The organism is Kitasatospora sp. NPDC058032 (assembly GCF_042885845.1).
GTDB lineage: Bacteria > Actinomycetota > Actinomycetes > Streptomycetales > Streptomycetaceae > Kitasatospora.
The window spans coordinates 1-53,228 of the sequence record NZ_JBHVRK010000040.1 but is presented as its reverse complement, the minus strand read 5'-3'; the positions used below and the strand labels follow the sequence as shown (position 1 = coordinate 53,228).

Annotated in this window: 40 protein-coding genes, 3 pseudogenes and 1 riboswitch; of the genes and pseudogenes, 8 read left to right on the top strand and 35 right to left on the bottom strand. The window is 72.9% G+C overall.

From position 1 onward, the window contains the following. A pseudogene (locus ACFVUH_RS35300) lies at nt 1–99 on the top strand (ATP-binding protein); the annotation flags it as partial. A gap of 102 nt (nt 100–201) precedes the next feature. On the opposite strand, the gene cimA reads toward ACFVUH_RS35300, so the two are convergent. The 25 genes and pseudogenes from cimA to ACFVUH_RS35175 form a co-directional block, all read right to left on the bottom strand. After that, nucleotides 202–1,812: a citramalate synthase gene (cimA, locus tag ACFVUH_RS35295; protein ID WP_387917624.1), complete on the bottom strand. Its 1,611-nt coding sequence runs from the start codon at nt 1,810–1,812 to the stop codon at nt 202–204. A gap of 247 nt (nt 1,813–2,059) precedes the next feature. After that, entirely contained in the window at nt 2,060–2,260 is a 201-nt protein-coding gene (locus ACFVUH_RS35290) for a hypothetical protein (protein ID WP_387917622.1), read from the bottom strand. Between the two features lie 113 nt (nt 2,261–2,373). After that, a complete protein-coding gene (locus ACFVUH_RS35285) occupies nt 2,374–3,486 on the bottom strand; it encodes a branched-chain amino acid aminotransferase (protein ID WP_355374499.1) in 1,113 nt (370 codons plus the stop codon). A gap of 218 nt (nt 3,487–3,704) precedes the next feature. Continuing rightward, a complete protein-coding gene (locus ACFVUH_RS35280; RefSeq protein ID WP_355374501.1) occupies nt 3,705–4,742 on the bottom strand; it encodes a 3-isopropylmalate dehydrogenase in 1,038 nt (345 codons plus the stop codon). Between the two features lie 67 nt (nt 4,743–4,809). Continuing rightward, nucleotides 4,810–5,016: pseudogene (locus ACFVUH_RS35275) on the bottom strand (Uma2 family endonuclease); the annotation flags it as partial. 102 nt (nt 5,017–5,118) lie between these two features. Beyond that, entirely contained in the window at nt 5,119–8,523 is a 3,405-nt protein-coding gene (locus tag ACFVUH_RS35270; RefSeq protein ID WP_387917621.1) for a S8 family serine peptidase, read from the bottom strand. Between the two features lie 263 nt (nt 8,524–8,786). Continuing rightward, entirely contained in the window at nt 8,787–8,948 is a 162-nt protein-coding gene (locus ACFVUH_RS35265; RefSeq protein ID WP_355374506.1) for a hypothetical protein, read from the bottom strand. A 310-nt stretch (nt 8,949–9,258) separates the two neighbouring features. Beyond that, nucleotides 9,259–10,842: a phosphoglycerate dehydrogenase gene (serA, locus tag ACFVUH_RS35260; RefSeq protein ID WP_355374508.1), complete on the bottom strand. Its 1,584-nt coding sequence runs from the start codon at nt 10,840–10,842 to the stop codon at nt 9,259–9,261. 241 nt (nt 10,843–11,083) lie between these two features. Then, nucleotides 11,084–12,082, bottom strand: coding sequence for a ketol-acid reductoisomerase (gene ilvC / locus ACFVUH_RS35255; protein WP_350550163.1), 999 nt, complete (start codon nt 12,080–12,082; stop codon nt 11,084–11,086). 157 nt (nt 12,083–12,239) lie between these two features. Beyond that, nucleotides 12,240–12,764: an acetolactate synthase small subunit gene (gene ilvN, locus ACFVUH_RS35250; protein WP_030302941.1), complete on the bottom strand. Its 525-nt coding sequence runs from the start codon at nt 12,762–12,764 to the stop codon at nt 12,240–12,242. 35 nt (nt 12,765–12,799) lie between these two features. Next, nucleotides 12,800–14,653, bottom strand: coding sequence for an acetolactate synthase large subunit (locus ACFVUH_RS35245; RefSeq protein ID WP_387917619.1), 1,854 nt, complete (start codon nt 14,651–14,653; stop codon nt 12,800–12,802). Nucleotides 14,654–14,963: 310 nt separating this feature from the next. Further along, nucleotides 14,964–17,900 carry a putative bifunctional diguanylate cyclase/phosphodiesterase gene (locus tag ACFVUH_RS35240; protein ID WP_387917629.1) on the bottom strand — a complete coding sequence of 979 codons (2,937 nt, stop codon included), beginning with the start codon at nt 17,898–17,900 and terminating at the stop codon, nt 14,964–14,966. Nucleotides 17,901–18,509: 609 nt separating this feature from the next. Beyond that, complete coding sequence (locus ACFVUH_RS35235; protein WP_387917617.1) at nt 18,510–21,545, bottom strand: AAA family ATPase; 3,036 nt, start codon at nt 21,543–21,545, stop codon at nt 18,510–18,512. 152 nt (nt 21,546–21,697) lie between these two features. Further along, the gene (locus tag ACFVUH_RS35230) at nt 21,698–21,859 is read right to left on the bottom strand and encodes a hypothetical protein (RefSeq protein WP_355374517.1); all 162 of its coding nucleotides are present in this window, start codon (nt 21,857–21,859) and stop codon (nt 21,698–21,700) included. Nucleotides 21,860–22,127: 268 nt separating this feature from the next. Further along, nucleotides 22,128–23,639, bottom strand: a complete 1,512-nt coding sequence (gene gatB / locus ACFVUH_RS35225) for an Asp-tRNA(Asn)/Glu-tRNA(Gln) amidotransferase subunit GatB (protein ID WP_355374520.1) — start codon at nt 23,637–23,639, stop codon at nt 22,128–22,130. A 74-nt stretch (nt 23,640–23,713) separates the two neighbouring features. Beyond that, the gene (locus tag ACFVUH_RS35220; protein WP_355374523.1) at nt 23,714–23,953 is read right to left on the bottom strand and encodes a hypothetical protein; all 240 of its coding nucleotides are present in this window, start codon (nt 23,951–23,953) and stop codon (nt 23,714–23,716) included. Further along, nucleotides 23,950–25,443 carry an Asp-tRNA(Asn)/Glu-tRNA(Gln) amidotransferase subunit GatA gene (gene gatA, locus ACFVUH_RS35215; protein WP_355374526.1) on the bottom strand — a complete coding sequence of 498 codons (1,494 nt, stop codon included), beginning with the start codon at nt 25,441–25,443 and terminating at the stop codon, nt 23,950–23,952. The genes ACFVUH_RS35220 and gatA overlap by 4 nt, the downstream gene beginning before the upstream one ends. Nucleotides 25,444–25,448: 5 nt before the next feature. Continuing rightward, a complete protein-coding gene (gene gatC, locus ACFVUH_RS35210) occupies nt 25,449–25,745 on the bottom strand; it encodes an Asp-tRNA(Asn)/Glu-tRNA(Gln) amidotransferase subunit GatC (RefSeq protein ID WP_035845952.1) in 297 nt (98 codons plus the stop codon). A gap of 241 nt (nt 25,746–25,986) precedes the next feature. Further along, a pseudogene (locus ACFVUH_RS35205) lies at nt 25,987–27,645 on the bottom strand (putative bifunctional diguanylate cyclase/phosphodiesterase); the annotation flags it as partial. A gap of 374 nt (nt 27,646–28,019) precedes the next feature. Then, nucleotides 28,020–30,392, bottom strand: coding sequence for an NAD-dependent DNA ligase LigA (gene ligA / locus ACFVUH_RS35200; RefSeq protein ID WP_387917627.1), 2,373 nt, complete (start codon nt 30,390–30,392; stop codon nt 28,020–28,022). A gap of 22 nt (nt 30,393–30,414) precedes the next feature. Continuing rightward, on the bottom strand, nt 30,415–31,443 hold the full coding sequence (locus ACFVUH_RS35195; protein ID WP_355374529.1) for a methionine synthase: 1,029 nt from the start codon (nt 31,441–31,443) through the stop codon (nt 30,415–30,417). 32 nt (nt 31,444–31,475) lie between these two features. Then, a complete protein-coding gene (locus tag ACFVUH_RS35190) occupies nt 31,476–32,165 on the bottom strand; it encodes an SDR family oxidoreductase (RefSeq protein ID WP_387917614.1) in 690 nt (229 codons plus the stop codon). A 13-nt stretch (nt 32,166–32,178) separates the two neighbouring features. After that, a complete protein-coding gene (locus ACFVUH_RS35185) occupies nt 32,179–32,703 on the bottom strand; it encodes a TIGR00730 family Rossman fold protein (RefSeq protein WP_355374533.1) in 525 nt (174 codons plus the stop codon). 52 nt (nt 32,704–32,755) lie between these two features. Continuing rightward, nucleotides 32,756–33,313 (bottom strand): Uma2 family endonuclease, encoded by a 558-nt coding sequence (locus ACFVUH_RS35180; protein WP_387917612.1) that lies wholly within the window; start codon nt 33,311–33,313, stop codon nt 32,756–32,758. After that, entirely contained in the window at nt 33,288–33,815 is a 528-nt protein-coding gene (locus tag ACFVUH_RS35175) for an NUDIX hydrolase (protein ID WP_387917625.1), read from the bottom strand. The genes ACFVUH_RS35180 and ACFVUH_RS35175 overlap by 26 nt, the downstream gene beginning before the upstream one ends. 17 nt (nt 33,816–33,832) lie before the next feature. Between ACFVUH_RS35175 and ACFVUH_RS35170 the strand changes: the two genes are divergently transcribed. Then, the gene (locus tag ACFVUH_RS35170) at nt 33,833–34,612 is read left to right on the top strand and encodes a GntR family transcriptional regulator (protein ID WP_387917610.1); all 780 of its coding nucleotides are present in this window, start codon (nt 33,833–33,835) and stop codon (nt 34,610–34,612) included. Nucleotides 34,613–34,773: 161 nt separating this feature from the next. Further along, nucleotides 34,774–35,214: an ATP-binding protein gene (locus ACFVUH_RS35165; RefSeq protein WP_387917609.1), complete on the top strand. Its 441-nt coding sequence runs from the start codon at nt 34,774–34,776 to the stop codon at nt 35,212–35,214. A gap of 176 nt (nt 35,215–35,390) precedes the next feature. Here the strand turns inward: ACFVUH_RS35165 and mnmA are convergent, their stop codons facing one another. Both mnmA and ACFVUH_RS35155 read right to left on the bottom strand, forming a co-directional pair. Next, complete coding sequence (gene mnmA, locus ACFVUH_RS35160; RefSeq protein WP_387917607.1) at nt 35,391–36,530, bottom strand: tRNA 2-thiouridine(34) synthase MnmA; 1,140 nt, start codon at nt 36,528–36,530, stop codon at nt 35,391–35,393. 63 nt (nt 36,531–36,593) lie between these two features. Then, nucleotides 36,594–37,775 carry a cysteine desulfurase family protein gene (locus tag ACFVUH_RS35155; RefSeq protein WP_387917605.1) on the bottom strand — a complete coding sequence of 394 codons (1,182 nt, stop codon included), beginning with the start codon at nt 37,773–37,775 and terminating at the stop codon, nt 36,594–36,596. A 172-nt stretch (nt 37,776–37,947) separates the two neighbouring features. On the opposite strand from ACFVUH_RS35155, the gene ACFVUH_RS35150 reads away from it, so the two are divergent. After that, on the top strand, nt 37,948–38,703 hold the full coding sequence (locus ACFVUH_RS35150; RefSeq protein WP_355374548.1) for an IclR family transcriptional regulator: 756 nt from the start codon (nt 37,948–37,950) through the stop codon (nt 38,701–38,703). On the opposite strand, the gene ACFVUH_RS35145 is transcribed toward ACFVUH_RS35150, so the two are convergent. The 8 genes from ACFVUH_RS35145 to ACFVUH_RS35110 all read right to left on the bottom strand — a co-directional run bounded on the left by ACFVUH_RS35145 (nt 38,639) and on the right by ACFVUH_RS35110 (nt 48,156). Beyond that, nucleotides 38,639–39,298: a trimeric intracellular cation channel family protein gene (locus ACFVUH_RS35145; RefSeq protein ID WP_355374551.1), complete on the bottom strand. Its 660-nt coding sequence runs from the start codon at nt 39,296–39,298 to the stop codon at nt 38,639–38,641. The two genes, ACFVUH_RS35150 and ACFVUH_RS35145, sit on opposite strands and share 65 nt — an antisense overlap. A 190-nt stretch (nt 39,299–39,488) precedes the next feature. After that, nucleotides 39,489–40,535, bottom strand: coding sequence for an ABC transporter ATP-binding protein (locus ACFVUH_RS35140; RefSeq protein WP_387917602.1), 1,047 nt, complete (start codon nt 40,533–40,535; stop codon nt 39,489–39,491). Nucleotides 40,536–40,569: 34 nt separating this feature from the next. After that, nucleotides 40,570–41,640 (bottom strand): ABC transporter ATP-binding protein, encoded by a 1,071-nt coding sequence (locus tag ACFVUH_RS35135; protein WP_387917601.1) that lies wholly within the window; start codon nt 41,638–41,640, stop codon nt 40,570–40,572. Continuing rightward, the gene (locus ACFVUH_RS35130) at nt 41,637–42,647 is read right to left on the bottom strand and encodes an ABC transporter permease (RefSeq protein ID WP_387917599.1); all 1,011 of its coding nucleotides are present in this window, start codon (nt 42,645–42,647) and stop codon (nt 41,637–41,639) included. Before ACFVUH_RS35130 ends, ACFVUH_RS35135 begins: the two co-directional genes overlap by 4 nt. Nucleotides 42,648–42,745: 98 nt before the next feature. Next, entirely contained in the window at nt 42,746–44,530 is a 1,785-nt protein-coding gene (locus tag ACFVUH_RS35125) for an ABC transporter substrate-binding protein (protein ID WP_387917598.1), read from the bottom strand. 56 nt (nt 44,531–44,586) lie between these two features. Then, nucleotides 44,587–45,576: an ABC transporter permease gene (locus tag ACFVUH_RS35120; protein ID WP_387917597.1), complete on the bottom strand. Its 990-nt coding sequence runs from the start codon at nt 45,574–45,576 to the stop codon at nt 44,587–44,589. Nucleotides 45,577–46,236: 660 nt separating this feature from the next. After that, entirely contained in the window at nt 46,237–47,178 is a 942-nt protein-coding gene (locus ACFVUH_RS35115) for an enhanced serine sensitivity protein SseB C-terminal domain-containing protein (RefSeq protein ID WP_387917595.1), read from the bottom strand. Nucleotides 47,179–47,352: 174 nt separating this feature from the next. Continuing rightward, entirely contained in the window at nt 47,353–48,156 is an 804-nt protein-coding gene (locus ACFVUH_RS35110) for an enhanced serine sensitivity protein SseB (protein WP_355372693.1), read from the bottom strand. 178 nt (nt 48,157–48,334) lie between these two features. Further along, a riboswitch (glycine riboswitch) is annotated at nt 48,335–48,441 on the top strand. Nucleotides 48,442–48,661: 220 nt separating this feature from the next. Between ACFVUH_RS35110 and gcvT the strand changes: the two genes are divergently transcribed. The 4 genes from gcvT (at nt 48,662) to ACFVUH_RS35090 (ending at nt 53,184) form a co-directional block, all read left to right on the top strand. Further along, nucleotides 48,662–49,783 carry a glycine cleavage system aminomethyltransferase GcvT gene (gcvT, locus tag ACFVUH_RS35105; protein ID WP_355372696.1) on the top strand — a complete coding sequence of 374 codons (1,122 nt, stop codon included), beginning with the start codon at nt 48,662–48,664 and terminating at the stop codon, nt 49,781–49,783. A gap of 99 nt (nt 49,784–49,882) precedes the next feature. Next, nucleotides 49,883–50,266, top strand: coding sequence for a glycine cleavage system protein GcvH (gene gcvH / locus ACFVUH_RS35100; RefSeq protein ID WP_355372699.1), 384 nt, complete (start codon nt 49,883–49,885; stop codon nt 50,264–50,266). A gap of 83 nt (nt 50,267–50,349) precedes the next feature. Then, on the top strand, nt 50,350–51,618 hold the full coding sequence (glyA, locus tag ACFVUH_RS35095) for a serine hydroxymethyltransferase (RefSeq protein ID WP_355372702.1): 1,269 nt from the start codon (nt 50,350–50,352) through the stop codon (nt 51,616–51,618). 198 nt (nt 51,619–51,816) lie between these two features. Next, nucleotides 51,817–53,184: an L-serine ammonia-lyase gene (locus ACFVUH_RS35090; protein WP_387917592.1), complete on the top strand. Its 1,368-nt coding sequence runs from the start codon at nt 51,817–51,819 to the stop codon at nt 53,182–53,184. Nucleotides 53,185–53,228 lie beyond the last annotated feature (44 nt).

Genomic DNA, 53,228 nt, shown 5'->3' with positions numbered 1-53,228 from the left:
GACACCCCCGTCATCACCCTCGACGCCCGACGCCGCGACAGCGCCAAGAGCGCCCTCATCACCCTCGTCGAACACGCCCTCCTCGCCCGCCTGCGGTGAACCGGGGGCCGTGCCCGACGACGTACGGCCGCACGGCGCGGCCCGCGGACCCTCCGGTCCACGGGCCGCGCCGTCGTGCCTCCGCCCGCCGCCAGGCCGGCCTCAGACGGCGTCCGGCTCCAGGCCGGCCCGCAGCAGGCCGTGGGTGTAGGCGTCCTCCAGCGCCAGCCAGGAGGCGGCCACCACGTTGTCGGCCACCCCGACCGTGGACCAGGTGGAGGTGCCGTCGGCGGTGTCGATCAGCACCCGGGTCTTGGAACCGGTGCCGTGCTGGCCCTCCAGGATGCGGACCTTGTAGTCCACCAGCTCCAGCTCGGCCAGCTGCGGGTAGATCCGCTCCAGGGCGGTGCGCAGCGCCCGGTCCAGCGCGTCGACCGGGCCGTTGCCCTCGCCGGTGGCGATCATCCGCTCGCCCTTGGCCCAGAGCTTGACCGTCGCCTCGTTGCCCGTGGTGCCGCCCGGGCCCTGCTCGCTGATCGTCCGCCAGGACTCCAGGGTGAAGAAGCGCTCCCGTCGGCCGCGCACCTCGTCGCGGAGCAGCAGCTCGAAGGAGGCGTCGGCGGACTCGTAGGTGTAGCCGAGGCTCTCCTGCTGCTTGACCTTGGCGACCACCCGGCCGGCGAGGTCCCGGTCGGTGGAGAGGTCGTAGCCGAGCTCCTTGCCCTTGAGCTCGACGGAGGCGCGGCCGGCCATGTCCGAGACCAGCATCCGCATGGTGTTGCCGACCGTCTCCGGGTCGATGTGCTGGTAGAGGTCGGGGTCGACCTTGATCGCCGAGGCGTGCAGCCCGGCCTTGTGGGCGAAGGCGGAGAAGCCGACGTAGGGCTGGTGGGTGGAGGGGGTCAGATTGACCAGCTCGGCGATCGCGTGCGAGATCCGGGTCATCTCGGCGAGGCTGCCGGGCGGCAGCACCCGGCGGTCGTACTTGAGCTCCAGCGCGCCGACCACCGGGAAGAGGTTGGCGTTGCCGACCCGCTCGCCGTAGCCGTTGGCGGTGCACTGGACGTGGGTGGCGCCGGCGTCGACCGCGGCCAGGGTGTTGGCGACGGCGCAGCCGGTGTCGTCCTGGGCGTGGATCCCGAGCCGGGCGCCGGTCTGTGCCAGGACGTCGGCGACGATCTCGCGCACGCCGGAGGGCAGCATCCCGCCGTTGGTGTCGCAGAGCACGACCACGTCGGCACCGGCCTCGTGGGCGGCACGGACCACGGAGAGCGCGTACTCCCGGTTGGCCCGGTAGCCGTCGAAGAAGTGCTCGCAGTCGATGAAGACCCGGCGGCCCTGGGCGCGCAGGTGGGCGACGCTGTCCCGGACCATCTCCAGGTTCTCGTCGAGGGTGGTGCGCAGCGCCAGTTCGACGTGCCGGTCGTGCGACTTGGCGACCAGGGTGATCACGGGCGCGCCGGAGTTCACCAGCGCGGCCAGCTGCGGGTCGTCGGCGGCGCGGCCGCCGGCCCGGCGGGTGGCGCCGAAGGCGACCAGCTGGGCGTGCCGGAGGTCCAGCTCCTCGGCGGCGCGGGCGAAGAACTCGGTGTCCCGGGGGTTGGCACCGGGCCAGCCGCCCTCGATGAAGCCCACGCCGAACTCGTCCAGGTGCCGGGCGATGGCCAGCTTGTCGGCCACCGTGAGGTTGATGCCCTCACGCTGGGCGCCGTCGCGCAGGGTGGTGTCGAAGACGTGGAACGCGTCGTCGGGGAGGTTGCTCGCCTGGGTCATGACCCTGGGTTCTCCGTTCCGGGAGGTCGGTTACTGCTCTGCCGGTTCTTGTCCGGCTCCACTGTCCAGCATCCCGCGCGCACCCGGTGTCCCTCGGCCCCTTGTGGGGGCTCCGGCCGGTCCGGGGGAAACAAAAAGACCCCTCGCGGGTGCGAGAGGTCTGCGCGCGGGTCTGGACGCTGGTGGTCGCCCCGCATCGGGTGGTGCGGTGGCGGTCACTGCGGACCGGCGCGCCTGCTGCTAATCATCAGCGACAGCGAGGACACGCCCGCAGTCTAGGCACATCCTCCGGACCGCGGCCCACCCGTCTCGCCATCCGGAACACCTGCTCGACGAGCTCGGCGGTGTCGAGGGTGAAGTCGAACGGCTCCGGCAGATCGAGCGGATCGCCGAGGGGGACGGTGGTCACGGTGGTGTAGTCGCCGCGTGAGGGCTCGCTGTGCAGCACGACCGCGTTCCGGTCACGGTCGACCAGCAGGTGGAGCGGGATGGACTCAACGACCTGAGCAGTTCGAGGCTACGGCTCCGGGTGCCCCGGTGTCCCGGGGCACCCGGGGACCGTCAGACGATCTTGTGCAGCCAGCCGTGGGTGTCGGGGGTCTGGCCGCCCTGGATGGCGAGGAGGGCGCGGCGCAGCTCCATGGTGACCGGGCCGGGCTCGCCGGCGCCGACGGTCCAGTCGCCGCCGCGGGACTTCACCGAGCCGACCGGGGTGATGACGGCGGCGGTGCCGCAGGCGAAGACCTCGGTGAGGGTGCCGTCGGCGTTGCCCTGCTTCCACTCGTCGGTGGAGATCCGGCGCTCCTCGACCGCGTGGCCGAGGTCGGAGGCGAGCTGCAGCAGCGAGTCGCGGGTGATGCCGGGCAGCAGGGCGCCGGACAGCTCGGGGGTGACGATCCGGGCGTTCTCGCCCTCGCCGAAGACGAAGTAGAGGTTCATGCCGCCCATCTCCTCGATCCACCGGTGCTCGGCGGCGTCGAGCCAGACCACCTGGTCGCAGCCCTTGGCGGCGGCCTCGGCCTGGGCGACCAGCGAGGCGGCGTAGTTGCCGGCGCACTTGGCGGCACCGGTGCCGCCCGGGGCGGCGCGGACGTAGTCCTCGGAGAGCCAGACCGAGACCGGCTTCACGCCGCCGGGGAAGTAGGCGCCGGCCGGCGAGGCGATGATCATGAAGAGGTAGGAGTTGGCCGGGCGCACGCCCAGGCCGACCTCGGTGGCGAACATGAACGGGCGCAGGTAGAGGCTCTGCTCCGGCTCGTTCGGGACCCAGGCCTGCTCCTGCTGGACGAGCAGCTCGACCGCCTCGACGAAGGCCTCGACCGGCAGCTCGGGCATCGCCAGCCGGCGGGCGGAGGCCTGGAAGCGGGCGGCGTTGGCCTCCGGGCGGAAGGTCGCGATCGAGCCGTCGGCCTGGCGGTAGGCCTTGAGGCCCTCGAAGATCGCCTGGCCGTAGTGGAGGGTCATGTTGGCCGGGTCCATCTCGATCGGCGCGTAGGGCGCCAGCTGGGCGTCGTGCCAGCCCACGCCCTCGGTCCAGCGGATGGTGACCATGTGGTCGGTGAACACGCGCCCGAAGCCCGGGTTGGTCAGCCGGGCCTCGCGCTCCGCCTGGGGAAGCGGGTGCGCGGAGGGCTTGAGGTCGAACGTGATGGGCGCCTGGGTGGGCGTGCTCATGACTGTGTGTCCTTCACCGTGGGGTTGGTCCGGGCCGCCCGCCGGGTGGCGTCCCGCCCTTGTCGGACAGAACGGACGCACGACGACACGGCCCACTGTCGATACTCGCATCCAGAGGGCCGTGCCGAACAGCCGCGGACTCGTTGGATGTCCGCAAGCTGCCGTTATGGGGTCCGGCCCAGCGGGGGCCGGAACACCGTCTGTCGGGTTCCGGCCTCCTAGGCGGATACTCGGGCGGCGAGCGCGTCGCCGACCTGGCCGGTGGTACGGGCCCCGGTGCGCTCGGTGAGGTCCGCGGCGACCGCGTCCTCGATCCGGGCGGCCTCGGCGGGGTACCCGAGGTGGTCGAGCAGCATGGCGACCGACAGCACGGTGGCGGTCGGGTCGGCCTTGCCCTGGCCGGCGATGTCCGGCGCCGAGCCGTGCACGGGCTCGAACATCGACGGGAAGGCGCCGCTCGGGTTGATGTTGCCGCTGGCGGCCAGGCCGATCCCGCCGGTGACGGCGGCGGCCAGGTCGGTCAGGATGTCGCCGAACAGGTTGTCGGTCACGATGACGTCGAACCGCTCGGGCTGGGTGACGAAGAAGATGGTCGCCGCGTCGACGTGCAGGTAGTCGGTGGTGACCTCGGGGAACTCCCGGCCGACCTGCTCGAAGATCCGGGTCCACAGGTGGCCGGCGTGCACCAGCACGTTGTTCTTGTGCACCAGGGTCAGCTTCTTGCGCGGGCGCGCCTGGGCGCGGCGGTAGGCGTCACGTACCACGCGCTCGATGCCGAAGGCGGTGTTGAGGCTGACCTCGGTGGCCACCTCGTGCTCGGTCCCGGTGCGCAGCGTGCCGCCGTTGCCGACGTACGGGCCCTCGGTGCCCTCGCGGACGACCACGAAGTCGATCTCCGGGTCACCGGCCAGCGGGGACTTCACCCCGGGGAAGAGCCGGCCCGGACGGAGGTTGATGTGGTGGTCGAAGGCGAACCGCAGCTTGAGCAGCAGCCCGCGCTCCAGCACGCCGGACGGCACGCTCGGGTCGCCGATGGCGCCGAGCAGGATCGCGTCGTGGGCCTTGAGCTCGGCGAGGACGCTGTCCGGAAGGGTCTCACCGGTGCGGTGGTAGCGCCGGGCCCCGAGGTCGAACTCGGTGGTCTCCAGCTTCACATCGGCGGGAAGCACCGCACCCAGCACCTTGAGGCCCTCGGCCACCACTTCCTGGCCGATACCGTCACCGGGGACGACTGCGAGACGAATCGTGCGAGACATGCTCGGAGGCTACTCCGGTGTCCCACAGCCTGACATCTCGCGTCCACCATCCGGACAACGGGCCACCCGGGAAGGCTGTTTCCAGAGCCCGCTCAAGCCTGCGGAGCGTGCGCAGGCGGAAGAGGGTCTGCGGGCTCACGAAGATCAGGCTGCCGTCGAGCAGCTCGGTGTGCGGCGGGAGATCCGGCAGCCGGTCGAGGTCCTCGGCGGTGTAGCCATCGACCGGGGGCCGAAGCCAGTCGGGGTACGGCGCGACGCTCACGGTTCCTCCCATACGGGCATCCTCGTGGCCTTTCTCGGGCTACTCGGGCCGATCCCCCGGGACTTCATCCTTCCGAGGGGCGTGCACAGATCCGTGCACGCCCCTCGGCCGTTCCTAGGGCAGGGTCAGGATCTGGCTGCGGTGGGCCTCCGGGTTGAGGTGGTGGAGGAGGAGGATCCGGGACCGGTCGCCGGGGGTGCGGCGGATGTCGAGGACGGTGGCGGGGCGGACGGGGGCCGCGATCGCGGCGGCGGCGCCGGGGGCGGTGCGGATGTCGACGGCGGGCTGCAGGACGTCGACGGCGAGGGTGGGCCGGGCGCCCTCCAGGCCGATCGCGGAGAAGGCCTCGGCCGGGTCCGGGGTGCCGGAGCCGGTGAGGCCGGACCACAGGGCGTAGTGGACGGTGCTGTGGCCGGGGCCGATGCCCGGCAGGGCGGACAGCCGGACCGGCAGGACCACCGCGTCGGAGTCCAGCAGGGCGGTGTCGGTGTCGCCCCAGCGGACGTTCAGCGGCTGGACGTCCAGCTGGGCGCCGGTGCGGGCGTCCAGGGCGCGCGCCACCAGGACGTCACTGCCGCGCAGCCGGTCGGCCTTGACGATCACATCGGTGACGCCGTCCCCGTCGGTGTCCAGCGCGGCCCGGACGGCGAACAGCCCGACCGGGGTGGCGGCCGGCGCCCACACCTGGGCGCCGAGGTAGAGCCGGCCCTCGGCGAGCGGGTCGCCGGGGAGGGCGGGCGCGTCGGTGGCGGCGCCCACGGCGCGCAGGTCGGCGGCCCGGTCGCCGGGGCGCTCGACGCAGAGGTCCTGGAGGTGCCCGGCCTGCCCGGTGCCGTTCTCCTCCGGGACGAAGCCCGCGCCGGGGCCGACCTCCGCCCCGCCGTCCGGCGGGCAGTCGGGCCAGCGCCCGCCCTCCCCGCCGAGCGCGAAGGCGCTGACCAGGCCGGGTCCGCCGCCGGGGACGCCGGTGCCGGTGAGCGGGACCAGCGCGCCGCCGTGGGCGGCCCGGACGGGGGAGGTGGCGACCAGGTCGGAGGCGGCCCGCGGAGCGGCGAACAGCGGCACCCGCAGCCCGGGGACGGCCGGGTCGTCCGGGGTGAGCAGCAGCCGGCCGGAGAGCTCGCCGCGGTAGCTGCGGGCCCGGCCGCCCTGGAGGGTGGCGGTCGTCGGGTCGGGGGCACGGCCGAGCGCGCCGGGCACCCGGAGGGTGACCCGCACCCGCGCGGCGCCGCCGGGCGGGACCTCGACCCGGGCGGGCGCGAGCTCGAAGCGGGCGCCGGGCGCGTCGGTGGCGGCCGCGTAGCCGGTCCGGTAGGCGACCGGGGCGGCGGAGAGGTTGCGCACCTCGACCTCGCGGACCGGGGCGAGCGGCCCGGTGACCTCGACCGGGCCGAAGGAGACGCCGACGGCGCCCTCGACCGCCCCCTCCCCCGCCGCGTAGGCGACGGCCGGGGTGCGCACGGCGCGGTCCACGGCGGCCCGGCCGGCGCCGGTGCGCTCGGGCCCGTAGACCGGGCCGGTGCCGCCGTCGCCGAGCCAGGTGTCCCCGGCGGTGTTCATCAGCGCGGCCTTGACCTGCTCGGCGGTCCAGTCCGGGTGGACGGCGCGGACCAGTGCGGCCAGCCCGGCGACGTGCGGGGTGGCCATCGAGGTGCCGTCCTCGCGCTGGCCGCCGGTCCCGCTGCCGACCAGGGCGGACCAGATGGTCTCGCCGGGGGCGGCGAGGTCGGGTTTGACGACGCCGGGCACGCCGATGCCGCGCGAGGTGAAGTCGGTGAGGGTGTCGAGCCGCTGCGGCTGGTCCTGGGAGACGGCGCCGTGCAGCGGGTCGCCGGGCGCGGCGAGGCGGACCCGGACCGTCCCGGCGGCGGAGCCCGCGCGCAGCCGTTCGCCGTCGGCGCGGCCGAGCAGGGCGAGCGGCACCCGGTCGTTGCCGGAGATCTCGGCGAGGTGGTCGTCGTCGGCGGCCAGCAGGGCGCCGATCGCGCCCGCGTCGGCGACGTGGTCGGCGCGCGGGCCGGAGCCGCAGGCGCGCTCGGACTCGCGGGTGCTCCAGGCGAGCACCGCGATCCGCCCGGAGAGCCGTTGCCGGTCGGCCTCGGAGAAGGCCGCGCAGCCGTCCGACTGCTCGGCGGGCAGGGCGAGTTCGCCGGTCACGTCGGCGGTGGACCAGTCCCGGTAGCGGGCGCTCCAGTGGGCCGGGACGACACCGGCGAGCGACGGCGGGTCGAGCACGGTGATGCCGTCGGCGTCGCCGTGCGGGTCGACGGAGGCGGCCACGGCGACGGCCCGGGCGGCGGTGCCGGGGCTGCCGCCGATGCCGTAGACGTCGCCCTCGTTGCCGGCGGCGGCGACCACCACGGTGCCGAGGGTGACGAGCCGGTCGACGGCGAGGGCGTCGGCGTCGTCGGTGGAGCCGAAGCGGCTGCCGAGCGAGAGGTTGAGGACGTCGAGGCGATCGCTCGGGTCGCCGTCGCCGTCCGGATCGGCGGCCAGGTCGAGGGCCTGGCCGAGCTGGTCGGTGGAGCCGTCGCAGCCGAAGACCCGGATCGCGTACAGCTGGGCGCCGGGGGCGGCGCCGGGGCCGACCTTGAAGCCGGCCGGGTCCAGGCCGGGCCGGTAGGGGCCGCGGTAGGTCCGTCCGTCGGCCGTGACACCGAGGCCGGCGGCGGTGCCGGCCACATGGGTGCCGTGGCCGTTGCGGTCGCAGTCGATCGGGTTGTCGTCGGGGTGCGGGTCGGGCTGGTAGTGCGGGGCGCCCGGGTCGGGCTGGTAGTCGTCGCCGACCAGGTCCCGGCCGCCGATCACCTTGGCGTTGGGGAACAGTCCGACGGGCGCGGGCCCGGCGCCGTCGACGGACCGGAACGCCTCCTCGGTGCCCGGACCGCCGAAGTCGGCGTGGGTGTAGTCGATGCCGCTGTCCGCGACGCCGATCCGCACGCCCTGCCCGGTGCTGCCGGACGCCCCGTCCACCGCCGCCGCCCCACCGGCGGCCGGGCCGCCCGCCCAGACCTCGGGCGCGCCGGTGACCGGCACCGAGTGGGCGTTGTCGCGCCGCTTGCGGACGATCGGGTGCACGGCCGTGACCCCGGGCAGGGTGCGCAGCGCGGGCAGCCGGCCGGCCGGCACGCTCACCGCGAGGCCGGTGACCAGGGTGCGGGTGCGGTAGAGCTCCCGGGCGGCGGGCACCGTGCCGTGGACGGCCCCGGCCAGCCGGTCCAGCGCGGTGGAGACGCGGGCCCGCTGCTCGGCGCCGGCCCGGGCGGCCTCCCGGCGGACGGCGTCCGGGGAGCGCCGCCGGCTCCGGGCCTCGTCGCCGGCCCGCCGCCAGGCGGGGGCGACGGGCTCGGTGGCGAGTTCCAGCAGGACGGAGACGGGCCGGTCGGCGGCCCGGGCGGGTGGGGCCGTCGGCGGGCTGCCGGCGGCCGGGGCGGCGCCGGTGAGCAGCGCCGGTCCGGCCAGCAGGGCCAGGGCGAGGCCGATCCGGGCGAGCGGTCGGCGGACGGTGGGACGACGCATGGGGTCCTCTCCCCCGGCCGGGGGAACTGATCCGCGTCCCGTACCGCTGACGCCCGCCCGCGCGGCCGTCGATCACCCTTCCGGGGGCCCCAAATTAGGAATATCGCGCCGGCCGGGGCGAGCAACCTCCCCTGAACGGTGGCAAGTTGCACCCCTTGGAGTGACATTCCGTCGGCCCGTTCGGCCCATTCGGCGGATGAACGCCACTCGGGCGCCCCCGGCGCGAAGGGCCGGCCGACGATCGGCCGACGATCGGCGGAGGGTCAGTGGTGGCCGGTCACGCCGCCGTTGTCGCGGCGGTCCAGCGCGCGCTGGAGAGCGGCGGCGGCGAAGGGGTTCGGCTCGGCGGCCCGGCGGCGGCGCGGAACGCGGGTCTGCGGGGCGGCGGGGGCGGAAGCGGCGTGACGGTCGGCGGTCGGGGGCATACCGGGCTCCTTGGTTCGATACGCGCCGTGGGGACGGACGCGGCGGTGGGGAGGAGGGGGGTACACCGGGCGGGGGTCACCTGCCCATGGGGCGTACACGCACGCACGGGCCGCACACCCTGGCTGCAGGGGCGGCGCACCGTACGGCTTCCACCACGGTAAGGCCCGGGACCTGCGGTGTCTGCACGAATACTTGGATTTCCTACTATCTGAGACGGCCGTCACCCGGAGGAACGCGCCAGGGCCCGGACCGCCGTGCGTACGGCGGTCCGGGCCCTGGCGCGAGGTGCGGCGCGGGGCGGTCCGGGGCTCAGGCGCCCAGGTCGACCGAGCGCGCGAAGCGGGCGCCGATCTCGGCGGCGATGGCCGAGAGCACCTCCTGCGGGATCTCGCTGTCCACGGTGAGGGAGGCCAGCGCGCCGCTGCCCTCGCGGGCGACCTGCATGCCCGCGATGTTGATGCCGGCGTCGCCGAGGTGGCGGCCGAGGACGCCGACCACGCCCGGGCGGTCCTCGTACTTGAAGAAGGCCATGTGGTCGGTGAGCGCCACGTCCACGTCGAAGGCGTCCACGCCGACGATCTTCTGGATCTGCTTGGGGCCGGCCAGCGTGCCGGAGATGGCGATCTCCTCGCCGTTCGCGAGGGTGCCGCGCACGGTGATGACGTTGCGGTGCTCGGGGCTCTCGCTGGAGGTGGTCAGCCGGACCTCCACGCCGCGCTCCTGGGCGAACAGCGGTGCGTTGACGTAGGACACCGTCTCCGCCACGACGTCCTCGAACACGCCCTTGAGGGCCGACAGTTCGAGCACCTTGACGTCGTGCTGGGTGATCTCGCCGCGCACCTCGACGTCGAGCCGCACCGCCACCTCGCCGGCCAGCGCGGTGAAGATCCGGCCGAGCTTCTCGGCCAGCGGCAGGCCCGGGCGGACGTCCTCGGCGATCACGCCGCCCTGGACGTTGACCGCGTCCGGCACCAGCTCGCCGGCCAGCGCCAGGCGCACCGACCTGGCGACGGCGATGCCGGCCTTCTCCTGGGCCTCGTCGGTCGAGGCGCCCAGGTGCGGGGTGGCCACCACGTTGTCGAGGGCGAACAGCGGGGAGTCGGTGCACGGCTCCTTGGCGTAGACGTCCAGGCCGGCGCCGGCCACCCGGCCGTCGCGCAGGGCGCTGAGCAGCGCCTCCTCGTCGACGATGCCGCCGCGGGCGGCGTTGACGATCCGGACCGACGGCTTGACCTTGTGCAGCGCCTCGTCGCCGATCAGGCCGATGGTCTCCGGGGTCTTGGGGAGGTGGACGGTGATGAAGTCCGAGACCTCCAGCAGCTCCTCCAGCGAGACCAGCTTGACGCCCATCTGCGCGGCGCGGGCGGCCTGGATGTAGGGGTCGTACGCGACGATCTTCATGCCGAACGCGGACATCCGCTGGGCGACCAGCACGCCGATCCGGCCGAGGCCGACGACGCCGAGGGTCTTCTCGCTCAGCTCCACGCCGGTGTACTTGTTGCGCTTCCACTCGCCGCCCTTGAGCGCGGCGTTGGCCGGCGCGATGTTGCGGGCGACCGAGATCAGCAGGCCGCAGGCGAGCTCGGCGGCGGTGACGATGTTGGAGGTCGGAGCGTTCACGACCATGACGCCGGCCTTGGTGGCGGCGGAGACGTCCACGTTGTCGAGACCGACGCCGGCCCGGGCGACGACCTTGAGCTTGCGGGCAGCGGCCAGCGCCTCGGCGTCGACCTTGGTGGCGGAGCGGATCAGGATGGCGTCGACGTCCGCGATGGCGGTCAGCAGCTCGGTGCGGTCCGCGCCGTTGCAGTGACGGATCTCGAAGTCGGGGCCAAGGGCGTCGACCGTGGCGGGCGAGAGCTCTTCGGCGATCAGAACTACGGATTTGCTCACGACAGTGTGTCCTTAACTGTCCGGTTCCCCCGAGCACGAAGGTGGCGTGGAGGGCGGGGGAAGGTGGCATGCCGCGTAGGTAGACGCACGACGCTGTGGGCCTGACGCGCACTCGGAGTGTATCGGCGGGCTGGATAGCGGGCTGCTCCCGTCCGGCGAAATCACCCGGACGGGAGCAGCCTAGTTGTACAAGGGCGTTACAAAATCGAGAGGGTCCGATTCAGTGCGCGCCCGGCGTCGCTCAGGCCTCTTCCTTGACCCAGCTCATCAGCTTGCGCAGCTTCTTGCCGGTGGTCTCCAGCAGGTGGTCCTCGTCGGCCTTCTTGTACTCGTTGTACTTGGGCAGACCGGCCTTGTACTCGGCGATCCAGGTGTTGGCGAAGGTGCCGTCCTGGATCTCGGCGAGGACCTTCTTCATCTCGGCCTTGGTGGCGTCGGTGATGATGCGCGGGCCGGTGACGTAGTCGCCCCACTCGGCGGTCTCGGAGACCGACCAGCGCATCTTCTCCAGGCCGCCCTCGTACATCAGGTCGACGATGAGCTTCAGCTCGTGCAGGCACTCGAAGTAGGCGATCTCCGGCTGGTAGCCGGCCTCGACCAGGGTCTCGAAACCGGCCTTGACCAGGGCGGCGGTGCCACCGCAGAGGACGGCCTGCTCACCGAACAGGTCGGTCTCGGTCTCCTCGGTGAAGGTGGTCTTGATGACGCCCGCCTTGGTGGCACCCAGGCCCTTGGCGTAGGACAGCGCCAGGTCGAAGGCCTTGCCGGAGGCGTCCTGCTCGACGGCGACGATCGCGGGGACGCCGCGGCCCTCCTCGTACTGGCGGCGGACCAGGTGGCCCGGGCCCTTCGGGGCGACCATGCAGACGTCGACGTCGGCCGGCGGCTTGATGAAGCCGAAGCGGATGTTCAGGCCGTGGCCGAAGAACAGGGCGTCGCCGGCCTTCAGGTGCGGGGCGATGTCCGCCTCGTAGACGTCGGCCTGGATCGGGTCCGGGACCAGGATCATGATGACGTCGGCCTCGGCCGCGGCCTCGGCGGGGGTGACCACGCGCAGGCCGGCCTCCTCGGCCTTCTGGCGGGACTTCGACTCCGGCTTCAGGCCGACGCGGACGTCCGCGCCCGAGTCGCGCAGGGACAGCGCGTGGGCGTGGCCCTGGCTGCCGTAGCCGATCACCGCGACCTTGCGGCCCTGGATGATGGACAGGTCGGCGTCGTCTTCGTAGAACAGCTCGGCCACGGGGGCACATCTCCTTGCGAGTGGTTTGCCTGGGTCTGCTTCGGTTCCTACCGTATGCGGACCCGGTGAAGGGGTGGGGCGGTACAAAGGGGTGCCGCGTGCCAGCGCGCCGTTGGAAGGGCGGTGGTGGGCGACGTGGGCGGGACCGCGGCGCGGGTCAGGCGCTGCGGTCGAGGGCGCGCAGCGAGCGGTCCGTGATCGAACGGGCGCCGCGTCCGATGGCGACCAGGCCGGACTGGACCAACTCCTTGATGCCGTAAGGCTCCAGCATCCGGAGCATGGCCTCCAGCTTGTCCGAGCTGCCGGTGGCCTCGATGGTCACCGCGTCCGGGGACACGTCGACCGTCTTGGCGCGGAACAGCTGGACGATCTCGACGATCTGCGACCGGGTCTCGTTGTCGGCGCGGACCTTCACCAGGACCAGTTCCCGCTGGATCGCAGCGGACTGGTCGAGTTCGACGATCTTGATCACGTTGACGAGCTTGTTGAGCTGCTTGGTGACCTGCTCCAGCGGGAGGTCCTCGACGTTGACCACGATGGTCATCCGGGACACGTCCGGATGCTCGGTGGGGCCGACGGCGAGGGAGTCGATGTTGAAGCCCCGACGGGAGAACAGCGCGGCGATCCGGGCGAGCACGCCGGGCTTGTTCTCGACCAGGACGGAGAGGGTGTGCTTGGACATGGGTCGTGGGTTCCCTTGGTCGTTCCGGAAGGGGCTCAGTCGAGGTCGTCGCCGAAGTCGGGGCGCACCCCGCGGGCGAACTGGATCTCGTCGTTGCTGGTGCCGGCCGCGACCATCGGCCAGACCATGGCGTCCTGGTGGACGATGAAGTCGATGACCACCGGGCGGTCGTTGATCGCCATCGCCTGCTCGATGACCGCGTCGAGGTCCTCGGGGCGCTCGCAGCGCAGGCCGACGCAGCCCATCGCCTCGGAGAGCAGGACGAAGTCGGGGATCCGGGTGCCCTGGGCCGGCGGCTCGATGCCGTCGTGGCCGGGTCCGGAGTGCAGCACGGTGTTGGAGTAGCGCTGGTTGTAGAACAGCGTCTGCCACTGCCGGACCATGCCCAGGGAGCCGTTGTTGATGACCGCGACCTTGATCGGGATGTCGTTCAGGGCGCAGGTGACCAGCTCCTGGTTGGTCATCTGGAAGCAGCCGTCGCCGTCGATCGCCCAGACCGCGCTCTCCGGGCGGCCCGCCTTGGCGCCCATCGCGGCCGGCACGGCGTAGCCCATGGTCCCCGCGCCGCCGGAGTTGAGCCAGGTGCCCGGCTTCTCGAAGCGGATGAACTGCGAGCTCCACATCTGGTGCTGGCCGACGCCCGCGGCGTAGATGGCGTCCGGGCCGACCAGCCGGCCGATCCGCTCGATGACCTGCTGCGGGGAGAGCTGGCCACCCGCCGCGGGCTCGTAGCCCAGCGGGTAGGTCCGCTTCCACTCGTCGAGCCGCTCCCACCATTCGCTGTAGTCGCCCTTGTGGCCGGCGTCGAACTCGGCCTGGACGGCGACGATCAGGTCGGCCAGCACCTCGCGGGCGTCGCCGACGATCGGCACGTCGGCCGGGCGGTTCTTGCCGATCTCCGCCGGGTCGATGTCGGCGTGGACGACCTTGGCGTACGGCGCGAAGCTGTCCAGCTTGCCGGTGACCCGGTCGTCGAAGCGGGCGCCGAGGGTGAAGAGCAGGTCCGCCTTCTGCAGCGCGGTGACGGCCGGGACCGAGCCGTGCATGCCGGGCATGCCCAGGTGCTGCGGGTGGCTGTCCGGGAAGGCGCCGAGCGCCATCAGGGTGGTGACCACCGGGGCGCCGGTCAGCTCGGCGAGGATCCGCAGCTCGGCGGTGGCACCGGCCTTGATGACGCCGCCGCCGACGTACAGGACCGGGCGCTTGGCGGTGACCAGCAGCTTCGCGGCCTCGCGGATCTGCTTGGCGTGCGGCTTGGTGACCGGGCGGTAGCCGGGCAGCGAGGTCTCGGCCGGCCAGCGGAAGGTGGTGGTGGCCTGCAGGGCGTCCTTGGCGATGTCGACCAGGACCGGGCCGGGGCGGCCGGTGGCGGCGATGTGGAACGCCTCGGCGATCACCCGGGGGATCTCGGCCGGGTCGGTGACCAGGTAGTTGTGCTTGGTGATCGGCATGGTGATGCCGCAGATGTCCGCCTCCTGGAAGGCGTCCGTGCCGATCGCCTGGGAGGCGACCTGGCCAGTGATCGCGACGATCGGCACCGAGTCCATGTACGCGTCGGCGATCGGCGTGACCAGGTTGGTGGCACCCGGGCCGGAGGTCGCCATGCAGACGCCGACCCGGCCGGTGGCCTGCGCGTACCCGGTGGCGGCGTGACCGGCGCCCTGCTCGTGGCGGACGAGGATGTGACGCACCTTGGTGGAGTCCATCAGCGGGTCGTACGCGGGAAGGATGGCCCCGCCGGGGATGCCGAAGACGGTGTCCGCACCGACGGCCTCCAGCGAGCGGATGAGCGACTGGGCGCCGGTCATGGTCTCGACGACGTGCTGCGGAGCGGGAGCGTGGGCGGCCGGGGTGTCCCCGCGGCGGGGGGCTGCGGCGTGCTCAGTCATCTGCCTGTCTCTTCTCGGTTCTGGCCGGCCCGGTGGTTGCGGGCCCCGGGGGGTCGAGGGGTGGGGTCCCGCTTGCGGGCCGATCGCCGGCTCTGCCCCAATCGTCCCTTTCGCGGGGCCACGGGGCCAGGGGTCTTGCAGTGGTGGAACGGCGTCGGTGCAACAAAAAACCCCTCGTGCCCAAGGGCATGCGAGGGGTGGCGCGTCGGTCTGTCACGAGCGGGGCATGGCCCGCTCAGCCGACGCGCCCGCCAAGTACGAGAATTCGGGTGCGCATGGCAACGACCTTCCTCCCGTCAAGGCCCGACTGTCAAGCAGGTGGGACGACAGTCTCGCCATGCGGACCCGCTCCCGGACCTGCCACGGCCGGATGTTCGGGCAGGTCGGAGGGGCTGCGGTGAGATGCGACACGTCCCTTTCCGCCCTCCGCGCGCCCACTCGTCCGAGTGTCCGCGGTCAGGTACACCCGCCGGACCGGCGGCGGGCCGGGCGGCCTCGGCACCGGGTAGACGCGGCGGGCCAGCGCGCGCCGCAGCCGGGCCTCCTCCAGCGGTGCGGAGAAGGCCGAGCCCTGCACCTGACGGCAGCCCAACTCCTGCAGCACGGCCACCTGGCGGGGCAGGTCGACGCCCTCGGCGCCGGTGACCAGTCCGAGGTCCCGGCCGAGCCGCAGGGCGTGCCCGGCGAGCGTGCGGGCGAGCGCGGAGTCGCCCAGGCCGTGGACCAGCGAGCGGTCCAGCTTGAGGCCGTCGAAGGGCATCCGGGCGAGCGCGCCGAGCGAGCCGCCGCCGGCCCCGAAGCCGGCCAGCGCGGTGGAGACGCCGAGCCGGCGCAGCGCGGCGAGCCGGCGGCCGAGTTCGTCGGCCAGCTCGTCCGGGCCCGTCCGGGCCACCTCGACGATCAGTTGGCCGCCCGGCAGCCCGCTGTCGCGCAGCGCGGCGGCCACCGTCTCGTACAGGCCGGGCGCGCAGAGCCGCTCGGCGGAGAGCCGGACCGAGACCGGGACCGGCGGCGGGTCCGGACGCCCGCGGGTGGGCAGGGCGCGGCGCAGCGCGGCGGCGGTGACCGCCTCGCGGACCAGCCAGCGGGAGAACCGGGCGGCGGCGTCGCGGTGTTCGGTGGAGCGCAGGAACTCGGTGGGGGTGAGCAGCAGCCCCTGGGCGGAGCGCCAGCGGGCCTGCGCCTCGACGGCGGTGACCGCTCCGCTCGCGAGGTCCACCACGGGCTGGTGGAGCAGGGCGAAGCCGCCCTCCCGGACGGCCGCCCGCAGCCGCTCGTCCAGTTCGGTGCGGCGCTCCAGGTCGGCGCGCATGGCCGGGCTGTAGAGCATCACCCGGCCCTTGCCCTCGGACTTGGCGCGGTACATCGCGAGGTCGGCGTTGCGCATCAGCTCGTCGGCGGCGGCGCGCGGATCGGCGGCCGGGCCGCGTTCGGGGCTGCCGAAGGCGATGCCGATGCTGGCGGCGACACTGAGTTCGCTGCCGCCGATCCAGTACGGCTCGGAGAGCGCGGTGCGCAGCCGATCGGCGAGTTCCTGGACCTGGAGGCGGCCGAGCGGGCCGCAGACCAGCGCGGCGAACTCGTCGCCGCCGAACCGGGCGACGGTGTCCCCGCAGCGCACGGCGCCCTGGAGCCGGCGGGCGGCCTGGACGAGCAGTTCGTCGCCGACCTGGTGGCCGGCGGTGTCGTTGACCGCCTTGAAGCCGTCCAGGTCGAGGAAGAGCACGGCGACCCCGGCACCGGCCTCGTCCTGCGCGCCGCGGATGGCCAGCGCGGTGCGCAGCCGCTGGGTGAACAGCGCCCGGTTGGGCAGGTCGGTGAGCGGGTCGTGGAACGCGTTGTGCTGCAACTGGGCCTGGAGCATGACGCGTTCGGTGACGTCACGGCTGTTCAGGATGAGGCCGTCGCGGTACCGGTCGACGGTCGACTCGACGTGCAGCCACTCGCCGGCGCCGGAGCCGATCCGGCATTCCACCCGCGCGGCGGGCAGCGGTTCGCCGCCCGGGTCGCGATGGGCGGCGAGCCGGCCGCGGGCCAGGAAGCGGCGGACCTCCAGCAGCACCCGGTCGACGTCCTCGGGGTGGATGAGGTCGAGCAGGTTGCCGCCGACCAGTTCCTCCGGGTCGCGCCCGTAGACGCCGAGCGCGGCCGGCGAGACGTAGGAGAGCACGCCGTTGGCGCCGGCGATCATGATGACGTCGCTGGAGCCCTGCACCAGGGAGCGGAAGTGCGCCTCCTTGTGGGCGAGTTCCTGGGCCAGCGAGAGGTTGTCGAGCAGCATGATGCCCTGCCGCAGGATCAGCGCGAGGCCGACGGTGCAGGCGGCCGAGGCCACCACCCGGTCCAGCGAGCGCCCGCCGAGGGCGTTGTAGAGGATCCCGGCGGTGCAGACGGCGGCGGCCGCGTACGGGGTGAGCGCGCTGAAGGTGGTGGCCACCCGGCGGCGCGGCAGCCCGCCGACCGCGGGGTGCTCGCGCAGCGGTCGGCGCCAGCGCGGGGACCACGGCGCCCAGGCGAGCAGCAGACTGCCCGCGAACCAGCCGGCGTCCAGCAGTTCGCCGGAGTGGTAGCTGCTGCGCAGCTCGGGCGAGGTGAACAGGGCGTCACAGAGCACCGTGACGGCGAGGCCGACCATGGCGGTGTGGACGGCGGCCCGGTTGCCGTCCCGGCCGCCGAAGCGCAGGCCGACGACCAGCGAGACGAGCAGGATGTCCAGCACCGGGTAGGCCAGGTTGAGCGCGAGCCGCAGCGGGGAGCCGGCCTCGCCGGCGGCGGTGCGGCCGAGCGCGAGGCTCCAGCTGAGGGTGAACAGCGAGCCGGCCACCAGCCAGCCGTCGAGCAGCAGGCAGAGCCAGCCGGCGGCGCTGCGCGGGCGCTGGGCGAGCACCAGGACGCCGGTGATGGCGAGCGGGGCGAAGAGCAGGAAGGCGTACTCGGCGAGCGAGTTCGGCGGCAGCGGGGTGCGTTCGACCAGCTCGTACCAGCCCCAGGTGCCGTTGCCGAAGGCGACCATGAGCGAGGAGAGGCCGAACAGCAGCCAGGCCGGGCGGGCGTGGCCGCCGACCGTACAGCCGTAGGCGAGGCAGGAGAGCGCGGCGGCGAGCGCGGCGGCGGCCAGGCCGAAGTCGCCCATGAAGACGGCGATCCGGCGCGATCCCCAGCCGAGCGCCGCACCGAGCGTGTAGGCGAGGCAGAGCACGCCGAGGACGGCGCCGGGCAGCTTGCGGCTGTAGAGCGCCCGGCGCAGCGCCGCGGGTCTGCCGCGGCCGGGCGCCGGCGGGGCCGGCGCGTGGACGGCGGGCCGGGACGCGCCGCGCGGGGGCGGGCCCGACGGGAGCGGGACGCCGACGGGCGCACCGGTCACCGGCGGACCGCTCACGGGCGGCGGTCCGCCCACGAGCAGGTCGGTGTCCGGCGCCTCCGGCCGTCCGGCTCCGGGCAGCACCGCGTCGGTGGAGCTCACTCGGCCTCTCCCCCTCCGGCCCGGGACCTCGCGCCCCGGTCACGGACCACCGGCCGCGCGCCTGGTGGCCGTGCGCGGTGACCTGGCGCCCCGTCAGGGCGGTGGCCCAGGGGGCGGGGGGCCTGCCGACCGTCCCGCCACACCGATGTTCCCGTTCGGGACCCTACACCACTTCGGTCACTCAATGACACGCACACTCAACTTAGAGTAATGGCCCCGGGGTAGGGAATTGCGCCCGATTCCACCGGAACGGGCCGGTTGGCGGGGGCGCACGGGCGGGGGCTCACGCGGCGCGCACGGGAGCACGGGGCAGCGCCCGCACGGCACCGGCCGGGCCGACGACGGCGCGGCCGGGAACACGACGGCGGACGGGCGGGCGCCGGGCGGCTGCGCTCAGCGGGCGGCCGGGGCCAGATCCTCGGGGAACAGCCGCAAACGGTGGGCCAGCGCGGCGGCTTCGCCCCGGCCGCCCACCGCGAGCTTGCCGAGGATGTTGGAGACGTGCACGCTCGCCGTCTTCGGCGAGATGTACAGCTCCTCGGCGATCTGCCGGTTGGTGCGCCCCCGCGCGAGCAATCGGAGCACGTCCCGCTCACGGGGGGTGAGGCCGAAGGACTCCCCGGCCGGCGGCGCCGCGGCCGGTGCGGGACGGCCCGCGACGAGCGTCAGGCCCGCCCGCTCGGCCAGCGCGTCGATCTCGGCCCGCAGCCCGGCGTCGCCCCGCGCGGAGGCCAGTTCCCGCGCCTCGCGCAGCAGTCCGGCCCCGGCCTCACGGCGCCCGGCCAGCACCTCGGCCTCACCGGCCCGCAGCAGGGCGAACGCCAGCGGGTACGGCAGGCCGGTCGGGCGCAGCCGCTCGATCGCGGCGGCCCAGTGCGCCGGGGTGTCCGCCCCCTCGGCCCGGGCCAGTTCGCCCTCCAGCAGCCGGGCCCAGCCGTGGTGCAGCGGCGCCGCCGGGTTCAGCCCGGCCGCCGCCCCGGCGATCCGGGCCAGTACCGCGGCCCGGCCCGGCTCGGCCTGCGGCAGGCCCCGGCTGTCCGCCTCGACGCCCGCGCCGTCGACCAGCAGCGGGTAGTAGTCGGCCAGGTAGCCGCGCGGGACCTCCTCCGCGAGGGCGGCGAGCAGTTCGGCGCGGGCCTCCAGCGGGCGGCCCGCCAGGGCGGCGATCCGTACCGCGAGCCGGCTGATCGGCACCGAGTGCTGGATCTGGCCGACCCGGTTGGCGGCCCGGGCCCCGGCGAGCAGCGCGGTGGCGCCGGCCAGGTCGCCGCGGAGCAGGGCGAGGTCGCCGCGCAGCCGGTCCAGGAACTCGGCGTGGGTGCCGGTCGGGCTGGTCAGGTCCCCCTCGGAGAGCACCAGCTCGGCCTCGTCGATCCGCCCGAGGTCCAGCAGCGCCTCGGCGAGGTTGCCGGTCAGGATGGTGCCGATGTTGCGCTGCAGGCCGTTGCGGCGGGCCGAGTCCAGCCCCTCGCGGGCCAGCGCCACGGCCTCCTCCGGCCGGCCGAGGCCGCGCTGCACCGAGGCCAGGTTGTTGAGACCGCGCAGCAGCAGGTCCGTGGCGCCGAGCCGGCGGGTGGCCTCGACCGCCGCGGTCAGCTGGGCCACCCCGGCCTCCGGGTCGGTGTCCAGGTCGTTGCGCAGCCCGCCGAGCGTCATCAGGGCGTGCTGCTCGACCGTGTGCGCGCCCACCTCGCGGGCGATCCGGGCGGCCCGCTCGGCGAGCGCGACCAGCTCGGGGCGGGGGTTGGAGAGCATCCCGGCGCCGGCCCCGAGGGCGAACACCTCGGCCTGCACGGCGGACGGCGGCAGCGGCTCGACCAGCCGGTGCGCGTAGGCGATCTCCGCCTCGTCGCCGGAGCGGCGCAGATGGCCGAGCATCCGGGCGCGGTTGATCCGGAACCAGGCGGCGCGGGCCGGGTGCTCGGTCTCGTCGACGAGCTGGAGCGCCCGCTTCGCCAGGCTCAGCCCGCGCTCCCGGTCCCCGCTGCGGCGGGCCGCGACCACCGCCTCGGCCAGCACGTCGATCTGGCAGAGCCGGTCGCAGTCCTCGTCGTGCCGGTCGTCGTCGCAGGAGCAGGGCGGGTAGGTCTCGGCCCAGTCGTACGGGCGCAGGGTGCCGGCCAGCTGCTCGGCGGGGACCTCGTCCCACAGCTCCAGGGCCCGTTCCAGCATGCGCAGTTGCTCGGCGAAGGCGTTGCGGCGGCGGGCGGCCCGGGCGGCGTCCAGCGCGGTCGGCAGGGCCCGGACCGGGTCGTGCGCGTGGTACCAGTAGTTGGCCAGCCGGGCCGGGCGGGCGTCGGCACCGACCAGCTGCGGCTCGGCCTCCAGGGCCTCGGCGAACCGGCGGTTGATCCGGTGCCGCTCGCCGGGCAGCAGGTCGTCCGAGACGGCCTCGCGGACCAGCGCGTGCCGGAACCGGTAGCCGTCGCCGTCGGGGTCCGGGCGCAGGATGTTGGCGCCGACCGCGGCGCGCAGCGAGTCGATCAGCTGCTCCTCGTCCTCCAGGACGGCGGCGAGCAGGGCGTGTTCGACGCAGGACCCGCCCTCGGCGGCGATCCGCAGCACCCGCTGGGTCTCCTCGTCCAGCGCCTCGACCCGCACCAGCAGGATGTCCCGCAGGGAGTCGGTGAGCCCGGCCGAACCGCCCTCCCGCAGCGCGGTGGCCAGTTCTTCGACGAAGAACGGATTGCCCTCCGAGCGGCGGTGGACCCGCTCGACCAGCTGCCGGTCGGGCGCGGTGGTGCCGAGGATGCCGGCCAGCTGCGCGGCCACCTCGCCGGGGCCGAACCGCTCCAGCTCCAGCCGGCGCACCGTGCGCAGCCGCTCCAGCTCGGCCAGGAAGGGCCGCAGCGGGTGGCGGCGGTGCAGGTCGTCACTGCGGTAGGTGGCGACCAGCAGGACGCGGGCCCGGTGCAGGGTGCGGACCAGGTAGGCGAACAGCTCCCGGGTGGAGCGGTCGGACCAGTGCAGGTCCTCGACGGCGAGCACGAAAGTACGGTCCGTGCCGAGTCGTTCGAACAGCCTCGTGGTGTGCTCGAACAGCCGGGCCCGGCCGTACTCGTCGTTGGGTTCGCCGTCGGCCTCGCCGAAGTCGGGCAGCAACCGGGCGAGATGGCCCTCCATCCCGGCGGCGGCGTGCTCCAGGTCGGTGCCCAGACAGCGGTGCAGCCGGCGCAGCGCGGTGGCCAGCGGCGCGTACGGCAGCCCCTCGGCGCCGATCTCCAGACAGCCGCCGTCGGTGGTGAGCACGCCCCGGTCGTCGGCCCGGCGGAGGAACTCCTCCAGCAGCCGGGTCTTGCCGACGCCCGCCTCGCCGCCGATCAGCACCGTCTGCGGCTCGCCGCGACCGGCCCGGTGCAGCGCGTCCATCAGGTCGGTGAGCTCCGGATCGCGGCCGACGAAGACGGGACTCACCGAGGTCTGCTGCATGGAGGCGAGCATGCCACAGAGGCCCGGCCCGCTCCGAGGGGTTATCGCGCCCGGCGAACGCCCCCGGAGGCCCGGCGAACGCCCGGAGGGGGAGGCGCACCCCCGTGCCGCCTCCCCCTCCGTTCCCCGCTCGGCACCTGGGTGCCGGTCCGTCAGCATTCGCCGGGACGCACGGCCCGCCGCCGGGTGCGCCGGCCGGCACTCGGCCACCGGCCGGCGCGCTCGGCGGTCCGCGCCGCCCGGACCAGCCGCTGGTGCTCGGCCTCGGCCCGGAGCTCCCGCCCCTGCTGCTTGATGAGCTCGTACTCGATCACGGTGGTTCCCCTCGTGGGTTCTCGGTCTCTTCCGTCTGCTGAGGAGAGACTCCTCTCCCAGGGGGGTGGCCGGCATCGGCAGGCTTGCGGATCTTCCGGGCCACGATCGCCTTAGGAACCCGGCCATGGGGACGACGAAGGCCCGGTCCTACCCCTGGTACGGGGTAAGACCGGGCCTCGGACCGGCCTCAGGCGACTAAGTAGGCCTTAGACCGCCTTAGACACCTTGGAAACCCAGGCGGAAACGCCCAGCTTCTCCAGGCTGTGCCTACTGTCCTTCCACGGCGAGCCGCTCCAGGATCAGGTCCTTCACGCGGGCCGCGTCGGCCTGGCCGCGGGTGGCCTTCATGACCGCGCCGACCAGCGCGCCGACCGCGGCGACCTTGCCGTCACGGATCTTGGCGGCGATCGCCTCGTTCTCGGCGATGGCCTGGTCGACCGCGGCCCCCAGCGCGGAGTCGTCCGAGACGACGGCCAGGCCGCGCTTCTCGACGATCTCGTCCGGCTCACCCTCGCCGGCCAGCACGCCCTCGATGACCTGGCGGGCCAGCTTGTCGTTCAGCTTGCCCTCGGCGACCAGCGCGGTGACCCGGGCGACCTGCGCCGGGGTGATCGGCTGCTCGGCCAGCTCGGTGCCGGTCTCGTTGGCCCGACGGGCCAGCTCGCCCATCCACCACTTGCGGGCCTGGTCGGCCGGGGCACCGGCGGCGATGGTCTCCTGGATCGGCTCGACGGCACCGGCGTTCAGCACCGACTGCATGTCCTTGTCCGACAGGCCCCACTCGGCCTGCAGCCGGGCCCGGCGCACCCGGGGCAGCTCGGGCAGCGCGGCGCGCAGCTCCTCGACCCACGCGCGGGCCGGGGCGATCGGCACCAGGTCCGGCTCCGGGAAGTACCGGTAGTCCTCGGCGTTGTCCTTGATCCGGCCGGAGGTGGTGGAGCCGTCCTCCTCGTGGAAGTGCCGGGTCTCCTGGACGATCGTGCCGCCGTCGGTCAGCACCGTGGCGTGCCGCTGGATCTCGAACCGGGCGGCCCGCTCGACGCTGCGCAGCGAGTTGACGTTCTTGGTCTCCGAGCGGGTGCCGAAGGTCTCGGTGCCGTTCGGGCGCAGCGACAGGTTGACGTCGCAGCGCATCTGGCCCTTGTCCATCCGGGCCTCGGAGACGCCCAGCGACCGGATCACCTCGCGCAGCTCGGCGACGTACGCGCGGGCGACCTCGGGGGCCCGCTCGCCGGCGCCGGTGATCGGCTTGGTGACGATCTCGATCAGCGGGATGCCGGCCCGGTTGTAGTCCAGCAGCGAGTGCGTGGCGCCGTGGATGCGGCCGGTCGCGCCGCCGACGTGGCTGGACTTGCCGGTGTCCTCCTCCATGTGGGCGCGCTCGATCTCCACGCGGAAGGTCGAGCCGTCCTCCAGCTGCACGTCGAGGTAGCCGTTGAAGGCGATCGGCTCGTCGTACTGCGAGGTCTGGAAGTTCTTCGGCATGTCCGGGTAGAAGTAGTTCTTCCGCGCGAACCGGCACCACTCGGCGATCTCGCAGTTCAGCGCCAGGCCGATCTTGACGGCCGACTCCACGCCCACCGCGTTGACCACCGGCAGCGAGCCCGGCAGCCCCAGACAGGTCGGGCAGACCTGGCTGTTCGGCTCGGCACCCAGCTCGGTCGAACAACCGCAGAACATCTTGGTCTTGGTACCCAGCTCGACGTGGACCTCCAGGCCCATCACCGGGTCGTACGACGCGAGAGCGTCCTCGTAGGAGACCAGGTTCTTGACGCTCACAGCGTCCCCTTCACTCAAAAGTCTTCGGTGGTGCGGGTCCGGCCGGTACCGCTGTACCGGCCGGACCCCACGGGCTAGCCCAGCAGGACGTCGTCGTCGCCGAGGCGGCGCAGCTCGCGCACGAGCAGGGCGGTGCCGGTGACCAGGGCGGCGGCGCCGATCAGGGCGTTGACGAGCTTGAGGGTGTCACTCTCGTCGCGGGCCTTGCGGACGTCCTTGACGATGGAGATCGCGCCGAACGTGCTGGTCCCGATGGACAGCCACAGCCCGGGCTTCGAGTGCTTGAAGCCCTTGGCCTTCTCGATCTTGCTCACAGTGCCGGTGCCTCCTCCAGCAGGGTGTGCCCCCACTTGTCGTTGAGTGCGGCCTCGACGGCGCCGCCCACGCGGTACAGGCGGTCGTCCGCCATCGCGGGTGCGATGATCTGCAGGCCGACCGGGAGATTGTCCTCCGGGGCCAGGCCGCAGGGCAGCGACATGGCCGCGTTGCCCGCCAGGTTGGACGGAATCGTGCAGAGGTCGGCCAGATACATCGCCATCGGGTCGTCGGCGCGCTCGCCGATCGGGAAGGCGGTGGTCGGGGTGGTCGGCGAGACCAGGACGTCCACGCCGGCGAAGGCCGCGTCGAAGTCGCGGGAGATCAGCGTGCGCACCTTCTGGGCCGAGCCGTAGTAGGCGTCGTAGTAGCCCGAGGAGAGCGCGTAGGTGCCGAGGATGATACGGCGCTTGACCTCGGCGCCGAAGCCGGCCTCGCGGGTCAGCGCGGTGACGTCCTCGGCGGAGCGGGTGCCGTCGTCGCCGACCCGCAGGCCGTAGCGCATCGCGTCGAAGCGGGCCAGGTTGGACGAGGCCTCGCTGGGCGCGATCAGGTAGTACGCGGGCAGCGCCAGGGTGAACGACGGGCAGGAGACCTCGACGACCTCGGCGCCCAGCTCGCGCAGCAGCTCCACCGACTCGTTGAAGCGCTGCATGACGCCGGCCTGGTAGCCCTCGCCCGCGAACTCCTTCACCACGCCGATCCGCATGCCCCGGATGTCGCGCATCCGCGCCGCCTCGACCACGGCCGGGACCGGCGCGTCGATCGAGGTGGAGTCCAGCGGGTCGTGGCCGGCGATGGCCTCGTGCAGCAGCGCCGCGTCCAGCACGGTGCGGGCGCACGGGCCGCCCTGGTCCAGGCTGCTGGAGAAGGCCACCAGGCCGTAGCGGGAGACCGAGCCGTAGGTCGGCTTGACGCCGACGGTGCCGGTGACGGCGCCGGGCTGGCGGATCGAGCCGCCGGTGTCGGTGCCGATCGCCAGCGGGGCCTCGAAGGCGGCCAGCGCCGCCGCCGAGCCGCCGCCGGAGCCGCCGGGGATCCGGGAGAGGTCCCACGGGTTGCCGGTGGTGCCGTAGGCGGAGTTCTCGGTGGAGGAGCCCATCGCGAACTCGTCCATGTTGGTCTTGCCGAGGATGACGACGCCGGCGTCCTTGAGCCGCGAGGTCAGGGTGGCGTCGTACGGCGGGATCCAGCCCTCGAGGATCTTCGAGCCGCAGGTGGTCGGCACGCCCTTGGTGGTGAAGACGTCCTTCAGCGCCAGCGGGACACCGGCCAGCGGGCCCAGCTCCTCGCCCTTGGCGCGCTTCTCGTCGACGGCCCGGGCCGCGCTCAGCGCGCCCTCGGTGTCGACGTGCAGGAAGGCGTTGACCTTCTGGTCGACGGCCTCGATGCGGTCCAGGTGCGCCTGCGCGACCTCGACGGCGGAGACCTCGCCCTTGGCGATGGCGGTGGCCGTCTCGGCGGCGCTGTAACGAATCAGGTCGGTCATCTCGGTCAGTCCTCCCCGAGGATCTGGGGAACGCGGAAACGCTGCTCCTCGGCGGCCGGGGCGCCGGCCAGCGCCTGCTCCGGGGTGAGCGACGGCCGGACCTCGTCCGCGCGCATGACGTTGGTCAGCGGCAGCGGGTGGGAGGTGGGCGGGACGTCCTGTCCGGCGACCTCGGAAACGCGGGCGACCGCGCCGATGATCACGTCGAGCTGCTCGGCGAAGTGGTCCAGCTCTTCGGCCTGCAACTCAAGACGCGACAGCCGAGCGAGGTGGGCGACCTCCTCGCGCGTGATGCCAGGCATGCAGCGATCCTCAGGGTGAGTTCTGGTGAGGCCCGGATCCGCCTTCCGGCGGCCCGGGCCCGGGTCGGGAGCGGCCGGTCCGGCGCTCCCGTCCTCGTGGTCTGTGGCCCCATCCTAGGGGGCGCGGCCCGGCCACCGGCCAACGACCAGCGGCGGTCCGGGGTCGCCCCCACCGCACGGCGCCGCGCGCGGCCCGCCCGGGGCGGCTCCACCGCCGGTCCGGTGCCGGTCCGATGCCGTTCTACTGCGGGCGGGTCGGCGCCCAGCTCTGCTGCTTGGGAACCTGGACCTCCACCGCGGCGGCCTGCACCGCCTGGACCACCGGCGGCAGCACGGGCTTGACCACCGGCGGCAGCCGGTCGGCGGAGGCGGCGGCGGCGAACCGCTCCACCGGCGGGGCGCCGGTGCGGTGCACCCGCAGCCAGGCGGTGGCCTGCTCGGCCGGCAGCGCCGCGGAGACCAGCCAGCCCTGCACCGCGTCCACGCCCATGCAGTTCAGCCGTTCCCAGGTCTCGTCGTCCTCGACGCCCTCGGCGACCACGGTCAGGCCGAGCGAGTGGGCCAGCTCGACCGAGCAGCGGACCACCGCCGCGTCGTGGTCGTCGGCGACCATCCGGGAGACGAAGGAGCGGTCGATCTTCAGCTCGCCGACCGGCAGGCTGCGCAGCCGCACCAGCGAGGAGTGGCCGGTCCCGAAGTCGTCCAGGGACATCCCGACCCCGTAGCCGCGCAGTTCGGCGAGGGTGTCGGCGGCCCGCCGGGAGTCGTCCAGCAGCAGCCGCTCGGTGATCTCCAGCTGGAGCGCGTGGGCCGGCACCTGGTGGCGCACGAGGTGGCCGGCGACCCGCTGGGCGAAGCCGGGGTTGAGCACGTCGCGCGGCGAGACGTTCACCGCGACCTGCACCTGCAGGCCCTGCTCGCGCCAGTGGGCGAGCTGGCCGACGGCGGCCTCCAGCACGTAGTCGGTCAGCCGGGGCATCAGCCCGCTGGACTCGGCGAGGCCGACGAACTCGTCCGGCGAGACCCGGCCCTGGCCCGGGCGCTCCCAGCGCAGCAGCGCCTCCAGTCCGACCACCCGGCCGTCGAAGGCCACCTTGGGCTGGTAGTGCAGCTGCACCTCCCCGGTCTCCAGGGCCCGCCGCAGGTCGCCCAGCAGGCCGATCCGGTACGGGGTGTCGGCGTCCTGCGCCTCGTGGTACTGCTCGACCGAGGTGCGTCCGCGCTGCGCGTGGCCCATCGCGACGTCGGCGCGGCGCAGCAGCGACTCGGCGTCCTGGGCGTGCCGGGGGAAGACGCAGACGCCCGCGCTGGCCTCCAGGACAAGCAGCAGCCCGTCCAGCCGGATCGGCGCGGCCAGTTCGGCGATCAGCGCCTTGGCCACCTTCTCCAGCGAGTCCGGGCAGCCGATGCCGGGCAGCAGCACGGCGAACTCGTCGCCGCCCATCCGGGCCACCATCGGCCGGCCGCGGTAGTGCCGGGGCAGTCCGGCGAAGACGTCGTCGATGGACTCGCGGGTGGCGCTGCCGGCCGCCCCGCCGGAGCGCAGGGCCCGGTGCAGCCGGCGGGCGATGTGGACGAGCAGCCGGTCGCCGGCGGTGTGGCCGAGGGTGTCGTTGAGCGACCGGAAGCGGTCGAGGTCGAGCAGGATCAGCCCGACGCTGTACCCCTCGGAGTGCTCGGCGATGGCCTCCTGGGCGGCCAGGAGTAACGCCTGGCGGTTAGGCAGATCGGTCAGCGGATCGGTCAGCTGGTCGCGGGCCCGGTCGCGGGCGATCCGCCAGGCGGCGACCAGGACGGCCAGCGGCACCGCGAACAGCGGCAGCAGTTCCGCCTCGTAGCGGTAGACCAGCACGGCCAGCGGGATCAGCGGCGCCGCGCCGGCCAGCAGCACGCCGAGCAGCAGGACGGCCCCCGCCACCCCCTGCGGCGGGCGTGTGGGCACGCCGCCGGTCGTACGATCCATAAGCCCTGTCCTCCGTCGGGCCCGCCCCGTCGGGCCGCCTAGCGGTGAGGCACCGTACCGGTACCGGCAGCCTGCCGGGCACGGAGCGACCCCGCGGAGTCCGGCTCAGCCGGTCCCCCCACCCCTGCTGACACTCTGTTGCGCTCCAGGGTATGCGTGGCTTCACCCGACGGGCAGACTTTCAGACAACCGGACATACGCCACCGTGCCCCGGTGCCGCACGGTGTCACGATGCCCGCTAACACTGTGCGGCACCCGATGACGTTGCATCAGGACGATAACAAGCCGGATTCGGGGCTTCCGCGCGCGGGTCAGTCCTCGGCGGGCTCCTCCCCGGGTGCGGCGGCGGGCGCCTCCGCACCCGTCTCCGTCCCCGCCTCCGCCTTGGCGGTGGCGGCGGCCTTCTTCTTCGCGGGCGCCTTCTTCACCGGCACCTCCTCCGGCTCCGGCGGCAGCCCCAGGTGGACCCGGGCGGCGGCCGACCCCTGCTCCAGCAGGATCGCGAAGCCCTGGTCGTCCAGGACCGGCAGCCCGAGCTGCACGGCCTTGTCGTACTTGGACCCCGGGTTGTCGCCGGCGACCACGAAGTGGGTCTTCTTCGAGACCGAGCCGGTCACCTTCGCGCCCCGCGAGGTCAGCGCCTCCTTGGCGCCGTCCCGGGTGTGCCCGGCCAGGGTGCCGGTGACGACGACCGTCAGCCCCTCCAGCGGGCGCTCGCCCTCCTCCTCGGCGGCCTCCTCGGTGAAGCGGACGCCGGCGGCGCGCCACTTCTCGACGATCTCCCGGTGCCAGTCCACCTGGTACCACTCGATGATCGACCGCGCGGTGCCCGCGCCGACGCCCTCGGTGGCGGCCAGCCGTTCCTCGCTCGCCGCGAAGATCGCGTCCAGGTCGCGGAACTCCCGGGCGAGGTCCTGGGCGGCCACCGGGCCGACGTGCCGGATCGAGAGGCCGTTGAGGAAGCGCCAGAGCGGGCGGTCCTTCGCCTTCTCGATGTTCTCCAGCATCAGCCCGGTGTTCTTCTTCGGCGCACCGGCGGTGGTGGCGAAGAAGAACACCTCCTTCTCCTCGCCGGTCTCGTCGTCGAGCTTCGGCATGCCGGTCTTCTGGTCGCGCACCAGCACCTTGATCGGGAGCAGCTGCTCGACCGTCAGGCCGAAGATGTCGCCCTCGTTGCCCACCGGCGCCTCGGCCGGCTCCAGCGGCTGGGTCAGCGCGGTGGCCGCGACGTAGCCGAGCCCCTCGATGTCCAACGCCGAGCGGCCGCCGAGGAAGGCGATCCGCTCACGGATCTGGGCCGGGCAGAAGCGGGCGTTGGGGCAGCGCAGGTCGATGTCTCCCTCGGCCATCGGCCGCAGCTCGCTGTCGCACTCGGGGCAGTGCGAGGGCATCACGAACGCCTGCTCGGTGCCGTCCCGCAGGTCGTACACCGGGCCGAGGATCTCCGGGATCACGTCGCCGGCCTTGCGCAGCACCACGGTGTCGCCGAGCAGGACGTCCTTGGCCTTGACGACCTCCTGGTTGTGCAGCGTCGCGTACTGCACCATCGAGCCGGCCACCTTCACCGGCTCGGCGAGCACCGCGTACGGGGTGGCCCGGCCGGTGCGGCCGATGCCGACCTTGATCGCGGCCAGCTTCCCGGTGACCTCCTCCGGCGGGTACTTCCAGGCGATCGCCCAGCGCGGCGACTTCGAGGTGGAGCCGAGCCGGCCCTGCAGGGCGATCTCGTCCACCTTGACGACCACGCCGTCGATCTCGTGCTCGACCGAGTGCCGCTGCTCGCCGAAGTTCTTGATGAACTCCCGCACCTCGGCCAGCGTGCCGACCACCCGGTTGTGCCGCGCGGTCGGCAGGCCCCACGCGCGCAGCAGGTCGTAGGCGTGCGACTGGCAGTCGATGTCGAAGCCGGAGCGCGCCCCGATGCCGTGCACCACCATGTGCAGCGGACGGGAGGCGGTGACCAGCGGGTCCTTCTGGCGCAGCGAGCCGGCGGCGGCGTTGCGCGGGTTCATGAACAGCCGGATCATCGCCCGGGGCCGCTTGCCCTCCTTGGCGCGCTCCTCGTTCTCCACCCGGCGGCGCTCGTTCTCCTCCGCGAAGGAGGCGTTGAGCGCCTCGAAGGCCTCGGTCGGGAAGTAGACCTCGCCGCGGATCTCCACCAGCTCCGGGACGTCGTCACCCCGGAGCCGGTGCGGGATCTCCTTGATGGTGCGGACGTTGGCGGTGATGTCCTCGCCGACCCGGCCGTCGCCGCGGGTCGCCGCCTGCACCAACTGGCCGTTCTCGTAGGTGAGGTTGACGGCCAGGCCGTCCACCTTGAGCTCGCACAGGTAGTGGTACTCGATGCCGGCCAGCTCGGTGGCGACCCGCTCGGCCCAGGCGGCGAGCTCCTCGTCGTCCATCGCGTTGTCCAGGCTGAGCAGCCGCTCCCGGTGCTCGACCGGGGCGAACAGCAGGGTCGGCGCGCCGCCGACCCGCTGCGTGGGCGACTCCGGGGTGACCAGCGCCGGGTGCTCCGCCTCCAGCCCCTCCAGCTCGCGCATCAGCGTGTCGAACTCGGCGTCGCTGACGACCGGCGCGTCCTGCTCGTAGTAGCGGGCCCGGTGGTCGGTGATCTCGGCCGCCAGCTCCGCGTGCCGCTTGCGCACTTCCGCCGGAACGTCCTCCCAGCCCTCGACAGCCACCACCGCAAGCCCTCCGTCAATCTCATTCCGGGTTGTCCACCAGGCTCTGGGCCGCCTTCACACTGAGTGACAACGCGGTGCGCGCATGGGCCGGGGAGGCCCCGGCCAGCCCGCAGGTGGGCGTCACCAGCACACGACGGCCCAGCAGCTCCGGGGCGAACCCGAGCCTGCGCCACAACGTCCTGACACCCTGGACACTACCGGCCGGGTCCGACATCGCCCTTGATTGAGCGGGGGCCTGGTCGGTGGAGGGAACGACACCGGCGAGGATCACGGTGCCGGCCTCGACCGCCTCGCCGAGGTCGTCGTCCTCACGCTCGGTCAGCAGCGAGAAGTCCAGCGAGACGCCGGCCACCCCGGCCCGGCGCAGCAGCGGCAGCGGCACCCGGGGCGCGCAGCAGTGCACCACGACGGGCGCGTCCAGGGCGCCGATCAGGTCCCGCAGCGCCTCCTCGGCGAGCTGGCGGTCGACCGCGCGCAGCCGCTGGAAGCCGCTGGCGGTCTTCACTTCGCCGGCCAGCACGGCGGGCAGCGAGGGCTCGTCGAGCTGGAGCACCACCTCCGCGCCGGGCACCCGCCGGCGGACCTCGGCGAGGTGGCGGCGCAGGCCCTCGGTCAGCGAGCCGGCGATGTCGCGGCAGGCACCGGGGTCGGCGAGGGCCTTCTCGCCGTGCTTGAGCTCGACGGAGGCGGCCAGCGTCCACGGGCCGACCGCCTGCACCTTGAGCGCACCCGTGTACCCCTGGGTGAACTCCTCCAGCGCGTCGAGGTCCTCGCCGAGCCAGGAGTGGGCGCGCCGGGTGTCCCGGCCGGGACGGTCGGCGAACCGCCAGCCGCTCGGCTCGGTCTGCGCGAACAGCTCCACCAGCAGGCCGGCGGAGCGCCCGATCATGTCGGCGCCGGGCCCGCGGGCGGGCAACTCCGGGAGGAACGGGAGGTGCTCCAGCGCGCCGGTGGAGGTCTTGGCGGCCTCCCGGGCGTCGGTACCGGGCAGCGAGCCGACGCCGGTGGCGGCGCCGACCAGGTCGGGGAAGGGGTGTCCGTTGCTCACCCGCCCGAGCCTAGTGCGCCGCCACCCTGCGCCTAACGCCCCGGGCGGACGGTGATGTCGGTGATCTCCGCGTCGCGGGAGGCGTCCAGCGCGGCCAGGACCGCCTTGGCCACCGACTCGGGCTCGATCCACTGCCCGGCGTCGTACGCCTTGCCCTCCTGCTGGTGCACCTTGACCTGCATCGCGGTGGCGGTGCAGCCCGGGTACACCGAGGTGACCCGCACGCCGTTGCCGTGCTCCTCCAGCCGCAGCGCGTCCGCGAGCGCCTTCAGCCCGTGCTTGCTCGCCGCGTACGCCGACCACTCGGCGCTCGCCCGCAGCCCGGCACCGGAGTTCACGAACACCACGTGCCCCTTCACCAGCCGCACCGAGGGCAGCAGCAGCCGGGTCAGCTCGGCGGGGGCGACCAGGTTGACGTTCAGGGTGTCCTGCCAGGCCTTGACCGGCAGCTCGCCGACCGGGCCCAGCTCGACCACGCCCGCCACGTGCAGCAGCGAGTCCAGCTCGACCGGCAGCGCCTGGTGTCCGAAGGCCCAGGACAGCTTGGCCGGGTCGCCGAGGTCGCCGACCAGGGTCTTCGCGCCGGGGAAGCGCTCGCGCAGCTCGGCGGCCCGACGGGCGTCGCGGGCCAGCAGCCAGAGCTCGTCGCCGCGCGCGGCGAGACGTTCGGCGAGGACGGCGCCGATGCCGGAGCCGGCGCCGGTGATCAGATGAGTGGCCATGGTCCCGATCCTCTCAGGCCTTCAGCTGCTCGAAGACCTGGGCCGGGGTGTCGGCGAAGGTGATCAGCTCGGCCAGCGGGCGCGGCAGGAAGCCCTCCGCGTCCATCCGCTCCATCTGGGTCCGCAGGCCCGCGTAGAACCCCTCGGTGTCCAGGACGACCACCGGCTTGTCGTGCAGCGCGTGCTTCTTGAGCTCCAGCACCTCGGTGACCTCGTCCAGCGTGCCCAGCCCGCCGACCAGCACGACGACCGCGTCCGCCCGCGACAGCAGCAGCGCCTTGCGCTCGGCGAGGTCGGCGGTGACGACCAGCTCGTCGGCGCCCTCGTACGACTTGTGCTTCAGGAACTCGACGGAGATCCCGACCAGCTGCCCGCCGGCCGCCTTCACCCCGTCCGCCAGCTCCCCCATCAGGCCGGTGTTGGAGCCGCCCCACACGAGGGTGTGCCCGCCCTCCCCGAGGAGCCGGGCGAACTCGGCGGCGGGGGCGGAGTACCGGTCGTCGAGCGAGGCAGCGGAGCAGAAAACGCAGATATTCATAGTGGAATCCGGTCTATCACGCCCTGGCGCCCTCCTTCACCACCTTTGTTCCTCAGCCCTTGTACGGCACGAGCGCCTCCAGGCTCAGCACGAAGCCGAAGGGTTCCGGGATGTGGATCTCGTCGCCGAACTTCCGGTCGCTGCGGGTGTGGTACCGGTCGTGGTCGGGCTCGGAGAACAGCGTCACGGTCTGCTCGCGCGGGTCCACGATCAGGTAGAGCGGGATGCGCATCACGGCGTAGTCGTGCAGCTTGTCCATCCAGTCGTTGCCCGGGTTGGACGGCGAGACGACCTCCACCGCGATCAGCGCCTCGGCGGCGGGGGCGCGATTGCCCGACTCGGAGAGGACCTCCACCGGTAGGTAGGTCAGATCGGGCTCGCGCCCCTTGGAGACGTCCGGGCTGACGATCTCGCTGCGTTCACTGGGGAGGTAGCCGTCCGGGGCATGCCGCTCGAACTGCCTGCGTACCTGGGCGATGTTGAGCTGATGGATGTTCGACGGCGACGCCTGCATGATCAGGGTGTCCCCGGACCACTCGATCCGGACGCCCTCCGGGGCGATCCGCTCCAGCTCCTCGATGAAATCACGGTGCTGCTCGTAGAAGCTCATGCCGTCCCTCCGGGTCTTCAGGCGCATCCGACGACGACCAGCCAAGCAGATGCCGACCGTCATGGGTCCGCACGGCCGGTTCGGCGCCGTCCCGGAGAGCGTCCAGGATGCGCACCGCGTACACCTCGGCCATGCGGTCGCAGACCTCGCCCGGCGTGAGCCAGTCGACGGCGGTCGACTCCTCCGAGAGCCGCTCGCTGCCGCTCTCCGGGCGGCAGCGGAACACCAGGGCGACGATTCCGCGGCTCACGTTCTTGTAGACGCCGGTCAGCCGCTCCACGCCGGCCTTGATCCCGGTCTCCTCGAACACCTCCCGCCGCACGCCGTCCTCCACGGCCTCCGTCAGCTCCAGCACCCCGCCCGGCGGCTCCCACGCCCCGTTGTCGGCCCGCCGGATCGCCAGCACCCGGCCGTCCTCCCGCACCACCACCCCTGCGACGGACACCGAGTGGAGCGGCGTTGACTCGGACTTCCCGGCGCTGTTACTCATGTGCAGGAGAATAGGAGCCTTGAAGGACTATGGCGAATGGTGACGTGGCCTCGGCGGCCACAGCGAAGTACTTGCAGATCGCGGCCGATCTCGCCGCGCAGATCACATCGGGAGTGCTTGCGCCCGGCGCGACCGTGCCCAGCGAAGCCGAACTCATGCAGCGGTACGGAGTGGCGTCCGGGACAGTGCGCAAGGCCATCGCAGAGCTTCGAACGGCCCAGCTGATCGAGACGCACCACGGCCGCGGCTCCTTCGTCCGCTCCCGCCCACCGGTTCAGCGCAAGTCCGCGGACCGCTTCCGCCGCACCCACCGCAATGCCGGCAAGGCCGCCTACCTCGCCGAGGCGGAGGCGTCGGGCGGTGTCCCGTCCGTGGCAGTGCTGTTCGTGGGCCCCACACCGGCACCGCCGGAGATCGCCGAGCGCCTCGACCTTCCCGTCGGCACCCAGGTACTGGCCCGCAAGCGCCGGTACTTCCGGGACGGCGTCCCGACGGAGGAAGCCACCTCCTACCTCCCGTGGGACGTGGCCAAGGACATCCCGGAGGTCTTCGCCGAGAATCCCGGCGGTGGCGGCATCTATGCGCGCCTCGAAGAACACGGGTACTCCCTCGCCGAGTTCACCGAGTCCGTGCGGGCCCGTCTCGCGACCAGGCCCGAGGCCAAGGCCCTCGCCCTGAGCCCGGGCGCGCCGGTGATCCACCTGGTGCGCGACGCCATCTCCACGGACGGGCGAGTGGTGGAGGTGTGCGACACCGTCATGGCCGCCGACCAGTTCGTCCTCGACTACCGCTTCCCCGCGCGGGACTGAGGAGCAATCGGCTCCGGCAACCTGTCGCGGGACTCTCCCGCGACAGGTTGACTCATGTACAGGAGTCGGGCACTCTTCTGCCATGCACTCATGTACATGAGTGCATGGCAGAGCCTCATCTAGAGGAGATGGCCTGCGAGGGCCTGCACCTTGGAGTTCTCATGCAGCACGTCCTGTTGGAGACTCAGGCGTCTTCCGATGCCTCCCCGACCTCACTCCCGGCACCGGCCGAAGTGCTGTTGCCCTATCTCCCGGAAGCGGCCGGCCAGGCGCGCCGGTTCCTCCGAACGACGCTCACGGGGTGGGGGTTGGACGGGTTGGTCGACGCGGCCGCGCTGGTCGGCAGCGAGTTGGTCACCAATGCCGCGAAGACCGGATGCCGGCAACAGATGACGGTCGCGGTCCGGCAGCTCTCGCGGACGACCCTGCGGATCACAGTGCGCGACGGCTCGTGTGTTCTTCCGGTCCTGATTCGCGCCTCCCCGGAGGAGGAGTGCCACCGCGGCCTGGCCCTGGTGGATCGCCTGACCGACGGTCGCTGGGGCGTGACCCTCGAACCGGCCGGGAAGGTCGTCCACGCCGACCTGACGATCACCCGGTGAAGCCGTCGGATGACGACCCCGACACCGATTCCGTCCGGGTCTGGGCCGCGTACGGGGTTTCAGTGGCGGCCGCTCTCCACGTCCTCGCTGCGGCTCTGGTGCTGATCAACCGCTCTCGCTGAATGCCGCCCGCGCCGCCGGGCCGGCGGCGCGGGCGGTGCCGGCCGAGTCCGGGCTCAGACGGTGACGGCCGGGCGCCGGGTGGTGGCGATGGTGGCGGAGCCGACGACGCGGGTGCCGTCGTAGAGCACCACGGCCTGGCCGGGGGCGATGCCGCGGGCCGGGGTGTCGAGGGCGACGTGGAGGGTGCCGTCGACGACCGAGGCGTCCACCGGGACCTCCTCGCCGTGGGCGCGCAGCTGGGCGGTGTAGCGGCCGTCGGCCAGCGGCTCGGTGCCGCACCAGCGGGGGCGGACGGCGGTCAGGCCGGTGACGTCCAGGCCCTCGACCGGGCCGACCGTCACGGTGTTGTTCACCGGGGAGATGTCGAGCACGTACCGCGGCTTGCCGTCCGCGGCCGGGCGGCCGATCCGCAGTCCCTTGCGCTGGCCGATGGTGAAGCCGTACGCGCCGTCGTGCTCGCCGAGCTTGGTGCCGTCGACGTCCAGGATATCGCCGGTGGCGGTGCCGAGGTGCTGGGCCAGGAAGCCCTGGGTGTCGCCGTCCGCGATGAAGCAGATGTCGTGGCTGTCCGGCTTCTTGGCGACGGCCAGACCGCGCCGCCCGGCCTCCTCGCGGATGACGTCCTTGGTGGTGTCGCCGAGCGGGAAGAGCGAGTGGGCGAGCTGCTCGGCGTCGAGCACGCCGAGCACGTAGGACTGGTCCTTGGCGGCGTCGACGGCGCGGTGCAGCTCGCGCGAGCCGTCCGGGAGGTCGACGATCCGGGCGTAGTGGCCGGTGCAGACGGCGTCGAAGCCCAGCGCGATCGCCTTGTCCAGCAGCGCGGCGAACTTGATCTTCTCGTTGCAGCGCAGGCACGGGTTGGGGGTGCGGCCGGCCGCGTACTCGGCGACGAAGTCGTCGATGACGTCCTCGCGGAAGCGCTCGGCGAGGTCCCAGACGTAGAACGGGATGCCGATCACGTCGGCGGCGCGGCGCGCGTCCCGGGAGTCCTCGATGGTGCAGCAGCCGCGCGCACCGGTCCGGAAGGACTGCGGGTTGCTGGAGAGCGCCAGGTGCACGCCGGTCACCTCGTGCCCGGCCTCGACGGCGCGGGCGGCGGCGACGGCGGAGTCCACCCCGCCGGACATCGCCGCGAGCACACGCAGGCGGCCGGTGGCGGACGGAGCGGTCGGGGCACCCGGGAAGTCAGTCATGATGAGTCCAAGCGTACGTGGTGCCGCCCGGCATTCCGCCGGGGTTTCCCCGCCGCCCGGACCCTAGCGCCGGACGGCGGCGAGACCCGCGTTGCGGGCGCGCTGGACGGCCGGCGCGATGGCCTCGGTGAGGGCGGTGACATCGGCCCGGGTGGAGGTGTGGCCGAGCGAGAAGCGCAGCGAGGCGCGGGCCAGCAGCGGGTCGACGCCCATCGCCAGCAGCACGTGGCTGGGCTGCGGGACGCCGGCCGAGCAGGCCGAGCCGGTGGAGCACTCGATGCCCTGGGCGTCGAGCAGCATCAGCAGGGCGTCGCCCTCGCAGCCGGGGAAGGAGAAGTGCGCGTTGGCGGGCAGCCGCCCCTCCACCACCGGGTCGCCGTTGAGCACCGCGTCCGGGACGGCGGCCAGCACCGCCGCGACCAGCTCGTCGCGCAGCGCGCCCAGCGTGACGGCGTGCTCCGCGCGCCGCTCGACGGCGACGGCCGCCGCGGCGGCGAAGCCGGCGGCGCCGGGCGCGTCCAGGGTGCCGGAGCGCACGTCGCGCTCCTGGCCGCCGCCGTGCAGCAGCGGGACCGGCGCCGCGCCGCGCGACAGCAGCAGGGCGCCGATGCCGAACGGGCCGCCGATCTTGTGACCGGTGACGGTGAGCGCGGTGAGTCCGGAGTCGGCGAAGGAGACCGGGACCTGACCGAGCGCCTGCACCGCGTCGGCGTGCATCGGGATGCCGTACTCGGCGGCCACCGCGGCGAGTTCGGCGACCGGCTGGACCGTGCCGACCTCGTTGTTGGCCCACATCACGGTGACCAGCGCGACCGAGGCCGGGTCGCGCTCGATCGCCTCGCGCAGCGCCGTCGGGTGGACCCGGCCGAGCGCGTCCACCGGCAGGTAGTCGACGGTGGCGCCCTCGTGCTCGGCGAGCCAGTGCACCGCGTCCAGCACCGCGTGGTGCTCGACCGGGCTGCACAGCACCCGGGTACGGGCCGGGTCGGCTCCGCGGCGGGCCCAGAACAGGCCCTTGACCGCCAGGTTGTCGGACTCGGTGCCGCCACCGGTGAGGATGATCTCGCTGGGCCGGGCGCCGAGCGATTCGGCCAGCGACTCGCGGGCCTCCTCGACCACCCGGCGGGCCCGACGGCCGGCCGCGTGCAGGGAGGAAGCGTTGCCGACGACCCCCAGGTGCGCCGACATCGCGGCGATCGCCTCGGGCAGCATCGGCGTGGTCGCCGCATGGTCCAGGTATGGCATAACCATCCGATTGTAGAGGCCCCCCGGCTCGCACCGGACCGATCAGGCCACCGGACGCCGCGCACCGCGGCGCTGCCCGTCCGGGCAACCCGGTACGGGGCGCGGCCCACGAGCGGCTAGCCTGACGGCCACCACCACGCGGCCGGACCGGAACCAGGACTCAGGGGGCGGAATGTCGCAGTCGGTCGATCGCGCCCTGACCCTGCTCGGCTCCCTCGGCGACGGCCCGGCCACCCTGGAACAGGCCGCCACCTCGATCGGCGTGCACAAGTCCACCGCGCTGCGCCTGCTGCGCACGCTGGAGGAGCACGGATTCGTCCACCGGCTGTCCGACCGGCGCTACCGGGTGGGCGGCCGGGTGCTGTCGCTGGCGCAGCGGGCGCTGCAGGAGATCGACGTCCGGCAGGTCGCCGCGCCGTACCTGGCCTCGCTGCACGAGCGCTTCGGCTGCACGGTGCAGTTGGCGGTGCTGCAGGACGACGAGGTGCTGTACCTGGACGAGCTGGCCGGGCGGTGGAGCGGCGCGGCGGGCCGGCCGACCCGGATCGGGCGGCGGGCGCCGGCCGCCGGGACGGCGATCGGCCGGGTGCTGCTGGCCGGGCTGCCGCAGGACGGCCGGGCGGAGGAGGAGCTGTCGGCCGATCTGGCGGCGGTGCGCCGGCGGGGCTGGGCGGCGGAGTCGGCCGAGCACCCGGAGGCGGGGACCTGCGTGGCGGCGCCGGTGGCGGGCAGTGACCGGCGGGCGGTCGCGGCCTGCGCCCTCTCGGCGCCGACCGACCGGGTGTCGCCGGCCGAGCTGGTGAAGCTGGTGCCCGAGCTGCTCTGCACGGCGGAGGCGATCTCGCTGGCGTACGGCGGCTCGCCTACTCCTCGCTGGTGCGAGAACCGTTGCGGTGCCAGGCCCGTGGTGCGCGCCAGCCGTACTTGAGGGCGAGCATCCGCAGGCCGAACGCGGTGAGCGCGGCGGCGGTGCCGGTGACGGCGGTGAGGCCGTCGAGGGCGATCAGGACGGCGACCAGCGCGGCACCGACCAGGGCGGGCACGGCGTAGATCTCGCGGTCCCAGCGCAGCAGCGAGGGGATCTCGCCGGCCAGGACGTCGCGCATGACGCCGCCACCGGCCGCGGTCACCATGCCGAGGGCGACGGAGGGGACGGCGCCGAGGCCGAAGTCGTGGGCCTTGGCGGTGCCGGTGACGCAGAACAGGCCGAGGCCGAGCGCGTCGAGGGTCTGCACGGCGCGGTTGATCCGTTCGACCTCGGGGTGCAGGAAGAAGACGACCACGGCGGCGATCAGCGGATCGACGAAGTAGCCCAGATTGGTGAAGGCGGCGACCGGGGTGGCCCCGATGACGAGGTCGCGCATGACGCCGCCGCCGAGCGCGGTGACCTCGGCGAGCACACAGATGCCGAAGATGTCCATGTTCCTGCGGACGGCGAGCAGCCCGCCGGAGAGGGCGAAGACGAAGATGCCGACGAGGTCCAGCGACTGCTGCACGTCGGAGGGGAAGATCTGCGAGGTCACCGCACCAGTGTGACCCGGCCGAGCCTCCCCTCCGATCGGACGGTCACGCGGAGGCGGGCGCCTTGTCCCCGGAGGCACCCTCGGGGCTGTGCCAGCCGTTCCCCTCGCCGCCCTCGGGGCCGTGCCAGCCGTTCCCCTCGCCGCCCTCGGGGCTGTGCCAGCCGTTCCCCTCGCCGCCCTCGGGGCTGTACTAGCTGTTCCCCTCGCCGCCCTCGGGGAAGTGACAGGCCACCTGGTGCCCCGCCGTCGCCGCGGTGAGCGGCGGCTCCTGGCTCGCGCAGATCTCCTGGGCCTTCCAGCAGCGGGTGCGGAAGCGGCAGCCGCTGGGCGGGTTGATCGGCGAGGGCACGTCGCCCTTGAGTAGGATCCGCTCCCGCCCGGCGCGCTGCCGGCGGCGCGGGTCGGGCACCGGCACGGCGGACATCAGCGCGGTGGTGTAGGGGTGCCTCGGGCTGCGGTAGAGCGAGTCCCGGTCGGCGATCTCGACGATCTTGCCGAGGTACATCACCGCGACCCGGTCGGAGACGTGCCGGACCACCGAGAGGTCGTGCGCGATGATCAGGTAGGTCAGCCCGAGCTCCCGCTGGAGGTCGTCGAGCAGGTTGACCACCTGGGCCTGGATGGAGACGTCCAGGGCGGAGACCGGCTCGTCCGCGACGATCATCTTGGGCCGCAGGGCGAGCGCCCGGGCGATGCCGATGCGCTGGCGCTGCCCGCCGGAGAACTCGTGCGGGTAGCGGTTGTAGTGCTCGGGGCTGAGCCCGCACAGCTCCAGCAGTTCCTGGACGGCCTTCTTGATCCCGCCCTCGGGCGCGGCGTTCTGCAGCTTGAACGGCGCGCCGACGATGGTGCCGACGGTGTGCCGGGGGTTCAGCGAGGAGTACGGGTCCTGGAAGATCATCTGGATGTCGCGGCGCAGCGGCCGCATCGCCCCGACGCCCAGGTGGGTGATGTCGACGCCCTCGAACTCGACCGTGCCGCCGGTGGGCTCGTCGAGCCGGGTGACCAGCCGGCCCATCGTCGACTTGCCGCAGCCGGACTCGCCGACGACGCCCAGGGTCTCACCGGCGTGGACGGTGAAGTCGATGCCGTCGACCGCCCGGACGGCGCCGGTCTGACGCCGCAGCAGGCCGCTGTGGATCGGGAAGTGCCGGGTCAGCCCGGTCACCTCGAGCAGCGGCCGCCGGTCCGGGGCGGGCGTCTGCGAGGGGATGCTCGCCGCCTGAGTGTCCGTCATCGGTTCTCTCCAGAAAGGTGGTACGAGGCCGGGCTCACAGCCGGGGCGCGATCTCTTCGGCGAAGATGCGGTGCCGCTCGGCGAGCGCGAGGTGACAGGCGGCGTGGTGTCCGGGCGCGACCTCGGTGAGCTTCGGGGTCTCCTCGGTGGAGCGCCCGCCGGTCAGCTCCGCGTAGGGGCAGCGCGGGTGGAAGGCGCAGCCGGACGGCACGTTGATCAGGCTGGGCGGGGTGCCCTTGACCGGGACGAGGCGGTCCTGCAGCTCGCGGTCCAGGCGCGGCATCGAGCCCAGCAGGCCCCAGGTGTAGGGGTGTTCGGGCGCGTCGAAGAGGGTCTCGGCCGGGCCGCGCTCGACGCACCTGCCGCCGTACATGACGAGGATGTCGTCGGCCAGCTCGGCGACCACCCCGAGGTCGTGGGTGATGATGATGACGGCCGAGCCGAACTCCTCCTGGAGGTCCCGGATGAGGTCCAGGATCTGCGCCTGGACGGTGACGTCCAGGGCGGTGGTGGGCTCGTCGGCGATCAGCAGCGACGGGTCGTTGACCAGCGCCATGGCGATCATGGCGCGCTGGCGCATGCCGCCGGAGAACTGGTGCGGGTAGTCGTCGACCCGGCGGTCGGGCTGCGGGATGCCGACCCGGTCGAGCATCTCGACGGCCCGGGCGCGGGCCTGCCGCTTGCTCGCCTGCGGGTGGTGCACCCGGTAGGCCTCGACGATCTGCTGCCCCACCGTGTAGTAGGGGTGCATCGCGGTGAGCGGGTCCTGGAAGATCATCGCCATCTTCTTGCCGCGCAGTTCGCGGACCCGGTCGGGTCCGGCCGCGATGAGGTCCTCGCCGTCGAGCCGGATCTCGCCGGTGATCCGGGCCCGCTTGGAGCGGTGCAGGCCCATGATGCCCAGCGAGGTGACGGACTTGCCGGAGCCGGACTCGCCGACGATGCCGAGGGTACGGCCCTTGGCGAGGTCGAAGCTCACCCCGTCGACGGAGCGGACCAGGCCGTCGTCGGTGTCGAAGTGGATCCGCAGGTCCCGCACCGAGAGGAAGGCCTCCTCGCCGCCCGGGGCGGCCGCGCGGGCCGGGGTCTTCTGGAGCTCGGTCACGACAGCCTCACCCGGGGGTCGACAGCGGCGTACAGGAGGTCAACCACGAGGTTGCAGAGGACGATGAAGAAGGCGGCCAGCAGGGTGACGCCGAGGATCTTCGGCAGGTCGTTGTCGGTGATCGCCTGGACGGCGAACTGGCCGACGCCCTGGAGCGAGAAGACCTGCTCGGTGATCAGCGCGCCGCCGAGCAGCAGGCCGAGGTCCATGCCGAAGATGGTGACGATCGGGGTGAGCGCGGCGCGCAGCCCGTGCCGGGTGACGACCTTGGACTCGACCAGGCCCTTGGCCCGGGCGGTGCGGATGTAGTCCTCGCTCATGGTCTCCAGCATTCCGGCGCGGGTGAGCCGGGCGTAGAGCGCGGAGTAGAGGAAGGCCAGCGAGATCCACGGGAGGATCAGGTTGCGGGCCCACATCAGCGGGTTGTCGGTGAAGTTGGTGTACTCGAGGTTGTCGAGGATCGGCCACTCGTAGCTGAACACGGTGAGCAGCAGCGCGCCGGTGAAGAAGACCGGCAGCGAGACGCCGGCGAGCGCGATGCCCATCGAGATCCGGTCGAAGATCGAGCGCGGCTTGAGCGCGGAGACGACGCCGGTGGCGACGCCGGAGACCAGCCAGAGCACCGCGGCGCCGATGGCCAGCGAGAGGGTGACCGGGATCCGCTTGGACAGCTCGGGCCAGACCTCGAGGTGGTTCTTGAAGGAGTAGCCGAAGCAGGGCACGTGGCAGGTGGCCGGTTCCGGACCGAAGGTGTACTCGGCTCCGGTGACCAGCGCCTTGAGGAAGTTCCAGTACTGCGTGTACAGCGGCTGGTCGAGGCCGAGGTTCTGCTTGACCGCCTGGACCGCCTCGGGCGAGGGGTTCTTCCCGATGTACTGGGTGGCCAGCTGGTCGACCGTCTCGCCGGCGAGACGCGGGAGCAGGAAGAAGATCGCGAAGGTGACGGCGCTGACGACCAGCAGCAGCAGCACGGCCGCGAAGATCCTGCGGATGATGTAGGCAAACACAGTTGGTCGGCTCCGGCCGCCCGCCGCCGTCCGGGATCCTCCGGACGGCGGCGGGCGCCGCTGCCTTCACCTGCCTTCAGGGATGCGGAGCCAGGCTCTTACTTGGTGGTGCCGATGTTCAGGTAGTCGTACTCACCCGAGAAGGCCGGCGTGGACGCGAGGTTGGTGGCGTTGTCCGGGCGGTACAGGAAGACCTTGAAGTAGGTCAGCGGGACGTAGACCGCCTGGTCCATGACCTTCTTGTCGATGTCGCCGTAGATCTTCTCGCGGGCCGCCTTGTCCGGGTTGGTCGCGGCGTCGTCGAGCAGCTTGTTGACCGCGGCGTCGTTCAGCGAGGCCAGGTTGCTGTTGCCGGAGGCCTTGATCGCGCGGCCGTCGACGATCTGCTGCAGGAAGCCGTAGCCGGTCGGCCAGTCGGCGCCCCACTGCATCATCATCAGGCCGATGTTGTGCTCCTTGGCGAACGCCGGGGCGCCCGCGCTGTCGGCCAGGTACTTGCCCTGCGGGTACTGCTGGATCTCGGCGCTGATGCCGACCTTCTTCAGCGCGGCCTGGATCGAGGTCGCGGCGGCGACCTCGGTGGCGCGCTCGGTGCGGGCGGACAGCACGGTGCTGAAGCCACCGTCCTTGCCGCAGGCCTTCAGGGCCTCCTTGGCCTTGGCCTCGTCGCCCTTGTTGTCCTTGGTCTCCCAGACGTTGAAGTCCTGGTGGCCCGGGATGTCCGGCGGGAGCACGGTGTTGGCGACCTGGCCGCGGATCGGGCCGCCGAGCGAGGTCTGCACGGAGACCTTGTCGACCGCGTACTGCACGGCCTTGCGGCACTCGATGTTGTCGAACGGCGCGACGTCGGTGTTGATCGCCATGTAGACCAGGCGGCCGCCGTAGGCGTTGTCGGTGCTCGCCTTGAGCTTCGGGTTCTGCAGGATCTGCGCCTGGGTCTGCGGGTCGACGCCGCCGCCCACCAGGTCGACCTGGGCGTTGCCGGCCAGCAGGTCCTTGTCGATGGTGGCCTGGTCGATGTTCATCTTGAGCACGATCTTGTCCGGCAGCTGCTTCCGGATCGGGTCGGTGCTCTGGTCCCAGTTGGTGTTCGGGACCAGGACGGCCTGCTTGCCGTCCTCGTAGGACTCGAACTTGAAGGAGCCCGAGGAGACGATCTTCTTGACGTAGTCGGCGCCGGTGTCCTTGGCCTGCGGGACCGGGACCGTCTGCGGGGCGCTGACCAGGTAGTCGAAGTCGGCGAAGGCGTGCTTCAGGTGGAAGACGATCGTGGTGTCGTCGGGCGTCTCGATCGACTTGAGGTCGCCGGTCTTGTCCTTGTACGGACCCGCGTACGGCGTCTCGTTGTCGACCAGCAGCTCCTTGAAGTACGTCGGACCGTTGGAGGCCACGTCCGGCGCGAAGTTGGAGCGCTCGACGGCGTACTTGACGTCCTTCGAGGTGATCGGGGTGCCGTCGTCGAACTTCAGGCCCTTGCGCAGCTTGTACGTCCAGGTGAGGCCGTCCGCGCTGACCTGGCCGAGCGACTCGGCGAGGTCCGGGACGAGCTTGTTGCCCGCCTCGCCGGCGCCCGGCTGGAAGGTGGTGAGCGGACGCCCGTACAGACGCGAGAAGTTGTAGATGTAGGCGTAGTACGTGTTGCCCGGGTCGAGCGAGTCCGGGGTGCCCTTCATCTCGAAGGTGACCGTCCCGCCCTTCTTGTCCGAGGCGTTGACGATGTTCTTGGTGGCCGCGTTGGCCCCGGAGCCGCCGGCGGCCTCGGTGCCGGTGGCGGCGGAGGTGGACTTGGTGTCGTCGCTCTTCTTGCTCGACGAGCAGCCGGTGACGACCAGGACCGCGGCGGCGGCCATGGCGGTCAGCGCGACGGTGCGGGACCTACGCATGGGTGAGATCAACCCCTTGAGGAAGTGATGGCTGAACGAGGGATCCTGACGTGTGGTCAGTTGCTCTTGGGATCGAGGGCGTCACGCAGCCCGTCGCCGAGCAGGTTGAAGGCGAGCACGGTGATGAAGATCGCCAGACCGGGGACCACCATGTACTGGGGGTCCACCTGGTAGTACCGGATCGCGTCCTGGAGCATCCCGCCCCAGGAGGCCTGCGGAGGCTGGATGCCGACGCCGAGGAAGCTCAGACCGGCCTCGAAGAGGATGTTGGTCGGGATCAGCAGGGTCGCGTAGACCAGGATCTGGCCGACCAGGTTGGGCAGCAGCTCCTTGAACAGGATGAACGGGCCCCGGGCGCCCAGACTGCGGGCCGCGTGGACGAACTCGCGCTCGCGCAGCGAGAGGGTCTGTGCGCGCACGATGCGGCCGATGTAGGGCCAGTTGAAGAAGCCGATCACGAAGACCAGCACCACGATGTGCAGCGGCAGGCCGTGCAGACCGAACGCGCCGCCCTGCAGCGAGGTGGAGATCGCGATGGCGAAGAGCAGCAGCGGGAAGGCGAGGAAGACGTCCATCACCCGGCTGATCGCGGCGTCCACCCAGCCGCCGTAGTAGCCGGCCATGACGCCGAGCACGGTGCCGATGGTGTTGGACAGCACGGTCGCCCCGAAGGCGACCAGCAGGGAGACCCAGGAGCCCTCGATCACACGGGTCAGCAGGTCACGGCCCTGCAGCGGGTCGACGCCGAGGGGGTGGTCCCAGCTCATGCCGCCCCAGTCACCCAGCGGGAGGCCACCGAGGTCGGCGTCCAGCAGGTCCTGGTTGAGGGCGTCGGGGTCCAGGCCGAAGATCGACTCGATCGGCTTGGCGAGCACGGCGAGCAGGATCAGCAGGATCACCACGACACCGCCGGCGACGGCGGCCTTGTCCCGCTTGAAGCGGGTCCAGGCGATCCGGCCGAGCGAGCGGCCCTCGATCTTCTTGGCCGGGCTCGCGGCGGCGTCTGCCTCCGGTGCGTTGCCGGCGGTCTTGATGGGTGCGGTCATGGTCAGTTCGGTCCCCTCGCCGACGGTGGCCGGCCCACGGGTGCCGGACGCCGGGATCGGCGGCTCGGCTGGTGCGGACGTGCTTGGGTGCGGAGGTGCGGGAGTACGGGTGGGGTGCTTCCCCAGCGGTACGACGTGCTCAGTGCTGCTGCCACGCGGGATGGGCGTCACGTGGATCATGCGGTCCGCCAGCGCGTTCGCCTTTGTGGGACGCCAACCACGCGCTGTGGGCTGTTGCAGAACTCTCTGCCATCCGAACTGGCTTGCGCCAGCCCTGCCAACCGACAGATGCCCAACTGTGATCTGTGCGCATGCACCTCCCCGATCTTCGGCATAGCCCTCTTCACACAGCTGTAACAGCCATGTCAAGATGTCTGCCACCCACTTCACCGGGAACGTCCGGAAAAGCACCGAGACCGGCCTGACACTGTGTCAAGCCGGCCTCAGGGACGGGTGTTGAGCGCGCCCGGGACGGTCCGGGAGAAGGCGGAGAGGGCCTAGGGCCTCTCTTTCGGATCACGTCGGACAAGCGGGCGTCGTTGGAGTGCGTGCATCGGCGGCACGGAGGAGGGAGTCCATGCGGAGCATCGGCGACCGACGACAAGCCGGCGAGGTGCGTGCTCCGGCGGCGACCGCCCGGCGTGATCCGAAAGAGAGGCCCTAGCGACCGGGGTAGCCGGGCCACGGCTGCTGCGGCGGCTGCTGCCCCGGCCAGCCCTGCGCCGGCGGATGCGTGCCGTAGCCGAAGCCGTGCCCCTGGGCCGGCCCCTGCTGCGCGGTGTACGGCGGCGGCACCGGCGGGTACGGCCCCGTCGCCGGCCGGCCGTGCCCGGCCGCCTCCCGGTCGTAGAACGGGCGCGCGTTGGCCCGCATCCACAGCGCCACCGGGTCGTACTCGTCCGCCATCGCGACCGTCGAGACCGCCAGCCCCTCCGGCGCGACCGCGATCGCCCGCTGCATCAGCGCCCGCACCGCCTCCACCGTGGGCGGCGAACTCTCGTACAGGTCCAGGCCGATCGCCAGGTACGGTTCGCCCACCGACGGCCGCACCCAGGCCCGGCGCAGCGCCCTCACCGCGCGCACCTCGACCGCCTGGCGCTCCAGCAGCGCGAAGAACTGCTGCGCCGGCACCTGCGGCTCGCTCAGCTTCAGCGGCCCGGCCGGCAGCCGGTCCAGGCCCGCGGCGACCCGGCGCAGGTCCGCCCACGGCACGCCCACCCCGCCGCCCGGGGCGTGCGGGTTCAGCCACAGGCCCCACCGGGTCCGGTACAGCGAGGCCGCGATCTCCCGGCCGGAGATCACCTCGTGCGCCCGCGCCCAGCCGGACGCCGCCAGCTGCTCGGGCGAGGTGACGGCCGGCGCGTAGCCGTGGCCGCTGATCTCCATGTTCCCGTACTGGGCGTCCGCGCTGCCCGGCGTGCCGTGCCAGAGCAGCATCCAGACCCGGCCCTCGGCGAGCGCGTGCAGCATCGTCTCGTAGGCCTCGTAGCGCTCCGGCGCCACCTCGCGCAGCGCGCGCTCCAGCGCGCCCGGATCCGGGCGTCCGGTGGGCGCCTGGCCCCAGGGCCCCGGTGCACCGCCAGCTACCGATCCCGCACTCATGCGCCCACCTCGCTGCGCTTCTTCGTTCCTCGTCCGTCACCGGCGGCCCGGCGGCCGTCAGCACGCACCCTATGGGGCGGCCACCGACCGCCGCCACGCCACCGTGCCAGGGTCCGCACCGCCTCCCCGCCCGCACCCCGTCCGACGGCTGCCGGACGGACGGCCGGGGCCGGGTCAGCCCCGCACGTAGAAGGGCGCGACCCGGTTCACCAACCAGTCGACCACCGGATCGTCCGCGAGGTCGAGCAGTACGAGGTGGACGCCTCCGGGAAGCGGTGCGGTTCCCAGTGCGCGGCCCAATCCCTCGTTCACCGCAGCCGGGTCGGCGGGGGCCCCCGGATCCAGCTGGACGCCCACGAACATCACGGTCGGCTCGCCCTCGACGCTCGCCAGCGCCCGCCGGGCGGTCAGCACTCCCGGCAGCGCCGCGAGTTCCGCGCGGCAGGCGGCCAGGAACGCCTCCGGGTCCTCCCCCGGCACCGGCTCGCGCAGCGCCACCCGGCCGCCGCCCGGAGCCTGCACGGCGTCCGGAGCGTCGGCCCAGCGGTCCTCGCGCGGCCCGCGGCGCAGCTCCGCCACGCCCTCCGGCGGCACCGGGATGCCCACCGCCGCCTCGGGGTTGACGGCGATGCCCACGCCCAGCGGCAGACCGCGGGCGAACTCCCACACCGGGGCGACCGCGAACGCCATCCCGGGCGCCTGCTGGACGAACACCTCCTGCGAGGAGAACACCGGGACATAGGGGTCGCCGGCCAGTTCGATCGTCGGCAGGTCCAGCGACTGCCCCTGCGGGCCGCCGCCCGACGGCAGCGGGATCCACACCTGGCTGCGCGCCAGCACCTCGATCACCCGCGGGGTCGCACCGGGGTCGCCGAGCGCGGCGGTGAGCACCTGCTCCAGCTCGTTGGCCGGCCACGCGCCTCCCGGCGGCGCCGACTCGGCCCCGTCCCACCCCTGCTGCTCCACCGGGTACCCCATGCGCCGCCGTACCGTCCTCTGCTCGCCGATGCCCGCAGCCTAGCGTTTCGGCACCCCGCCCCGGGCCGCCAGGCCCGACGTGACGCAACCCCCTCTCCCCTTGTCCCGGCGGACGTGCCATGATGTGCGCGTCTGCGGTGGCATCCACCCAGGCCCCGCCAACTCCATACCGGCCGCTCGAACCCGCGCGGGAGAGTCCGGAGTGCCCCGTCCAGGCGGCACAGCCGGCGCCGAAGGAGCAAGTCCTCCCCGGAATCTCTCAGGCACCCCTACCGCACGGGTTAGGCACATCTGGAAAGCGGCGTACGGCCCTGCCGTCCGCCCACCCACGGTGCAAGCCGCCATGCTGTTCCCCTACAGGGCAGTGGACGGTGAAGCTCTCAGGTACGACGACAGATGGGGAGACCCAGCCGCCGCATGCCCGCGCGCAGGGTCCGCCGCCCCCGAGACAGGGCCGGTCCCGGCGCGCGCACCCCTGAGTGCCCCGACCGAGGAGTTCCTGGCCATGTCGTCCCTCCGCCTCACCGCGCTCGACGCGCTGCACCGCGCCCTCGGCGCCACCATGACCGACTTCGCCGGCTGGGACATGCCGCTGCGCTACGGCAGCGAGCGCGAGGAGCACCTCGCCGTCCGCACCAAGGCCGGCCTGTTCGACCTCTCCCACATGGGCGAGATCACCGTCACCGGCCCGCAGGCCGGCGAGATGCTGGACCACGCCCTGGTCGGCTTCGTCTCCGCGCTCGGCGTGCTGCGCGCCCGCTACACCATGATCTGCGCCGAGGACGGCGGCATCCTGGACGACCTGATCGTCTACCGCCTGCGCGAGGACGCCTTCCTGGTCGTCGCCAACGCCTCCAACGCCCAGCTGGTGCTGGACGAGCTGATCGCCCGTGCCAAGGGCTTCAACGCCGTCGTCTCCGACGACCGCGACGCCTACGCGCTGATCGCCGTGCAGGGCCCGGAGTCCACCGGGATCCTGGCCGACACCACCGAGGCCGACCTGCCCGGCCTGAAGTACTACGCGATCCTCCCGGCCCAGGTGGCCGGCCGTGACGTGCTGCTCGCCCGCACCGGCTACACCGGCGAGGACGGCTTCGAGATCTTCTGCAACCCGGGCGACGCCGAGCACATCTGGCAGGCGCTGACCGAGGCCGGCACCGGGCGCGGTCTGATCCCCTGCGGCCTGTCCTGCCGCGACACGCTGCGCCTGGAGGCCGGCATGCCGCTGTACGGCCACGAGCTGTCCACCGACCTGACCCCGTTCGACGCGGGCCTGGGCCGGGTCGTCCGCTTCGACAAGACCACCAACGAGGGCGCCTTCGTCGGCCGCAAGGCCCTGGAGCGGGCCGCCGCCGAGGCCGAGGCCAAGGCGCCGCGGGTGCTGGTCGGCCTGGTCTCCGAGGGCAAGCGCGTGCCGCGCGCCGAGTACACCGTGGTCTCCACCGACGGCGAGGCGATCGGCCGGATCACCTCCGGCGCGCCCTCCCCCACGCTGGAGAAGCCGATCGCGATGGCCTACGTGGACGCGGCCCACGCCGCCCCCGGCACCACCGTCGCGGTGGACGTGCGCGGCAAGCACGAGCCGGTCCAGGTCGTGGCGCTGCCGTTCTACAAGCGCGCCCGCTGACGCCCCTCCCCCACCGGTTTCCCGCTGTTTCCCACGCGAGGCAGGTCCGCGCGCCGGGCCGCTTCGTCGTACCCGCTTCCCATCCTGGAGAATGACGCCATGAGCAACCCCCAGCACCTGCAGTACACCGACGAGCACGAGTGGCTGACCACCTCCGAGGCCGGTGAGGTCGCCACGATCGGCATCACCAAGCACGCCGCCGACGCCCTCGGCGACATCGTGTACGTGCAGCTCCCCGAGGTCGGCGACACCGTGACCGCCGGCGAGACCTGTGGCGAGCTGGAGTCGACCAAGTCGGTCAGCGACCTGTTCTCGCCGGTGACCGGCGAGGTCACCGAGGTCAACGAGGCCGTCTCCGACGACAACAGCCTGGTCAACAGCGAGCCGTTCGAGGGTGGCTGGCTGTTCAAGGTCCGCATCGAGTCGACCGGCAAGCTGCTGACCGCCGACGAGTACACCGCGCTCACCAACCCCTCGGCCTGAGCCACCGCCGGGGCGGCCGTCGCACCACGGCCGCCCCGCTGCCGGCCCCCCTCTGCCCCGCCTCCTCCCGGGAAGACCCCACCATGACGGTTCTGAACCAGTCCCTGCACGCCCTCGACCCGGAGATCGCCGCCGCGGTCGACGCCGAGCTGCACCGCCAGCAGACCACCCTGGAGATGATCGCCTCCGAGAACTTCGCCCCGGTGGCGGTCATGGAGGCCCAGGGCTCGGTGCTGACCAACAAGTACGCCGAGGGCTACCCCGGTCGCCGCTACTACGGCGGCTGCGAGCACGTCGACGTGGTCGAGCAGATCGCGATCGACCGCATCAAGGCGCTGTTCGGCGCCGAGCACGCCAACGTCCAGCCGCACTCCGGCGCGCAGGCCAACGCCGCCGCGATGTTCGCGCTGATCAAGCCGGGCGACACCATCCTGGGCCTGAACCTGGCCCACGGCGGCCACCTGACCCACGGCATGAAGATCAACTTCTCCGGCAAGCTCTACAACGTGGTGCCGTACCACGTGGACGACAAGACCAGCCAGGTCGACATGGCCGAGGTCGAGCGCCTCGCCAAGGAGCACCGCCCGCAGCTGATCATCGCCGGCTGGTCCGCCTACCCGCGCCAGCTCGACTTCGCCGAGTTCCGCCGGATCGCCGACGAGGTCGGCGCGCTGCTGATGGTCGACATGGCGCACTTCGCCGGCCTGGTCGCCGCGGGCCTGCACCCCAACCCGGTGCCGTTCGCGGACGTGGTCACCACCACCACCCACAAGACCCTGGGCGGCCCGCGCGGCGGCGTCATCCTCTCCAAGGCCGAGCACGCCAAGAAGATCAACTCCGCGGTCTTCCCCGGCCAGCAGGGCGGCCCGCTGGAGCACGTCATCGCCGGCAAGGCCGTCGCCTTCAAGGTCGCCGCCTCGGAGGAGTTCAAGGAGCGCCAGCAGCGCACCCTGGACGGCGCCCGGATCCTCGCCGAGCGCCTGCTGCAGGCCGACGTCACCGAGGCCGGCGTCTCCGTGCTGTCCGGCGGCACCGACGTGCACCTCGTCCTGGTCGACCTGCGCAACAGCCGGCTCGACGGCCAGCAGGCCGAGGACCGTCTGCACGAGGTCGGCATCACCGTCAACCGCAACGCCATCCCGAACGACCCGCGCCCGCCGATGGTCACCTCCGGCCTGCGGATCGGCACCCCGGCGCTCGCCACCCGCGGCTTCCAGGCCGAGGACTTCCGCGAGGTCGCCGACATCATCGCCGAGGCCCTGAAGCCGGCCTTCGACGAGGGCACCGCCGAGGCGCTCAAGGCCCGGGTCACCGCCCTGGCCGAGAAGTACCCGCTCTACCCCAACCTGTAGGTCCCGCCGTTCGGCGGCCGGTGACCGGGCTCACCCCGCCCGGACACCGGGGATTCCGGGGCACCGCGCACACTGGAGAGTGCGCGCGGTGCCCCGACCCGTGTCAGCCGCCCGCCCTCGCCCGACCCACCCTCCCGCCACCGCCGTCCTCCCCTCCCTGCCGGCACCACCCACGAGACCAGACAAGGACGTCCCTCCGTGGCCATCAGCGTCTTCGACCTCTTCTCCATCGGCATCGGTCCCTCCAGCTCCCACACCGTCGGGCCGATGCGCGCAGCCCGGATGTTCGCCCGCCGCCTGAAGTCGGAGGGCCTGCTGACCGAGGTGACGGCCGTCCGCGCCGAGCTGTACGGCTCGCTCGGCGCCACCGGCCACGGCCACGGCACCCCGAAGGCGGTGCTGCTGGGCCTGGAGAACGCCTCCCCGCGCACCATCGACGTCGACCAGGCCGACCGCGACGTCGAGCGGATCACCGCCGAGAAGCGGATCCACCTGCTCGGCGTGCACGCCATCGACTTCGACCCCGACACCCAGCTGGTGCTGCACCGGCGCCGCTCGCTGCCGTACCACGCCAACGGCATGACGCTGTGGGCCTTCCGGGCCGACGGCTCGACCGTGCTGGAGAAGACCTACTACTCGGTCGGCGGCGGCTTCGTCGTCGACGAGGACGCGATCGGCGCGGACCGGGTCAAGCCCGACGACACCGCACTGAAGTACCCCTTCCGCACCGGCGAGGAGCTGCTGCGGCTCACCCGGGAGACCGGCCTGTCGATCTCCGGCCTGATGCTGGAGAACGAGAAGGCCTGGCGCACCGAGGAGGAGATCCGCGCCGGCCTGCTGGAGATCTGGCGGGTCATGCAGGAGTGCGTCCGGGCCGGCATGTCCCGCGAGGGCATACTCCCCGGCGGCCTCAAGGTGCGCCGCCGCGCCGCCGCGGCCGCCCGCGCGCTGCGCGCCGAGGGCATCGGCCCGGCCAACGCGATGGAGTGGGTGACCCTCTACGCGATGGCGGTCAACGAGGAGAACGCCTCCGGCCGCCGGGTGGTCACCGCCCCGACCAACGGCGCGGCCGGCATCATCCCCGCCGTCCTGCACTACTACCTGAACTTCATCCCGGGCGCCGACGAGGACGGCATCGTCCGCTTCCTGCTCGCCGCCGGCGCGATCGGCATGCTCTTCAAGGAGAACGCCTCCATCTCCGGCGCCGAGGTCGGCTGCCAGGGCGAGGTCGGCTCCGCCTGCTCGATGGCCGCCGGCGGCCTCGCCGAGGTTCTCGGCGGCAGCCCGGAGCAGGTCGAGAACGCCGCCGAGATCGGCATCGAGCACAACCTCGGCCTCACCTGCGACCCGGTCGGCGGCCTGGTCCAGATCCCCTGCATCGAGCGCAACGGCATGGCGTCGGTCAAGGCCGTCACCGCCGCCCGGATGGCCCTGCGCGGCGACGGCCGCCACCACGTCTCCCTCGACAAGGCGATCAAGACCATGAAGGAGACCGGCGCCGACATGAAGATCAAGTACAAGGAGACCTCGCGCGGCGGCCTCGCCGTCAACGTCATCGAGTGCTGATCCCGCACCCGGGAACGCCCGTGCCCCCGCCCTCCGGCGGGGGC

What these genes read in the sequence shown, in the direction of transcription:
- cimA (WP_387917624.1), bottom strand. Translation starts at nt 1,812, where the DNA reads ATGACCCAGGCGAGCAACCTCCCCGACGACGCGTTCCACGTCTTCGAC.
- ACFVUH_RS35285 (WP_355374499.1), bottom strand. Translation starts at nt 3,486, where the DNA reads ATGAGCACGCCCACCCAGGCGCCCATCACGTTCGACCTCAAGCCCTCC.
- ACFVUH_RS35280 (WP_355374501.1), bottom strand. Translation starts at nt 4,742, where the DNA reads ATGTCTCGCACGATTCGTCTCGCAGTCGTCCCCGGTGACGGTATCGGC.
- ACFVUH_RS35270 (WP_387917621.1), bottom strand. Translation starts at nt 8,523, where the DNA reads ATGCGTCGTCCCACCGTCCGCCGACCGCTCGCCCGGATCGGCCTCGCC.
- ACFVUH_RS35265 (WP_355374506.1), bottom strand. Translation starts at nt 8,948, where the DNA reads ATGCCCCCGACCGCCGACCGTCACGCCGCTTCCGCCCCCGCCGCCCCG.
- ilvN (WP_030302941.1), bottom strand. Translation starts at nt 12,764, where the DNA reads ATGTCCAAGCACACCCTCTCCGTCCTGGTCGAGAACAAGCCCGGCGTG.
- ACFVUH_RS35245 (WP_387917619.1), bottom strand. Translation starts at nt 14,653, where the DNA reads ATGACTGAGCACGCCGCAGCCCCCCGCCGCGGGGACACCCCGGCCGCC.
- ACFVUH_RS35235 (WP_387917617.1), bottom strand. Translation starts at nt 21,545, where the DNA reads ATGCAGCAGACCTCGGTGAGTCCCGTCTTCGTCGGCCGCGATCCGGAG.
- gatA (WP_355374526.1), bottom strand. Translation starts at nt 25,443, where the DNA reads ATGACCGACCTGATTCGTTACAGCGCCGCCGAGACGGCCACCGCCATC.
- gatC (WP_035845952.1), bottom strand. Translation starts at nt 25,745, where the DNA reads ATGCCTGGCATCACGCGCGAGGAGGTCGCCCACCTCGCTCGGCTGTCG.
- ACFVUH_RS35190 (WP_387917614.1), bottom strand. Translation starts at nt 32,165, where the DNA reads ATGGCCACTCATCTGATCACCGGCGCCGGCTCCGGCATCGGCGCCGTC.
- ACFVUH_RS35185 (WP_355374533.1), bottom strand. Translation starts at nt 32,703, where the DNA reads ATGAATATCTGCGTTTTCTGCTCCGCTGCCTCGCTCGACGACCGGTAC.
- ACFVUH_RS35180 (WP_387917612.1), bottom strand. Translation starts at nt 33,313, where the DNA reads ATGAGCTTCTACGAGCAGCACCGTGATTTCATCGAGGAGCTGGAGCGG.
- ACFVUH_RS35170 (WP_387917610.1), top strand. Translation starts at nt 33,833, where the DNA reads ATGGCGAATGGTGACGTGGCCTCGGCGGCCACAGCGAAGTACTTGCAG.
- ACFVUH_RS35165 (WP_387917609.1), top strand. Translation starts at nt 34,774, where the DNA reads ATGCAGCACGTCCTGTTGGAGACTCAGGCGTCTTCCGATGCCTCCCCG.
- mnmA (WP_387917607.1), bottom strand. Translation starts at nt 36,530, where the DNA reads ATGACTGACTTCCCGGGTGCCCCGACCGCTCCGTCCGCCACCGGCCGC.
- ACFVUH_RS35155 (WP_387917605.1), bottom strand. Translation starts at nt 37,775, where the DNA reads ATGCCATACCTGGACCATGCGGCGACCACGCCGATGCTGCCCGAGGCG.
- ACFVUH_RS35150 (WP_355374548.1), top strand. Translation starts at nt 37,948, where the DNA reads ATGTCGCAGTCGGTCGATCGCGCCCTGACCCTGCTCGGCTCCCTCGGC.
- ACFVUH_RS35140 (WP_387917602.1), bottom strand. Translation starts at nt 40,535, where the DNA reads ATGACGGACACTCAGGCGGCGAGCATCCCCTCGCAGACGCCCGCCCCG.
- ACFVUH_RS35125 (WP_387917598.1), bottom strand. Translation starts at nt 44,530, where the DNA reads ATGCGTAGGTCCCGCACCGTCGCGCTGACCGCCATGGCCGCCGCCGCG.
- ACFVUH_RS35120 (WP_387917597.1), bottom strand. Translation starts at nt 45,576, where the DNA reads ATGACCGCACCCATCAAGACCGCCGGCAACGCACCGGAGGCAGACGCC.
- ACFVUH_RS35115 (WP_387917595.1), bottom strand. Translation starts at nt 47,178, where the DNA reads ATGAGTGCGGGATCGGTAGCTGGCGGTGCACCGGGGCCCTGGGGCCAG.
- ACFVUH_RS35110 (WP_355372693.1), bottom strand. Translation starts at nt 48,156, where the DNA reads ATGGGGTACCCGGTGGAGCAGCAGGGGTGGGACGGGGCCGAGTCGGCG.
- gcvT (WP_355372696.1), top strand. Translation starts at nt 48,662, where the DNA reads ATGTCGTCCCTCCGCCTCACCGCGCTCGACGCGCTGCACCGCGCCCTC.
- gcvH (WP_355372699.1), top strand. Translation starts at nt 49,883, where the DNA reads ATGAGCAACCCCCAGCACCTGCAGTACACCGACGAGCACGAGTGGCTG.
- glyA (WP_355372702.1), top strand. Translation starts at nt 50,350, where the DNA reads ATGACGGTTCTGAACCAGTCCCTGCACGCCCTCGACCCGGAGATCGCC.